The organism is Streptomyces sp. NPDC001868 (assembly GCF_040297125.1).
Taxonomy (GTDB): Bacteria; Actinomycetota; Actinomycetes; order Streptomycetales; family Streptomycetaceae; genus Streptomyces.
The window spans coordinates 1-57,671 of sequence record NZ_JBEOYO010000030.1; the positions used below are offsets into that span (position 1 = coordinate 1).

The following is a 57,671-nucleotide window of genomic DNA, read 5'->3' on the forward strand; positions in this document are numbered from 1 at the left end:
GTCGAGGCCGCGGCCGCGGCCTCGACGGCCCGCTCCACGGTGGCCCGGTCGGCCTTGGCGACGCGTCCGACGACGGTCGCCGGCAGTTCGTCGGGCGCCAGCCTGCCCTGTTCGAGTTTTCGTTTGAGGGTGAGATTGGCGAATACGTCGTCCAGCAGGGAATCCGCGTCGAGTACGTAGACCCAGTCGTCGCCGGCTACTTCCTGTCCGTCGACATAGGATTGATAGGTGCGCAGGCGCGCGGGATTCCGACGCCTTCCGTGTTGCGGCCGGCGCCGTGAAATCGTACGGGACAACTGCGTACTGCCCACGCTCACTCCTTGGGTGTGCAACCGGACCGGAGGGCCGCCGAAGGCCATGGTGACGATCGTCGCAGCGCAGTCTGAGAGGCCGCTGAAAGCCCACTGACATAGCGGCTTCAGCCGAATTCGGCGGGCCCGGTATATGGTGCGCGGAGCTTTGGTCGGTCGATCGGGAGAGAGCGACGCATGAGCCAAGTTTCTGATATCGCGCGGGAGAACGACGAGACTTCTCAGGCCGCACTGACCGCCGTGCAGAAGTACGCGGAGAATCCGAGCGCGTTCCTGGCGCTGAACGCCGGCAACAAGGTCTTCATCGGCGATGCGGGGGAACTCGTCGCCTACCGGGAGGCGGGCCGGTTCCTCATCCAGTTCGGCGGTGTCTTCGGTCCCCGGGACCGGCAGGCCGCGGTTCTGCGGGAATTCAGGCAGCTCGCGCGCGACCGCCGACGCAGGATCGTCGGCATCCAATTACTGCGTGCCGATGCCGAGATGTACGCGGCGGAGGGTTTCACCCTCAATCAGGTGGGATCGTCGTACTCGGTGCGTCTTCCCGAATTCACGCTGCGCGGCTCACGGTTCATGAAGCTGCGCAACAAGATCTCCCGCGCCAGGCGCGGTGGCCTGGAGGTCCGGGAGGTCTCCTTCACGGAGCACCACGAGAGCGTCGAGCGCATCGACTCGGCCTGGCTGCGCGGCAAGGGCCGGCATGTCAAGGAGATCGAGTTCCTGGTCGGGGAGATCGGCGGGCCGGTGCAGCGGCTCCGGCGGCTGTTCCTGGGGTCGCTCGACGGCGTCCCGGTGGCCTACATCTCCTACTCCCCCGCCTACGGATCCCGTTCCGGCTGGCTGCACGACCTCAGCCGGCGTCTGCCGGACTCCCCGCCGGGGGTGATGGAAGCCATCAACGCCACCGCGCTGGATGCCTTCTCGCGGGAGGGGTCCGAGTGGCTGCACTTCGGTTTCACACCCTTCACCGGGCTCGACGCCTCGCACGAGGTGCCGCCGAGCAGTGCCCTGACCGGGAGGTTCCTGAGGCTGCTCGCGGAGAAGGGGGAATCCGTCTACCCTGCCGCCAGCCAGCTGGCGTACAAGGAGAAGTGGGGTCCACAGCTGGTGCTGCCGGAGTATCTCGCCTTCGAGGGCGGGGCCAGCCTGCGTGCCGTGTGGCACATCCTGCGGGTGACCAAGTCCGTTTGAGCCGACCTCGCGCCCGGGGGGTCCCGGTGTCACAGCAGCAGGTTCGCCTCCTGCTGAAGCACCTCCTTCAGCTTCTTCCGCATTCCGGGCCCCGGGTCGATGCCCAGTTCCGCGGAGAGGTTGTGCTGAACCCTGCGGTAGGTGCTGATGGCGTCCGCCTGCCGGCCGGATCGGTACAGGGCGGTCATCAACTGCTCGCAGAATCGTTCCCGTAGCGGGTGCTGCGTGAGGAGCTGTTCGAGTTCGGGGATGACCTGCTGATGTCTGCCGAGCTTGAGATGCGCCTCGATGAACAGTTCCCGGCCGATGAGCTTCGTCTCCTCCAGTCGGGCGTACGCGATCCGGCAGGCGATTCCGTTTCCGGCGTCCAGCAGGGCGGGGCCCCGCCATACGGCGAACGCGTCGGTGAGTATTTTGATGACCCGTTCGGGATCGTCGTTCAGGTACCGGTTCGCCGCGTCCACGGCACGCGTGAACCAGAGCGCGTCGACGTCCTCGGGATCCACGTCCAGCAAGTAGCCCGAGTGCGAAGTGCGGACGAGGTCGCGGACGCTGGGCTTTCCGGTCCGATTGGCGAGGATGCGGCGCAGTCGCGCGATGTGCGACTGCAGAGAGTTTTCCGCGGTTTTCGGAAGTCGATCCCCCCAGAGTTCTTCCAGCAGGTCGACGGCCGGCACGGGAGTGCCGGGTGTGAGTGCCAGGGCCGCCGTGATGGCCCTGAGTTTCTCTCCGGGTAACTCGATGGGAACGCTTTCGTCGATCACTTGCAGTGGCCCGAGCAGCCGGATCTGCATGCAGAATCCCCCGTTTCCTCGATGTACCGACAATCCGACGTTGCGATCGACACAACGCGCCAAATTAGAACGCTCATTCGCCTCCCGTCATGAGCCTAGGGGGTCCAATGTCCTTGGTTCAACCGGGCCACGGCGATGATTTATCCAAGAAATCGAGGGATCTTGGCGGAAAACCGATCCATCGAATCGGGCGACTCCTCCCGCCGGTCTCCGAGTTGGCAACGGGTCCGGGGCGTATCGGCAAGGAGGGGCCACAGAAGCCCGCTGGCCGGAACCTGAACCCCATCGAGCACGCGACCGCCACCTGATATTCGGTCACGTCGGCGGGTTTCCGTGCTTGCGCGAAGGCAGCGGTGCGTGCTTGGCGCGGAGCATCTCCAGGGATCCGACCAGCGCCGACCGTGTTTCCGCGGGGTCGATGACATCATCGACAAGGCCTCGTTCCGCGGCGTAATAAGGATGCATCAGTTCACCCTGATATTCTTTGATCTTCTGTTTCCGCAGGGCATCCGGATCCGCGGCCGCGGCGATCTCACGCCGATAGATCACATTCGCGGCTCCCTCGGCACCCATGACCGCGATCTCATTCGTCGGCCAGGCCAGCGAGACATCCGCTCCGATGGACCGGGAATCCATGACGATGTACGCGCCACCATAGGCCTTCCGCAGGATCAACTGGACCCGGGGAACGGTGGCGTTGCAGTAGGCGTACAGGAGTTTGGCGCCGTGCCGAATGATGCCCTGGTGCTCCTGGTCCACCCCCGGCAGGAAGCCCGGCACGTCGACCAGCGTCACCAGAGGGATGCTGAAGGCGTCGCAGAACTGCACGAACCGGGCCGCCTTCTCGCTCGCGTGAATGTCGAGCACCCCCGCCATGACCGCGGGTTGATTGCCGACCACGCCGACGACATGGCCGTCCAGCCGGGCGAGGGCGCATATGACATTGGCGGCCCAGGCGGGTTGGACCTCGAAGTACTCACCGTCGTCGACGATTTCGGTGATGACGGTACGCATGTCGTAGGAGCGGCCGGGGTCCGTGGGGACCAGCCGAAGGAGCCGCTCGGTCCTGCGCCCGCGCCGGTCGGCGGTCGGCTCCCGGAGCGGCGGGTCCTGGTTGTTCGAGGGCAGCAGGGTCAGCAGATAGCGGACGTCCTCCAGACACGTCTCCTCGTCGTCGTAGGAGAGGGTCGCGACGCCCGAGGTCGCGGCGTGCACATCGGCTCCGCCCAGCTCGTTGTGCGTGACCTCGGCCCCGGTGACGGCCTGGACGACATCAGGTCCGGTGATGAACATCTGCGACGTGCCTCGCACCATGAAGACGAAGTCGGTCAGCGCCGGGGAGTACGCGGCACCGCCGGCACAGGGGCCGAGCATCACGCTGATCTGCGGGATCACACCCGAACCCCGCACGTTCCTGCGGAAGATGCCGCCGTATCCGGCCAGCGCCGACACACCTTCCTGGATCCTCGCGCCGGCACCGTCGTTGAGACTGACCAGGGGGGCTCCGGTGGCCAGGGCCAGATCCATCAGTTTGTGGATCTTCTCCGCGTTGGCCTCGCCCAGGGCTCCACCGAAGATACGGAAGTCATGCGCGTACACGAAGACCTTCCGGCCGTGCACCATCCCCCACCCGGTGACCACCCCGTCCGTGTGCGGACGTTTCTCCGCCATTCCGAATGCCGTGACGCGATGTCTGCGCAACGCCTCGATCTCGGTGAATGTCCCCGGGTCGAGAAAGGCGTCGATGCGCTCGCGCACCGTGAGTTTTCCTTTGCCGCGCTGGGCCCGAGTGGAACGTTCGTCGGGACCCCGCTCCAACTGCTGTCGCATTTCCTGGAGTTCGGATACCTTACCGCTGATAACGTTGTCGTCCACGGATTCTTCGACAGAGTTTCCCATGTGCGCCCGCCCGACTCTCGGCAGTGGTATCCATAATCTTTCAGGGCACGCTGGTAGCCCGCTGAAACGCGCGCTTCAGCGGGTCGGCTCCGCCGCTAGCGGGTGCGGGAACAGACGATGACCGCCTCGGCCGGATGGTCTCCCCACATCCCCGCGGCCCCCATGCCGCCTCCCCTCCGCGCGAGGGCCTGCGCCAGGCGCAGGACCGTGCGCACCCCCGTGGTGTCGAAGGCCGACATCACGGCGGACGGCGGGGCGGGAGCACGGTCCGCTCCGTTCACGGGCGATGTCTTCCTGACTTCGACGAGGCGAAGGTCCCGCGGTGTGGCGGGCACCGCAAGCAGTGCCTGACGGATGGCCCGGACGGCCCCCTCGCACGACGATCCGGCGGAGCCCGTGACCGTGCTGTGGGCACCCACGCGGGCCAGCCAGGGCAGGCCGAGACGGTCGGCCCGCGCCCGGCGCATGAGAACGACGGCCACCGCGCAGTCGGCGCGGTGCGGCGGCCCCCCGGCCGGGCCCGGGTCCGCCGCGCCGGAACAGCGCACCGAGCGGGCGCCTCCGGGATCCACGCCGCCGACCACGACCACGTCGCGCTCACCGCTACGGATGAGGCGGTCCGCCAGAGCGATGACGCTCAGACCGCACAGCCGGGTCCCGCTCACGGAGATCGCGGGCACCCGGCCGGGAATGCACGCCCGCTGTGCCGTCTGCCGGGCCTGCTCCTGCCCCGTGATCACGTAGTCCACCTCGGTGGCGCTGATGCCCGCCCGGTCAAGCGCGCCCTCGATGATCAGCGCCCCGAGGGCGACGGCGTTCAACGCTCCCAGCCCCGCGAAGAGGTCGCCACTGGGCGTGCACGCTCCCGCGAGAATGACTGACTCGGACATGAGCGCTCACCATTCGGCCGGATCGGGCTGGACTGGAACCCGCGATGGTTCCGGCCCCGGCCGCCCCGGGGCCGGAACCATCGCGTTTATGCGGCGACCTGCGTCGCGTCGAGATGCGTCCTCAGACGGCGGATGACCGCGGCCGCGACCGCGTCGTCACTCGCGCCGGTCCGCCGGACGTCCCCGTCACCCGTCATGTCGACGTGCAACGCGCCGTGCTGCAGGGCCAGTTCACGGGTGCGCTCGGCGAGCAGCCGCAGCCGCTGCTGCAGTCCGCCGCGGTGCTCCTCGACCGCAGGCTCCGACAGGAGCGGCCCGACCCCGAGGGTGATCACATCGGCGCCCGAGTCCCGGAGCGGGCCCACGATCCGGTGTAACTCGGCCTCGGTGGCGTCGACGTCGAAGGGGTCGCGCAGGGCCTCGTGGCCGCCGGCGACGACCACGGCCAGGTCACCGCGGAAGGCCAGCGCCCTGGCCAGCTGCTTGGCCCGGACCTGTGTCGCCGAGTGGCCGCGGCGTCCCAGGTTGAGGTACGCCAGGTTGGGCCGCGCCGACCTCAGCGTCTCGGCCACGCGGTCCGTCCAGGGCACACTGCCGGACTTCCCGCGAGTGGATCCCGGGCTCTTGACGGTGACGTCGCCGAGAACGACGAACCGTTGCCAGGGAGGGGCGAAGAGGGGCGTGGACTCCGCGCCGCCGATGCCGTGGTCCGATGTGTGGCCTTCGTACATGGAGGTGCCTTTCACGGTTCTCTCCTGAGGGGGGAATACAGCGAGCCCGTTCACGGGCGTCGAACAGTCCGGCTCGGCGCCTGGCGGTCGTGGGGGAGGTGGGAAGCGGACGCTCGGGTCGGTCGACAGGGCGCTCGGGTCAGCGGTTCACCCTCGTGCCCCGTACTGCGGACCAACAGCTCACGGAAGATCTCCTCGTTGCTCGGCGACGACTCTGATCCGGTGCAAAGTGGTACGCATATTGGCTCGGTTGAGGCCCGCCCGCCGCTCGGGCGGTGTCCCCGTGAAGGCCCGGCCGAGGAACTCCGCGACCTTCGCGCCGCGTCCCCGGCGCAGGTCCTCCCAGTACTCGACGAGTTCCACACCGTCCGTCCGTGGCTCCACGCGGTAGCCCCACAGGGCGATGGGCAGCCCGAAGGAGGTGACCCGGAACGCGAACTCCCGGCCCCGTTCGGCGCGTACCACCCGGCAGGTGGTGAACCACACCCATCCGCCCCTGCGGTTGAACCCGACGAAGCGGTCCCCGGTGCGGGGCATGGCGCGCCGGGAGAGGACGGCCCGGCACTCGGGGCTCCACCGCCCCATCCTCCGGACGCCGGCGACCGCGGCATAGACCCGCTCCGCCGGGGCGTTCACCACGAGACGCTCCTCGACGGCCCACTCCCGCCCGGCCGATGTCGCTCCCGGAGTCGTCACAGGTCCCCTCCCTTGCCGCCGACGGTTCCGGTGGCGACAGCCTGCGCGGCGGGCCGCCCGGTATCCGCCGTCGGGCGCTCGCGTCGCTTCGCGAGGCCGAGGCCGAGCAGACCCGCTACGGCAACGGTGGCACAGCAGAAGAACACGACGTGGCTGTACGGGCCGGGCTCGGCGGAGGTCTGCGCGGGCAGGATCGCGGCCAGCGCCGCGATGCCGAGGGCACCGCCGATCTGACGTACCGCCATGTTGAGTCCGGTGGCGCCGGCGAAGTCCAGCGGCTCCACGGAGAGCGCCGCCGCGCTGGACACCCCGGTGCTGACGGCCCCGATTCCGGCACCGGCCAGCAGTCCGACCGGGACCCACATGCTCCACAGGGCCGGCTGCGAGGACAGCGTCAGGCCCAGCCACAGCCCGGCCACGACCAGCGTCATCGCACCGCAGAACACCACCAGTCGCGGACTGCGCCTGCTCAGGGACCGCCCGACCAGCACCGCGACCACCGCGGACAACACCGCCCCCGGACTCATCGACAGGCCCGCCTCGATCCGTGAGTAGTGCCAGACGTCCACCAGCCACAGCGCCCCGACCAGCAGCCAGGCGTACAGCGCCGCGCCGAAGAAGAAGGAGACCAGGTTGGCCAGGGCGAAGACCCTGCTGCGCCACAGTCTGATCTGCAGGGCGGGGCGCGGGTGCCGCCGGGCCCGTACCAGGGTGAGGGCCAGCAGGACGAGGCCGCCGGCGAGACAGCCGAGCACCCGCGGGTCGTCCCAGGTCCACTCCGGGCCCTGGGTCACTCCGAGCACGACGAGGCCGGTGCCCGCCGCGAGGAGCATCGTGCCGAGCACATCGGGCAGGCCCTGCCCGGAGGGTGCCGATCCGCGCACGGCCCTGATCCCGACGAGCAGGGCGATACCGAGGGGGATGTTGACGAAGAACACGGAGCGCCAGCCGACGGTGTCGATGAGGATCCCGCCGAGGCTCGGTCCGGCCGCCGCGGCGGCGGACGCGGCGGCGCTCCACAGTCCGATCGCGGCCGCCCTGCGCCGCGGCTCCACATCGGCGAGGACCACGGCGAGGGAGGCCGGGATCATGGCCGCCGCGCCCAGGCCCTGCAGGGCCCGCGCGATCAGCAGCGTGGGAAGGTCGGGTGCCACCGCGCACAGCAGCGAGGTGACGGTGAACAGACCCATGCCGACGACGTAGAGCCGTCGCCGTCCCAGCACGTCCGCGAGGCGTCCGGCGGGCGCGAGGAACGAGGCGAACACGATGGCGTACAGCGAGATGACCCAGGTCAGGTCGGTCACCGAGGCGTCGGGGAAACTGTCGTGCATGTCCGTCACCGCCAGATTCGCGACGGTGGCATCGAGGATCGAGAGAAAGATGGCACCCGCTGCAAGCGTCACCACCACCGGGTAGTTCGGCTGCGTCGCAGCCGAGTCCGGGCTCCGGTGCATGAGATTCAGCCCTTCGTCGTACCGTTGGACGACCTTTACTCTCACAAGCATCGAAGCGGTGGGCTGGCAGGTTTTCGACAAGGTCATCAAGGTGCGGAACGTCGGCCGGAAACCGCCCGCGCCACGGCCGTTCGAGTCAGTGGGGGACGCCGCGGGGCAGCCGTCTCCAGCCGCTCTCCCTCGCGCGGCGGACCAGCACCGGATCGGTTCCCACCACCACGGGATGGCCGACGGCGAGCAGCATCGGCAGGTCGGAGGCGTGGTCGCCGTACGCGTGGCAGCGGTCACCGGTGATCCCGCGTTCCTGGAGCAGGGAGCGCACGGCTACGGCCTTCTCCTCGCCGATCATTGCGGTGTCGAGTCTGCCGGTGTGGACACCGCCGACCGTCTCGGGCCGTGCGCAGAGCACGGTGTCGACTCCGAGCCGTTCCGCGATCGGGTTCAGACAGGGAGCGAAGGACCCGGAGACCAGGACGACGGTCTCCCCCTTGCGCCGGTGTTCCCGCAGCGCCATCACGCTGTCCCTCAGGAACAGGCCACCGGCCGTCAGCTCGTCGGCGAACCAGGCGCGGCCCTGGGCCGCGAGCTCCCGGTCGCCGCTGCCGGCGTAGTGCCGGTAGTACGCGCGTGCCACGGTGGCGCGGGACGCCCCGCGCTCGGTGAGGTCCCGCAGGCCGCGCACCGCGTCGTCGAAGGCGGAGCGCGGCCGGCCCAGTGCCCGGAAGTGGTGGTGCAGGAACCGGGACATGCTGTTGACCGAGATGAGTGTCTCGTCGACGTCGAAGAACGCGACCGCAGGCGGGGACGCGGCCGGCGGGGAGCCGGTCGGTGGCGTGGGCACGCGCGTCAGTCCCAGGCGACGGGAAGCTCTTCCCAGCCCCCGAGGGCGGCGAAGTCCTTCCAGCGCAGCTTCTCGGTGGGCACCGCGAGCCGCAGCCGGGGGAACCGGTCGAACAGCGCCCGCAGACCGATGGCGAGTTCGGCCCGGGCCAGTCCGGCGCCGATGCAGAAGTGCGGCCCCTGGCCGAAGGCCACCTGGGTGCGGCCCTCCCGCCGGATCACACAGCGGTCGGGGTCCGGATACACCTCGGGGTCCCGGCTGGCGGTGCCGACCGAGGCGAGGACGGCGGAGCCCTCGGGGATGACGGTGCCGCCCAGTTTCACGTCTCCGGTCGTGATGCGGATGGAGGTCCCGCCGCCCGGACCGTTGAGCCGTACGACCTCTTCGACGGCGTCGGGGTACAGCGCGGGATCCGCGCGCAGCAGCGCGAGTTGGTCGGGGTTGCCGAGCAGGGTCGCCGTCCCGCCGCACAGCACCGTCACCGTGGTGTCGTGGCCCGCGAGCAGCAGCAGCGCGCCCAGGCCGACGATCTCGGACTCGGTGGGCTCGCCCTCCTCGTCGTGGATCTGTACCAGGGCGCTGATCAGGTCGTCCCCGGGGTCCTCGCGCCGCACCCCGATCAGCCGGGCGAAGTAGGCGCGCATGTCCGCGTTGGCCTGGTTGATCTCCTCGGGCGGGTACTTGGTGAGCGACATGAACCGGTCCGACCAGGCGCCGAACTTGTCATAGTCCTCGAACGGCACCCCCAGGGTGCGGCAGATGACGCGCAGTGCCAGCGGGCGGGCGTACACCTCGGCGAGATCGACCTCGGGCGGGCCGGCCTCCATGGCGTCGAGCAGGTCCGCCGCGACCTCCTCGATGTACGGGCGCAGCCGCTCCACGCGCTGCGGGCTGAAGGCGCGGTTGGCCAGTTTGCGCAGCCGGGTGTGGCGCGGGGGGTCCATGGTGAGCATGCTGTTCGGGTCAGGCTCGACCACCTGCGCACGGGCGGCGCCGGGCCGGAACAGGGCCTCCCTGCTGAACCGCCGGTCCGACAGGGCGGTCCGGACGTCCTCGTGGCGGGCCACGAACCAGGCGGGGTCGCCGGTGGCGAGGGTGATCGGGCACACCGGTTCCTCGCGCAGCGCCCGCGCGTACGCCTCGGGGGGTACGAGGGGGTCGGTCCGCTTCACGGGGTAGGTGAACCTGGGCGCGTGGTCGGTCATCGTGCGGTCCTTTCCTTGACGGGTGCCGGTGCGGGCAGGGGTTCGGACAGTGCTCTGCCGATGAGGTCGTCGACCTCCTGTGCGTCCAGGGAAGCGAGGTGCTCCAGGGCGTCCCTCACGCCGGGTGAGGTCCCGGAGGCGGCGAGTTTCTCCCGGACGAGTACGCGGTGGGTGTCCCGGGTCCTCGGTCCGGCGGACCCTCTCGGCCGCTCGCACGAGGCCGTGACCACCCGTCCGTCGCGCAGGGTGATCCGCAGCCGGGCGCCCACCGTCTTGTCGGCGTCCTGGAAGGTGGCGCTGGGCGGTCCCCCGATCTCCGCCGCCGCCGCGCCGGCGCCCATGAAGTCGGCGAGCCACTGTCTGCCGCGTTCCTCGCCCTGCCGCAGCGCCTCGCCCAACGGGGCGGTCGCGCGCAGGACTCGGCGGCTCAGCTCGGCGTCGTACTCCATCCGTACCCGGTCGGCGAGGGCCCAGCGAACGGGGTCCTTCGTCGCCGGTTCGGCCAGGTCCGCCGGGGTGACGGAGCCGGTGGTCAGGGCGGTCGCCACGTTGTACGCGACACCGACGTTGAGCGCCATGATCGCCGAGTGTTCCCGGTCGAGGTAGGGGGCGCCCTCCTGGTCCATGGAGAGGGTCAGCCGGGCCGCCGAGACCACGATCTCCTCGATGCCGTGGATCTCCTCCGGGGAGAGCCGGGCGTGCAGGTCGACGGCGCAGTCGACGGCGGCGTCCACATACGCGCCGGCCGGGTACATCTTGAAGGTCAGGGTGTCGGTGTGCCAGCGCTCGCCGAGCCCGGCGGTGACCACCTCCGGGCTCGGCACGTGGGAGAACTTGGCCAGCAGGCCGCCCGGGTGCTCCAGGATGTCGTCCGCGCCGCGCAGCCCCGCGGCCGCCGCGTCGCAGGCGTCCAGGGCGGTCCGTACCGGGGTCGCCGCCGAGAGCACCTTGGCCTCGCTGCCGAGGAGCGCCCGCCGCAGGGGCCACGGCGGCATGGCGAGGGCCAGCCCCCAGGCAGCCGTCCAGGTCTCGGCCGGGGCGCCGGCGCCGTGCAGCCGGGCCGCCACGGCTCCCACGAGCTGGGTGTACGAGGTGCCCTGGCCGCGCAGCGGACCCAGTACGGCGGCCGCGGTGACCCGGGCGGCGCACTCGTTGGCCGCGACGACCGCCGTCAACAGGGCGCGTCCGTCCAGCCGTTGGGCCCGTCGGTAGGCCAGCGGGACTCCGACGGAGGCGTGCGTGACATGGCCCGCGTACATGCTGTCCTCGTAGTAGAGGCACGAGGACAGTGCGGCGAGCACGTGCGCCGCCCGGCCGGCATCGGGGGCGAGCGGCGGGCCGAACGCCCGGACCAGCTTGCGTCCGAGCGGATGGGCGAGGCTCGCCCGCACCACCGCGAGATGCGACATGACCTGGCTGGTGGCGTACTCCCCGATCCGCTCGGGCAGGTCCGGGTGGCGCAGGCCGGCGGCCCACTCGGCGAGCCGCCGGGTCAGGGTGGCGCCGGTGTCCCGGCCGCCGTCCGCCGCGCTCATCCCCGCCGCCGGGGCAGGCCGCGCCGCCGGTCCTCGATGGACCTGACCGCGCAGGTGGCGGCGAGGACGGAGGCGCGGGCGGCGGCGAGCGCCTCCCGTGCCTCGTGACCCAGCGCCTCGTCGTCCGGAGTCCGTCTGGCCCGCTCGGCGATCGCCGCGAGTTGCAGCGCGCACTCCACGGAGGCGATGCACGCCTCCTCCAGCGGCGCCTCGCGGCCGGCGCCGCAGGTCAGCCTGGACAGCACCACCTCCAGCAGCACGCCGACCGGCTGGTGTTCCAACTGCTCCGGCTGTGCCGTGCCGACGTCCGTCACCTCTTGACGACCAGGAAGCGTCCGAGGACCAGATAGTCGATCTCGGTGTGGAGGAAGCAGGCGATGGCATCGGACGGTGAGCACACGATCGGCTCACCGGCGACGTTGAACGACGTGTTCACCAGGCATGGCACCCCCGTCGACGCCGTGAAGCCGCTGAGCAGTTCGGCCAGCTTCGGGTTCGACTCGGCGGTGACGGTCTGCACCCTCGACGTGCCGTCGACGTGCATGGCGCCGGGGATGACGTCGTGGAACTCGGGCCGCACCGGGAAGACGAACGTCATGTACGGCGACGACGCCTTCTTGCCCATCTCGAAGACCCGCTCCGCCTCGGACTCCAGGATGACGGGAGCGAAGGGACGGAACGGCTCACGGTGCTTGACCCGCGTGTTGATGATGTCCTTGATGTCGGCGAAGCCGGGGTTGGCGAGGATGCTGCGGTTGCCCAGCGCTCGCGGGCCGTACTCGGCGGCGCCCTGGAACCATCCGACGACGGTCTTCTCGCCGAGCAGCTTGGCGGTCTGCTCGGCCACCGCCTCCTCGTCGAGTTCGGTCCACTCCACCTGGTCGGCGCGCTCGCGCAGCGCGGCGAGCATCTGCTCGTCCGTGTACGACGGGCCGAGATACGGGGTGGCCGGCGCCGAGCGGGAGCGCCCCTTGAAGCCGCTCGCGTAGGCGGCGGCGCCGATGGCCACGCCCGGGTCGCTCGCCCCGAAGCTGACGTGGATGTCGGTGAAGCGGGAGTCCTCCAGGAGCTTGGCGTTGTTCACGCAGTTGAGGGCGAGGCCGCCTTCGTAGATCAGCCGGTTCAGGTCGGTGCCGGCCTCCAGGGCCCGCAGTTGGTGCGCGGTGATCACCTCGACCATCTGCTGGGCGGCGGCGGCCACCGTGGCGCGGAACTCCGTCTGCTCGCGGCGTCGCTCGTCCCCGCCGAAGAGGCGGTCGAGGAGGGGGTAGTAACCGCGGGTGCCGCTGGGGTCGTTGGCGAGGGCGAGGGCGTAGCGGCCGTCCTCGTGCAGTTCGACCACCTCGCGCAGGAGGGGGTTGTCCGACGGGGCGGGTACCGGGGCGAAGGCCGCGAGGCCCATCACCTTGTACTCGTCGTTGTTGGGCATGAAGCCGAGGTAGCGGGTGATCTCGCCGAAGAGGAGGGCCAGGGAGTTATTGACGCCGATGGCCGACTTCTCGAAGAGCCGGATCTCCCCCTCCCGCACCTCGCCCATGACGGAGGAGAGCCGCTCGGCACGGCCGTCGCTCACCAGGAACGCCGCGTCCCGCTCGCCGGACAGGTAGTAGCCGCACATGAGATGGGCCAGGTGGTGCGGTACCGGGAGCAGTTTCTCCACCGGCAGGTCATGGCCGGTGCGCCGCTTGAAGTCGGCGTGCAGCGCCTCCTTGCTCACCAGCCCGCCGTACAGCTCCCCGAACCGCCTGAGTCGGTCGAACTTCTGCTCCACGGTCATCAGTTCGCTGCCGCTGATGTCCTTGATCATCGCGTTCACGACGTCAGAGGAGAACGACCAGGGGAACGCGATGGCGTCGACCTGGTCGAGGCGTACGTCGGCGGCGTTCAGGCACCACCGCAGGGAGTTCGCCGGGAAGTCGGAGGTCTTCTTCTCCCGGTTCAGCCGCTCCTCCTCGACGGCGGCCACCAACTCCCCGTCCACGAAGAGCGACACGGCCGCGTCATGGCCCAGGATGCTGTGCCGGTCGATGCCTGTCGCTCCGTACAGTCGCCCGAATGTGTCGGCACCGTCGGTAAAGCCGTTGTAGCCAAGGACAATCACACCGGGCTCCTTTGGTGGCTGGATGATGCTCCGTCAATGCGACGGGGTACTGTCTCGGGCTCATCGTTCAAGCTCGGGCTGGCACGCCTCTGAGATCCGGCTGACACGGGTGCCTCAGCGACCGGTTTCAGGTCCATGTGCCGAAGCCGGCGCCCGAGGTGCCCGCGATCAACTGCTCGCGGAGCAGCACGCGGCGTACCTTCCAGGTAGCCGTGCGGGGGAAGTCCTCCCAGCGGATCCGCAGCGGTTCGGCGAGTGGTGGCAGCCCGGCCGTCGCCTCGCGCCACCGGGCCGGATCGACGGGGATGTCGCCGCGGGTGCTGTACACGGGCTGCGGGAGGCCGTCCCGGACGGACAGCACGATGACCTCCGTGGTGCTGGGCAGCCGGTCCAGCAGGACGTCCTCGATCTCCAGGGCGCTGGCCCCGGGGATGCGGTCCACCTCGCGGTCGATGAGGCGCACCGCGCCCCACCGGTTGACGACCGCCATGTCGCCGAGGTTCCACCATTCGCCCTGGCGCTTGTTGTCATGGCGTGCGCGCTCCCCGACATAGGCGAGGCAGCGGCCGGGGGCGGAGAACTGGATCAGCCCCACCTCGCCGGGCCGCACGGCCCGGCCCGTCGCCGGATCCACGGCGCGCAGCCTGCCGAAGCCGGGCACCGGCCAGCCGAGCATCTGCGTGGGTGGCGGCCGGCGGCCGAGGCGCCGCACCGACCTGCGGGTGTAGGGCCGGATCGCCACGGCCCCGGCCTCGGTCTGGCTCCAGGACTGGACCCACACCGGGAACCTGCGGTCGGTCGCCGCCAGGAACGTACGGATCGTCCGGGTGTGGATCGCGTCGAAGGAGTTCACGAACACCCGTACCCGCCGGAACGGCCTGCCGGGGTCCCTGGCGAGGTCCTCCCAGGCGAGAAAGGCGTTGGGGAGGGTCTCCACGAGAGTGGGGGCGTGTTCCACCAACAGGTCGCGCAGGGCGGGCCCCTGAGGGTCCGACAGCATCAGGAGCCTGGGACCGACCGTGGTCAGGGGCAGCAGGCCGGTGATGACCCGCTGGTGCGAGTAGGGCTGGCAGAAGGCCACGGTGTCGTCGGCCCGCAGTCCGAACACCGGCCATCGTTCGGCCTCCACCAGCCCCAGGGAGTAGAGCGAGGCGGCCGAGTGCAGCACGAGTTTGGGCACGCCGGTGGTGCCCGAGGTGTGGGTGACGACCATGGGCTCGTGGTACGCGCGCAGCCGCCGGGCCGGCACGGGCCCGCCCCGCAGTGCTCCGAAGTCGAGGACGTCCGGACGCCCGGCCGGCCCGCCGTCGACGGACGCGCACCGCTCGGTCAGCTTGGCGACGGTCCCGGTGTCGAGTCCCGTGGCGTCCAGGACCCGGCGGTCGGTCACGAGGTAGGGGCGCTCCAGGCGTTCGAGGAGCACGGCGAGGGTGTCCGGCGCGTGGTTGTCGGAGATCAGTGCCGGTACGGCGCCGATGCGGGCCGCGGCGGAGGCGAGCAACGCGATGTCGAAATGGTTCCGCTTCACGACGGCGACGCGGTCCCATTCCCTCACACCCATGGCGTACAGCCGTCCCGCGAGGTCGTCCACGAGCTCAGCCCATGCGGCGTAGGTGCGCTCCAGCGGTCCGTCCGGGTCGACGTCCGGGGCCCGGTCGACGATCACCCGTTGCCCGGGGTGGTTGCGCGCCGCCAGGTGCCACACCTCGCCGATGCGTCCGGTCGCGGGCACCCGGGAGAAGGGGGTGAGCCTGCGCCGGTAGCGGGTGGGGGCGTAGTCGGTGAGGAAGGCGGGCCGGGAGTCTGTCGCGTGGATGGTCATGCGCGTCCCCAGAGGTGGATGGCCGGATTCGGCCGGGTGGTGACGCACTGGGCCCGTCGGGTGAGCCCGGCGTCGACGTGCCGGACCCGCAGGAATGTAGGGCAGGGCGCTGAGACGGCGCTGGCGTGCCGGTGTCAGCGGGCGACCGGGGGCCCGGCGGTAGCGTCGCCGTATGCCGATGAACAGGGCACACCGCAGGCTGTGCAGTTCCCGTACCTGGGCCGGATACACCGAGCGGCGGCTGCTGCCCTGGGCACTGGAGGGCGTCGAGCTCGGGAAGGACGTCCTCGAACTCGGCCCAGGGTACGGCGCGAACCTCCGCGTCCTCGTCGAACGGGTGCCCCGGCTCACCGCGTTGGAGATCGACGGGCCGACCGCGGGACGGCTCGAACGGGAGTGGGCCGGCCGGGTCCGTGTCCTGCACGGGGACGCCGCCGCGATGCCACTGCCCGACGGCGACTTCTCCGCCGTGGTGTGCTTCACGATGCTCCATCACGTGCCGACCGCCACGCTTCAGGACCGCCTCCTCGCCGAGGCGTTCCGGGTGCTGCGGCCGGGAGGTGTCTTCGCCGGCAGCGACAGCCAGTCGACGCTGCCGTTCCGGCTGCTGCACCTCGGCGACACCATGAACGTCCTGGACCCGGCCCGGTTCCGGGATCGGCTGACCTCGGCCGGTTTCGAGGACACCGTGGTGGAACGGGACCGTCGCGGCCACAGCATCCGCTTCCGCGCCCGCAAGGCGTAGCGCCGCGCGGAACCCGGGGATCGCACGCGCGGTGATGTCGCTTTCCCGCCAGCGCCGAGCGCCGGCCGGGTGCCACCGTTGATCGACAGGACACAGTGTGTACGGGAGGACTCGGACATGGAAACGGGCATGGAAGCGGAGATGGAAGCGGTCGGCCTGACGGAGAGCAACGACCCTCATGTGCTGTCACCGGCGGCGGGCGGGGAGTTACTGCGAGGCGCTCCCTGGTCGCGGCTGGTGATCGTCGGTGACAGCGTCGCCCAGGGCATCAGCGAGCCGCGCCCCGGCTACCGCTCCGAGCCCTGGTCGACCCTGGTGGTCGAGGCGCTCCGAGAGGTGCGGCCGGATCTGGCACACCTCAATCTGGGACAGCGCGACCTGCTGACCGCGCAGGTGCGGGAGAACCAGCTGCAGCCCGCGCTGGACTTCAAGCCGGACCTGGTGATCGCGCTGTGCGGGGGCAACGACGGCTTGCGCAAGGTCTTCGACCCGCAGGCCGCCGAGCGCGAACTCGAAGCCCTGTTCGCACCGTTGCGCGAGGCCGGCGGCACGCTGGTCACCTCCGGCTTCTTCGACATCATCGGCAACCCGCACTTCGACGCGCGGTACCGGGACCTGGCCCGTGAGCGTCTCGCCGCCCTGTCGCGGCTCACGCGGTCCGTGGCGGAGCGCCTGGACGCGGTCTACGTCGACATGCAGACCCATCCGACGGGGCGCGAGGAGTCGGTGTGGAGCTCCGACGGCATCCATCTCAACGCCCGCGGCCAGGCCGTCCTCGGCACCGAGATCATCCGCGCCCTCGCGGCGCGGCTGGCAGAGCGTGACATGTAGCCGATCGCCGATCCCCCCAGGGAGGGCCGCTCCGTGAGTTCGTACGAGCTGTACACCGCCCCCGTCTCCACCGACACCTGGAACGTACCGATGGCCGGGGCGGCCCGTCTCTCCTGGGAGTACGACGGCGGGCGGGACCGGCTGCTCACCTTGTACCAGAAGGGCAAGGACAAGCAGTGGGACGCGCAGAAGCGCATCGACTGGGACCAGGAGATCGATCCTCTCAACGTCGCCGGGCTGCCCCCGGAGTTCACGCTGCTCTTCGGGTCCGACCTCTGGAACCGGATGTCCCGTGAGGCCCGCGACGAGGTCGACCGTCACCATGGCTCCTGGCTGTTCAGCCAGTTCCTGCACGGTGAGCAGGGAGCACTGACCGTCTCCGCCAGGATCGTGGAGTCGGTGCCGGACCAGGACTCCAAGTTCTACGCCGCGACCCAGGTGATGGACGAGGCGCGGCACATGGAGCTCTTCGGGCGCTTCGTGCACGAGAAGATCGCCATGAGTTATCCGATCAACCAGGACCTGGCCCGGCTGCTGGCCGACTCCCTGGGGGACAGCCGTTGGGACCTCCCCTACCTCGGGATGCAGGTGCTGATCGAGGGGCTGGCGCTGGCCGCCTTCGGGCTCTACCGGGACGTGGCCACCGCGCCGCTCGTCAAGCAGCTCCTCGCCTATGTGATGCAGGACGAGGCCAGGCACGTGGCGTTCGGCCGACTCGTGCTCAAGGACTACTACGCCGAACTGAGCAGCAGGGAGCGCGCCGAGCGCGAGGAGTTCGTGATCGAGGGTTCCCGTCTGATGCGCGACAGGTTCACCGGACGGGAGATCTTCGAGACGCTCGACCTGCCGCTCGACGAGTGCATGGAGCACGTGGCCACGTCGGAACTGGTCACCCTCTACCGGTCGTTGCTCTTCGGCCGCATCGTCCCCATCATCCGCGACATCGGGCTGTGGAGCGACAAGGTGAAGTCCGCCTACGCGGACCTTGGCGTGCTGGATCACGCCAAGGCCGACCTGATCGCCCTGATGCGGCAGGACGAGAACATCGCCGAGCGCTACGACGAGGAGCGTGCCACCACCGAACTGCGCCGCCGACAGGCGGAGGTGGACGCGGCCGTACGGCTCGGTTCGGAGTAGGCGCCCCGATCAGGTGCGAGTACGGGGCGTACCGACCGTACCTACGGTGTACGTACGGTGCCCTGCGTCATCGCCTCGCCCGGGCAGTGGTGACGGCGCTGTCGACCACGCCGTAGTCGGCCGCGTCGGTCAGCGCGTCGTAGGTGCCCGCGCCCAGCAACTCGGCCGCCGCGCGCTGGACGACGCCGTAGGCGGCCTGAGCGGGCCCGGCGCCCACGCTCACGCGGCGGACACCGACCGCCTCGAACGCGCTCACCGGCGGTGCGCCCGGCCCCGCCATGACGTTGACCGGCAGAGGGCTGCGGCGGACCAGGTCGGCCACCATGTCCAGGTCCACCAGGCCCGGCACGAACAGGCTGTCGGCGCCCACGTCGGCGTACGCCTTCCCTCGGGACAGCACCTCCTCCAGCTGCTCTCCGGGGGCACCCGTGCCGAAGAGGAACACGTCCGTGCGCGCGTTGATCCACAGGCCGGGCAGCCCCGCCTCCTCGGCGGCGCGCCGAGCCGCGCGCAGTCGTGCCGCCTGGGCGGGCACGTCGTGCAGCGGGCCGCCCGGCGCGAGCGAGTCCTCCAGGTTGACTCCGACCGCGCCGGCCGCGATCACCTCGCGGACGGTGGCCGCGACGTCTTCGGTGCCGGGCCCGTATCCGGCCTCGATGTCGGCGGTCACCGGCACCTCGACCACGTCGACGATCCGCCCCACCGCCGCGACCATCTCCTCCCGCGTCAGGCCGTGTCCGTCGGGCCGTCCCACCGACCAGGCGACACCCGCGCTGCTCGTCGCGATCACGCGGGCACCCGCCTGGGCGATGAGCGCCGCGCTCGCGGCGTCCCAGGCGTTGGGCAGCACCAGCGCGCGCCCGTCGGAAGGCGCGTGCAGTGCGCGCAGAGTGTCGGCCAGGGCTTGCTGGGTGGTGTTCATCGTCGATCCGTTCGGTAGGTGTCGGTAAGGGGTGAGTGACACGGGGGGCACGGGGGGTGGCAGGGGTCGGTACGGTTCGGTGCCGGACGGCTCGGTCCCGCCGCCACGGTGAGGAACCGGCGCCTCGGCCGAGTGGGCCGTCATGCCTTCATGTCGTTATGCCTACATGTCGTTATGACGTCATGCCCGTCATGCCCGTCATGCATCAGTTCTAGACGATCACCGGCCTGTGACGCTGGCCGTATTCCGACACGACCGGACCACCGTGTGACACGACCGGCGGTCGGCGGCCGGGTCGATCGACCCAGGTTGCCGTGGCCGGCCGACAGGCCCTCGCAGGTGAGTACGAGGACCCGTCGGTCGACTCCAGGCCCTCCCCCCGGCGAAATCCACATACACCGGCGTATCAGCAGGGCGCCGCCGAGGGCGAGAGTGTCGTGGCCGCCTCGGTCACGTGGAGCCGGACCCGGTGGCCGTACGAGCGTGCGATGACGTCCTGTGGTCTCCGTCCGATGCCGGGTCAGCCGGTCCTGGCAGCGCGCCGAGTCCGGCTCCCGGGACCGGGTGGTCGAGGGGCGACTCGGTGCTCTCGCCGAGGAAGCCGCCCGACTGGTGCTGCCAGAGTTTGGCGTAGGCGCCGTTCGCCGTGAGCAGTTCCTCGTGGCTGCCCTCCTCGACGACGCTGCCACGGTCGAGGACGACGAGACGGTCCATGCCGGCGACGGTGCTCAGACGGTGGGCGACCACGAGGGCCGTACGTCCGTCCATCAACCGCCACAGGGCGTCCTGGACGAGGAGCTCGCTCTCCGAGTCCAGCGCGCTGGTCGCCTCGTCGAGCAGCAGGATCGGGGCGTCGCGCAGGATGGCCCTGGCGAGGGCGACGCGCTGGCGCTGGCCGCCCGAGAGTTTCACGCCCCGCTCCCCCACCAGGGTGCCGAAGCCGTCGGGGAGTTGGTCGGCGAACTCCGTGACGTGCGCGGCCGCGGCCGCGGCGTGGATCTCCTTGTCGGTGGCGCCGGGCCGGGCGAAGGCGATGTTGTCCCGCAGGCTGCGGTGGAACATGGCGGGTTCCTGCGGGACGTAGGCGATGAGTGAGCGCAGGTCGGTCTGGCGCAGTCGGCTGATGTCCTGCCCGCCGATCAGGATGCGTCCGTCGTCGATGTCCGACATCCGCAACAGGAGCCGGGTGAGGGTGGTCTTGCCGCCGCCGGACCTGCCGACCAGACCGATCCGTGCGCCTGCGGGCACATCCAGGTCGAGTTCCTTGAAGATCGGCTTCGCGCCCGCGTGAGCGAAGGTCACCGTCTCGAAACGGATGCCGGTGTGCCGTTGTGCGAGGGGGTCGGGTTCCGTCGGGTCGAGCACGGTGGGCGGGTCCAGCAGCAGCTCGGTGAACTGCGCGGCCTCGGTCATCGAGCTTTCCAGGCGCCGGTAGATCTGGTTGAACTCGAACATGATCTGGGTCGCGTTGGAGTAGTAGGTGAAGGCGACGACGATCTCCTCCACCCCCTGGCCCGAGCCGCCGAAGGCGACGGCGACCAGCAGGCCCAGGACGTTGGTCAGTACGGACATGGGGGCGATCAGGGTGTCGACGCGCAGATTGCCGTAGTCCCACGACCTCAGCGTCAGGCGCCGGGAGTCCGCGACACGGCTGCGGTGTTCGTCGGCCTCCCGCTCCTCGGCCGCGAACGCGCGGATGGTCTCCATGTTCATGAGGCTGTCGGCGACGTGGCCGGAGACCCGGGCGATCGCCGCCTCACGCTCGTTGACGAGCCGCTGCCGGCGACGGATCAGAGGTGTCGCGGCCACGACGGTCAGCGCGATCATCACCAACAGGCCGGCGACGAGCTTCGGTTCGTAGCTCCACAGCACCACGGCGCCGAAGACCAGGGGGACGAGACTGCCCACGATCCGGTACGTCACCGTGTCGACGAAGTCCTCGAAGCGCTTGCCGAAGCTCAGCACCCGCTTGGTCAGGGACCCGGCGAAGTTGTCGTGGAAGAACGCCGCGTCCTTGGCGAGGAGTTCGTCCATACCGCTCACATACAGGTGTTCCATGCCGAGGGCGTCCACGCGGTTCAGGCAGTGCTGTCCGACCCGCCACACAACCTCGGCGAGCAGCAGTGTCACGCCGAAGGCCACCACGTACGGCAGCGCCGAGGTGAGGGTGAGACCACCGTCGCCGGCGGCCTGTCCTGCCAGTTTGGCGATCAGGAGGGGGGCGACGTAGCGGATGCCGATGTTGCCCACGGCCGGCAGCAGCAGGGCGGGCAGGGCCAGCCGTCGAAGTCGTAGTAGTTCCCTGCCGTAGAGGCGCAGTGCCAGAACGACCGCGCTCCTGCCCGGCGTCGATCCTCGGGTATCTGTTGTCCCCATCACACTCCCGGTGGTTCGGAAGTCGGAAGTGTCCCGTCCGGGGAGGTTCTCAGTCCAGGCATTTAACGCGGAATGGCGAGAATCGGACACCGTTGTGTCCAACGGGCGCAGCGGACTTGTCCAGCGGTGAGGCCCCGGTGACGGGAGTAGCCATCGCCGCAGTTCAGAGGCCGGTGCACGGCGGCTCGGATCGTGGACGCCTACGTCCGCGCCCTACCGGGCGGTCCCGCCCCGGCAATGCCACTGACGAATGATCAAAAGATCCGACGGCGGATGCACGCCACTCGCCGGAATCGCGTCCTCCCGGGTGATGACCAGATTCCGATCCTGGTCCTGGTCCCGACCCCCATCACCCCAGAGGACATTCATGCCGCCCAACCCGTCCCGAGGCGCGCGCCACACCGTCTCCGGTCTCGCCGCCGCCCTGCTGGCCCTGGCCGTCCCCATGGCGGCGGCCCAACCCGCGTCCGCCGCCGGCCCCGGGCAGGTCAGTACGGTCACCTACACGGCGGCGGAGCGGACCGCCGCCCTCTCCCACTGGACGCCCGCACGCATGAAGCAGGTCGGCCGCGGCGTCGACCTGGGCGCGACCGGGCCGCTCAGCAAGCCCTGGACCGGCAAGGCCGTCCCCAGCATCGGCCGGCTCTTCTTCGTCGACTCCAGGGGGCAGGACACCTGGTGCACGGCCAGCGCCGTGACCAGCGGAAACCGTTCAGTGATCATGACGGCCGCCCACTGCGCGCGCCTCGGCTCCTCACCCGTCAACACCTACAGCGACATCGTCTTCGTCCCCGGCTACGCCAAGGGCAAGGCGCCGTACGGCCGTTATGCCGTCAAGTCGACCATGACACCGCGCTCCTGGGCCGAGGACACCGTCAATGACGTAGCGGCGATGGTCGTCGCCACCCCGGCGAAGGGCAAGCGGCTCACCGACGCGGTGGGGGCGCAGAAGATCGCCTTCGGCCGTCCGACCGGTAAGCGTGTCACCGCCTTCGGTTACCCGGGCACCACTCCCCAGCGGGGTGAGCGACTGCTGTACTGCGCCGGCACCACCCAGCGCGCCCCCGAGGGCGAACAGCGCGTCCCGTGCGACCTCGGCGGCGGCGCGAGCGGCGGCCCCTGGCTCGCCGACTTCGACTCCACGACCGGCAAGGGCACCGTGGTCTCGGTCAACAGCCACGGCGCGGGTGACGGCGGCAGCCCGATGTACGGGCCGATGTTCGCCAAGACCGCACGAGCCGTGTACGACGCCGCCCAACGCGGCTGAGCGTGCCAGGGCTCCGCGCCGCCGTCCAGTAGTGCTTTTGCTGCTCGTTGATCACTTCGGCTAGGTTCCCGAGGACTCCTCTGAGCCGCATGTCCTCTCTGCATGTCCTTACGTAAGGGTTCCTCGATGCGTACGAAGCAGGCTGTCGCGGTCGCCGCCGCCCTCCTGGCTCTCACGGCCACTTCCTGCTCCGACGACGGCGGTCCGTCTGAAAGTCAGAGCGGTCAGGCGTCCACGGGCAGGAACGGAGGGCAGGAAGGAAGCGGTGCGGACGGTGAAGGCGCCGGCGGAGCGGGCGGTGGCGTGGAAGCCACGCTGGCCAAGGTCGCCGACGCGGACGAACTGATACGGCTGATCAGCAACGTGACGACATGCGAGTCCGGGTCGACCGAGCCGGAGGACACTGTTTTCAGCGACATCGACGGCGCCTCACCGGACAGCGCGGTGGCTCAGATGGCGAAGACGAACACCGCGTGGGGCATCGAGGAACGCGCGACCTGCGACGGAGTCGACGGCAGCAGCAACGGTCACGTGTTGTTGGTCGTCAGCGACATGGCCCGGTTCGAGGCCGAGTTCAAGGCGCGCCAGGAGGCCGATCTCGCCGCGGGCGAGGGGGACACCCAAACGCGCTGGTTCGTCGGCCAGAACTTCGCCGCGCGTATCTACGCCTCCGACAGCGACGAGCGGGACATGCTGTCCCTCGGCACGCTCGGCCTGAACTGTGCGCCCGGCTACGCGGCTCCGCCGAACTCCACGACCCAGGACGCCCTCGTCGACGGCTGCGTCCTGACCGACTTCGTCGACGCCTGACAGACGGGCCGGGACCGGCGAGGGGCAACCAGGCACGGGCCGGACAGGAGGATCTGACGGCCCGTCACCTCGCCCCGTCGTCGGCCCGGTCCGCATCACGGACGGCCGGCGACATCTCGTTGGACCGTTACATGACATTGTCGTAGCTTCCTCACATGAATCTCTCCGCCGTCGTCAGGGCTCTGCTGCTGCCTCTGATCGCTGGCGCCGCGCTGGTAACCCCAGCACCCGCGACAGCAGCTCCCGTCATCACCGCTCAGCCGCCGCAACTGCCCAGCCAGTCAACCCTGTTCACGTCGAACACGACCATCAGCGGCCGGACGTACACATGTTTCCGGGTCCCCTCGGTGGTCAGCACCGGCAACGGGACGCTGCTCGCCTTCGCCGAAGCCCGGATGGGCGGCGCGTGCGAGGACACCAAAGAGATGGACATCGTGAGCCGGGCGTCGACGGACGGCGGCGCCACCTGGACCGCACCGAAGATCATCGCCCGCGGTCTGTCCAGCGACCCCGGCAATCCGGGCGTGCCCGCCATCAACGCCCAGCCCACACCGATCGTCGACGCCACGTACAAGGACCCGGACACGGGTACCGTCGAGGGCCAGGTGGTGCTGCTCTACAGCGTGCGGCTGCTGACCAACGGGGGCGTCAACGGCTCGGACGGCCAGCCGAACCGTATCCAGACGTTCGTCATGTACAGCCATGACGACGGCAGGACCTGGGTCGACCGGACGGACATCACCAGCCAGGTGAACCCCAGGCAGGCCAACCAGCCCGCCACCGAGCAGCAGGGCGTCCGCTTCCTCCAGCCCGGCCCGGGCCACGGCATCCAGTTGCGTCCGGGAGGCGACCACGGGGGCCGCCTGTTGGCGCCCGCGTACCAGAACGGCCGCCCGGGAACCGACGGGTCGTGGGTGAACGACGGCCACCACGCCTCCGCCATCTACACCGACGACCACGGAACCACCTGGCAGCGCGGCAAGATCACCAGCAACGCCACGCCCCTGTACGCGGGCGAGGCCAGTATCGCGCAACTGGCCGACGGCAGCCTCTATATGACCTCCCGCAACAACAACGCCGCGACCGACGCCGACGCCACCGCGGGCACCAACCGCAACAAGGCCATCAGCACCGACGGCGGCGGGTCCTGGGGTACGGTCACCGCGGCCAACCTTCCCGGCGCGCGGGTCTTCGCCCCGGTGCTGGCCCTCAACAGCGTCCCGCGCGGTGACAGCTTCAACCAACTGGTGATCACCGAGCCCGTCTACCACGACCCCGCGAGTCCGAGACTGCAGGGCACCCTCAAGCTCCGCTCCTCCTTCGACGACGGCGCCACCTGGCAGACGCCCGCCCAGGGCCTGACCATCGCCAAGGCGGGCGCCGGCTACTCCGACCTCGCCCGGACCACGTCCGACGGTCTCGGGGTGATCTACGAGGCCGGGCCCGACCCGTGGCAGGACGCCGACAGCACGTACGACCACACCTCGGTCCGCTTCACCGTCGTCTCCGCCGGCCAGACCGTGCTCACCGGGCCGGTGACCGGCGCCCGTACCCCGGACACCGCCGGAGGCAACGCGGCCACCCTGCGCGGCCGGGCCCGGCTGACCGACGGCAAGTTCGGACGTGCGGTGACGCTGTCCCCGGACACCTCCGCCGGCTTCGTCGACGTCGCGCCGAGCCCCGCGTACGCGCAGCTCGGCGGGGACTTCACGGTCGCCGCCGACTTCAAGTACAACTCCACCACCGGGGTGCGGGGCATCCTCTGGGGCTTCGGCGTCGGCGCGGGGCTGCCGCAGCTGTGGGTCCGGGCGGAACCCGAGCAGAACCGGATCGTGGCCAACGCCACCACGGCGTCCGGCAGCAGGAACCTGGTCTCCACGTCGAGTTACAACGACAACGCCTGGCACCACGTGGCCCTGCAACGCGCGGGCCAGGAGCTGAGCCTGTGGATCGACGGCGCCAAGGTCAGCACCGGCACCGCGCCGAGCGGCGCGGTCTCCCCGGCCCGCCCCCAGCCGCTCCAGGTCGGCAACCGGCTGGACGGCGCGCAGCCGTTCTCGGGTTCGATCGACAGCGTGGTGCTCTACAACCGGGCGCTCAGCTCCCAGGAGATCTCCGCCGCGGCGACCTCCGACACGTACTCCGGCACCGGCAAACTGCTCCACCTGCCCTTCGAGACCGGTGAGGCCGACACCCGCTCCTGGGACGACATCGACGGCGACGGCCAGATGGACGTCCTCAACCGCACCAGCGACGGCAGGATCTGGTACTTCGCGGGCTTCGGTGACGCCACCACCGGCGAACGGCACCTGGAGAACCGCACCCTGATCGGCGGCACGTTCGGCTCGTCCTTCCACCCGGCCCGCGGCGACTTCAACAACGACGGTCTCGGCGACCTCATCGCCATCGACGACGAGGGCCGGCTGAACTTCTGGCTGGGACAGGGCGACGGCATCCTGTCCGCGCCCGCGGTCCTGATGTCCGGCACCTCGTTCAGCACCGTCAAGGCGGTCTCCGGCGGCGACTTCAACGCCGACGGCCTCACCGACATCGTCGGCCTCGGCTTCGACGGCAGCCTGTGGTGGTGGCCGGGGAACGGCGACCGTACCTTCGGCGCCCGCCAGAACCTGGTGCCCGGCACGGCCTTCTCCGGCTACTCCGGCGTCCCCACCGGTGACTTCGACGACGACGGCAGAACCGATGTCGCCGCCGTCGACTCGGGCGGCACCCTCTGGTGGTGGAAGGGCAACGGCAACGGCGGCCTGGGCGCCGCCCAGCAGCTGGCGTCCGGCACCTCCTTCGCCTCCTACAGCCGCTTCTTCACGGGCGACGTGAACTCCGACGGCCACACCGACTTCGCGGCCGTCAACTCCTCCGGAGCCGCCCGCTGGTGGCCCGGGGACGGCGCCGGCCACGTCTCCACCACCGCCAACACGCTCACCGTCCTCTCCCCCGTCGCCGGGACGACCCCGGCCCTCCTGAACGAAGGCGTCTACACCTTCTGACCTGCCCGTTCCCACGACACGACCTACTACGGCCCGTCTCACCCCCACGTCGGGGTGGGGCGGGCTTTCCGCGGCAGACGGCACGCTCAGTCGATCAGCGGTTCGTTGGCGACGTCAGCCGTGGCCCGTACGAACTCACGGACGCGTTCCGTGGTGTTCCCTTCCAGCCAGACCGGTCCCCGTTCGATCGGCTGCGCGTCGCGCAGAGGCACATAGGCGACATCGGGTCGAGGGTAGTAACGCCGGGAATGCTCTCCGACCGGCAGTACGCCTCTGCCCATCGCGACCAGCGTGAGCATCTCGGAGAACGACTCTCCGACCGGCCCCTTGGGAACCGGCCTGCCCAGCGGGGTGCGGTCCGGTGTGCGATCCCGCTTGAACTCCGCCGAGGTCACCTCCGGGTACTGCACCACGGGGTGTTCCGCGAGGACTTCGAGCGACACCGACTCCGCTTCGGCGAGCGGATGCCCGGCCGCGACGGCGAGCACTCGCTTCTCCGTCAGCAGTACCGGCCCACAGGCCATGCCGTCGAACGGGTACGAGGCGATGAGGACGTCCACCGAGCCGTCCAGCAGGCTCGCGCGGGAGTTGGACAGCTGAACCTCCCGGACATCGACCCTGCAATCGGAGTGGCGGTCGCCGAACAGCCGGACCGCCTTGAGTAGCGCCGGCGCCGTCGACTCGCCGAGAAAGGCGACCCGCAGTTCCCCCGTGACACCGCGACCTGCATCGGTGGCCCTTCGGAGTGCCTCCTCCATCCCTGCGACCAGGGGCACCAGGTCATCGGCCAACTGCCGCCCGATCGCCGTGATACGCACGCTTCTGCTGGTCCGCTCGAACAGCATGCCGCCGATCCGCCGTTCAAGCTTCCTGATGACTTGGCTGACCCGGCCGGTCGTGACGCGCAGGCGCTCGGCCGTACGACCGAAGTGCAGCTCCTCGGCAAGCGTCAGAAAGGTCTCGATCTCCGCCCGCTCCAGCATCGTCCCCCGTTCGTTGAATCAGGCTCAACGATCGTATTCCGATCCCGCCTTGATCGCGGACGTTCCCCAATGGATCGTAAAGAGCGCCCAGTTGGACTCCACACTCCACCATCGGAGGAACCCATGAACGCCTCGGACATGACCACGCGCACGACAGGGACCGACAAGCCCCTGCGGGAGCACGGCCACCCCACACCCCGCCTCGGCAACCAACCCAAGGCGCCCTCGCTGCGCGTGAAGGCATTCGACCATCTGGTCCTCAACGTCGAGGACGTCGAACGGTCCCTGGCCTTCTACACCGGCCTCCTCGGCCTGGAACCGGTACGCGTCGACGAATGGCGAGCCGGCAGGGCCCCCTTCCCCTCAGTGAGAATCACCCCCGAGTCCATCATCGACCTGGTCGGTCGCCCTCGGGGAGAGTCCAACGTCGACCACATCTGTCTCACGGTGGACCCCCTGGACTGGGACGAGTTCATCGCCTCGGAAACCTTCACCGTCCTCGAAGGCCCCGTCGACCGCTTCGGCGCACGGGGCACCGCCACGTCCGTCTACGTCCAGGACCCGGACGGCAACACCGTGGAACTGCGCTGGTACCCGCAGGACGCGACGACCTGACTGCTCAGGCGTGAGGGACAGGCAGAACTCATTGCCTTCGGGATCGGTCAGGACGACGTTGTCCGTGTTCCGGGCTTGAACGGTCGCGCCGAGAGGTGATCCCCAGGGAGCGCAGACGTACGAGTTCCGCGTCGTCGTAGCGTGCGATGGCGTAACCGTCCAGAGCCGCGGCCCAGAAACGGGCCGTGGCCGCGGGACAAAGGACGCTCTAGTGTCAGTCCCATGCACGTGGATCTGCCGTCGATAAGCCCCGAACATCCCCAGAACGCCGCGCTGCTGGACTTCCTACGGGCACAGGGCGCCCCGCCGACCGGACCGAATGACTACGCACTTGGCGAATGGCAGCTGCACACCCACCCCGATCTCCTGGACAGACTGGCCCAGTTGGCCCCGCACGCACCCCTCCACGCCGCCTACGGCGTCCCCGTCCTGGCCCACGAGGGCATCGCGGCCGCCGCCGCTCTGGGCACCGCAACCCTGCTGGTGCGCCTCCCCGCCGTACCCGCGGACCTCAAAGCCGATATCCCCATCCCTTCCCTGGCCGAGCACGGATGGCAGGCAGTCAATGCCTGGCAGAGCGAACTCCCTTCCGCCGAGGGAACCCGCAGGCTCTCCGACGCCGTCCAAGGAGCCCTCGCCAACGTCCGGGACCTCACCTCATAGAGCGCTGAGCAACGCTGAGTAGCGCTGAGGCTCGAACCAGGCCTGGCGTCGAGAAGCCTGTCGTCCCAGCGGGGACGGCACATGGCAAAGGCAAGGAGAACCGCCTCTCCTTGCCACTCTCAACGTATAGCGCACCGGGGGGCTTGCCGCAAGACCCGGGTCAGGGCGCAGAATCGTCGACCGATGCCACAACCTGCGGAAAGAGGGGCGCGACGTGCGTGTGCTGTTGTCGACGTACAGGGGACGCTGTGACGTCGAACCAGGGAAGAGGACGCGTTCGACGGCCCCGGAGGTATCGCGATGAGCGAGCAGTACGTGATCGAGCAGTACGTGCGCGACCTTCGAGAGGTCGACGAGACTCAGGTCGCGGTCGTCGGCGGCAAGGGCGCGCATCTGGGCGGGCTGTCGCTGATCGAGGGCATCCGCGTACCGGCCGGCTTCTGTGTGACGACGGACGCCTTCCGGCGGATCATCGCGGAAGCGCCGTCGATCGACGAGCAGCTCGATCAACTCGAGCGGCTGTCGCGTCTGAACCCGGACGACCGTGAGGCGATCCGGACCCTCAGCGCGCGGATCCGCCGGACCATCGAGGGGATCGCCATCCCGGGCGATCTCGCGGCGGCGATCACCGGCGCACTCGCCCGGTTCGGCGAGCAGGCCGCCTACGCCGTCCGGTCCAGCGCGACGGCGGAGGACCTGCCGACGGCCTCCTTCGCCGGCCAGCAGGACACGTATCTGAACGTCGTGGGGCCGGCGGCGATCCTCCAGCACGTCAGCCGGTGCTGGGCCTCGCTGTTCACCGAGCGGGCCGTGACCTACCGTCAGCGCAGCGGCATCGACCACCGTACGGTCCACATGGCCGTGGTCGTGCAGCGGATGGTCCTCCCGCAGGCGGCCGGCATCCTGTTCACGGCCGACCCCGTCACGGGCAACCGGAAGGTCGCCACCGTGGACGCCGGCTTCGGACTCGGCGAGGCCCTGGTCTCCGGGCTGGTGAACCCGGACGTCTTCAAGGTGCGGCACGGCGAGATCGTCGCCAAGTCGATCGCGGCCAAACAGCGTGCCGTTCAGGCCCTGCCGGACGGCGGGACGCGGGAGGTGGAGGTCGAATCGCAGCAGCAGGAACAGCCGGCACTGACGGATGATCAGGTCGTCCGGCTCGTCCAGCTCGGGCGGCGGATCGAAGCGCACTTCGGCCGCCCGCAGGACATCGAATGGTGCCTGGGCGACGACGGCTTCGAGATCGTGCAGAGCAGGCCGATCACGACGCTGTTCCCTGTCCCCGTCCCCGAGGCCGGTGACCAGGAGAACCACGTCTACGTCTCCGTCGGTCATGGGCAGATGATGACCGACCCCATGAAGCCCCTGGGGCTCTCCATGTGGCAGCTGACGGCCATGGTGCCGATGCACGAGGCCGGCGGGCGGCTGTTCGTCGACGTCACCCGGCGCCTGGCCTCGCCCGCGAGCCGCGACGGTCTCCTGGAGGCGTTGGGGAAGGGCGATCCGCTGATCAGGGACGCACTGGAGACCGTCCTCGACCGCGACGATTTCCTCCCGTCAATCCCCAAACTGCCCGACTCCGACACCGACACCGGCCGCGGTGGGCCGCCGGCAAGCGGTGCGCCCGCCCCGATCGAGACCGATCCGGCCCTCGTCACCGAGCTGATCGAGCGCAGTCGAGTGTCCATCGCCGCCCTGGAGCGCGATATCCGGACGAAGACCGGACCGGCGCTGTTCGACTTTCTGCTGGAGGCGTTCGAGGAGCACAAACGGGTTCTCGGTGATCCGCTGAGCCATCAGGCGATCATGGCGGGGATGGAGGCCACATGGTGGCTCAACGACCAACTGCAGGAGTGGCTGGGCGAGAAGAACGCCGCTGACACGCTCACGCTGTCCGCCCCCGACAACATCACGTCCGAGATGGGACTGGCACTGCTCGACGTCGCGGACGTGATCCGCGCGCGGCCGGAGGTGGTGGCGTTCCTGCGGGGCGTCGAGCCCATCGAGGACGAGGCCTTCCTGGACGAGCTGGCGAAGCTCGCGGGCGGGGCGGAGGCGCGCGACGCCATCGAGGACTACCTCGACCGGTACGGCATGCGCTGCGTCGGCGAGATCGACATCACGAGGCCGCGTTGGCGCGAGCACCCCACCACGCTCGTGCCCGTGATCCTCGACAACGTCAGGAACTTCGAGCCGGGCGCCGCCCAACGGCGCTTCGAGGAAGGGCGGCAGAAGGCGCGGGAGAAGGAACAGGACGTGCTGTCACGTCTGCGCGCCCTGCCGGACGGGGACCGGAAAGCCGAGGAGACCAAGCGGATGATCGACCGGGTCCGCACCTTCATCGGATACCGGGAGTATCCGAAGTACGGCATCATCAGCCGCTACTTCGTCTACAAGCAGGCCCTGTTGGCGGAGGCCGAGCGCCTCGTGCAGGCAGGTGTGCTTCCTGAGAGGGAGGACGTCTTCTACCTCACGTTCCAGGAACTCCACGACGTCGTGCGCTCGAACCAGGTGGACGACCAGCTCATCCGGCAGCGCAAGGACGCCTTCCGCTCGTACCACGCGCTCACCCCGCCCCGGGTGCTCACCTCGGACGGTGAGGCCGTCACCGGGAAGTACCGGCGTGACGACGTGCCGGCCGGTGCCCTGATCGGCGTACCGGTATCCGCCGGGACCGTCGAGGGCCGGGCCCGCGTCATCCTGGACATGGCTGACGCCGATCTCGAAGCGGGCGACATCCTGGTCACGCCCTTCACGGATCCCAGTTGGTCGCCGCTGTTCGTCGGAATCGCGGGTCTGGTGACGGAGGTGGGCGGCCTGATGACCCATGGCGCGGTGATCGCCCGGGAGTACGGCTTGCCGGCCGTCGTGGGCGTGGAGCAGGCCACCCGGCTGATCCGGGACGGGCAGCGGATCCGCGTGCACGGAACCGACGGGTACGTCGAGATCCTGCCCTGACACCGGGCCATGTCGCCTAGGGCAAACTCAGTTTCCTCGATGAAGCCGAGTCGAAGAGAGCCGCGTGGCGGGCGGCGAGGAGCGGGAGGAAGTCGGCGCTGCGGCCGCCGAGGTCGGCCACGTCGGCGTCGGAGCGGATGAACGCGATGCGGTCCAGTTCCGGGACGCGGTGCTGGGCGTCTTCCGCGGTGACGAGAGCGGCGTACTGCTCGGTGAGCGTGTCGGCCGAGCAGGGCGGCGTACGGAAGTGGAGGCCCACGTTGCCCTTGCCGCCGCGAGTCACCACCCAGAGGTCCAGGTCCCCGGGCGGGACGTCCCGGCCGACCTCCTCGACAAACTCCCGCGCGGCGTGCCGACGCACTCCCTCCAGGTCCAGGACCGTGCCCGCCGCGGGCGGCTCGACCGTCCCGCCGGGCAGCTGCCAGCGCCCGGGAGCCGCGGTGGACGGCGCCATGCGCCCGACCAACAGTCGGCCGTCGTCCGTGGGCTGCGCCACGGTCACGAACACCGACGGCGCCGGCACCGCGTGAACCGGGTCCAGCCGCAGGGCGTACCGACGGTAGGTAGCCCGGTACCAGGTCAGGAGCAGGGTCTCCGGGTCCTTCCGTTCCAGGCCCGCGCACACCACCGTCGGCCCGTCGAACAGCGACGGATTGGCCGCGACGGCCTCGTCCCATCTGTGTGTCATCGCCGCTGTCTGCTCGTCGGTCAGCCGGGGCGGGTCCGTCTCGGTCAGGAGCAGGCGGCGGACGCCGGGAAGCTCGACTACGGGACCCTGCGGTTGACCGGCCAACGAAACCTCCCACCCGGCCCGTTTCCCGGGCGCTTCCTTCGGCTGCCGCGACGGCGCCTTCCGCACCACCGTAGGGGACCCCCGTCACCGCGGACCAAAAGATGCTTCGGCTGCTGCCCGAATCAGCCGACGTACCGCTGCCGGTCAACCTGCGTCCACGCTCGGCCCTGTGAGGAAACGGCCGTGGGAGCGGCGGCCTCGGGAGGCCCGAAGCCGCCTCGCCGGGGTGGGGATACGCGCGGTTCGGGCTGTGCGGAGAGCCTGGTGCCCGTATCGCCCGTACCCTTCGTGGTGTCAATGGCGTCACGTACAGGGGCGCCGAACCACTGGAGGCAACACCCCGTGCTGATTGCTCAGCGTCCGTCCCTGACCGAAGAGGTCGTCGACGAGTTCCGTTCCCGGTTCGTGATCGAGCCGCTGGAGCCGGGCTTCGGTTACACCCTCGGCAACTCCCTGCGCCGTACGCTCCTCTCCTCGATCCCGGGTGCGGCGGTCACGTCCATCCGGATCGACGGTGTCCTGCACGAGTTCACCACCGTGCCGGGCGTCAAGGAGGACGTCACCGACCTGATCCTCAACATCAAGCAGCTGGTCGTGTCGTCCGAGCACGACGAGCCCGTTGTGATGTACCTGCGCAAGCAGGGTCCGGGGCAGGTCACCGCCGCCGACATCGCGCCCCCGGCCGGTGTCGAGGTCCACAACCCCGACCTGGTCCTGGCCACGCTCAACGGCAAGGGCAAGCTGGAGATGGAGCTGACGGTCGAGCGAGGCCGCGGCTATGTCTCCGCCGTGCAGAACAAGCAGGTGGGCCAGGAGATCGGCCGTATCCCGGTCGACTCGATCTACTCGCCGGTTCTCAAGGTCACGTACAAGGTCGAGGCGACCCGTGTCGAGCAGCGCACCGACTTCGACAAGCTGATCGTCGACGTCGAGACCAAGCAGGCCATGCGTCCGCGTGACGCCATGGCGTCGGCCGGTAAGACCCTGGTCGAGCTGTTCGGTCTCGCGCGTGAGCTGAACATCGACGCCGAGGGCATCGACATGGGCCCGTCCCCCACGGACGCCGCCCTCGCCGTGGACCTGGTCCTGCCGATCGAGGACCTCGACCTCACCGTCCGGTCGTACAACTGCCTCAAGCGTGAGGGCGTCCACTCCGTGGGTGAGCTGGTCGCGCGCTCCGAGGCGGACCTGCTCGACATTCGTAACTTCGGTGCGAAGTCGATCGACGAGGTCAAGGCGAAGCTCGCCGGTATGGGCCTGGGTCTCAAGGACTCCCCGCCCGGATTCGACCCGACCGCCGCCGTCGACGCCTTCGGCGCCGGCAACGACGTGGACTCGGGTTTCGTGGAGACCGAACAGTACTGAGCGCCGCGCTGCGCCGGTCATAGAGACATGTCGCGTACGGGGACAGGAGACCCGCACGCTGCTCTCTGCCCGCTGGGCGAACTCGGCCGGGTCCGCGCCCGTCGCCAGAACCTGACGAAGTCAGGCCGGCGACAATGTGGCGCGGCTCCGGCGCTTCACGCGGGCGCATGCTTCACACTTGCGCGCGCGTCACGCGGGCGTGCACTTCACGCGGGCGTGCGGCAGCTCTTTCGCTTTCGCACAGGTGAGCTGTTCGGCTCAGTCTTGCGTGGCCACCGCGTCGTCCGCAGCGTCCACACCGTCCGCATCCTGGAATCGGACCGCTGCGGACCGTCCGTCACCCGGCGCGAGGACTACGCTGTGGGGAGACGCCCCAGACCCCGGCGGCATGCTGTTGCCGAACACAGATGGCTGCGGGGTGCGGACTCCTCGTCCGTCACCCGGCGCACATCCCTGGAGGGAACCGGGTGGGTCCTCTGCTCTGCCGTACAGGCTGCCGGACCGGCCGTCGCTCTGCCTCCGCCGAATACCGCCCCTGCCGGGAGCGCGACCAGGGAGCCGGACCTCCGGCACCCGCGCGCCGCTGCCGGACGGCCTTCCGAACCGAGGCGTCATGCCCCTGCCGCAACTCACCGTCTACCGCCATGACCGAACGACACAGGCGCTGATCACCCTCGCCGGTGAGATCGACCTCGACTCCGCGCCATTGGTGCGCGTGTCCCTGGAGCGGTGTCTGGAGGACGGTATCCGCACCATCGACGTCGACCTCACCCCCGTCACCTTCTGCGACTGCAGCGGGCTCAACGCGTTCCTCCACGCGGCACGGCAGACCACCATGGCGAGCGGGACCCTGCGACTGCACCATCCGCCGACGACCTTGGCTCGGATCCTCGACATCGTCGGCTGCGATTTCCTGGTCCTCGGCCTTCCGTTCGACCACCCGCCGCCGCCTCCTCCTTCCGGTCCCGAAGACACCGCGGCCGCGGCAGGTCCGGTCCCGCCGCGCCCCTCTGTCCCGCAGGCGTCCGTTCTCTCGGGCGATGTGCGATGACAGCCGAACCCGGGCGGGGTCAGTCACGGAAGCCGGGGGACGGCGGCCCCTCCGCCATGGCTCCTATGCGGTTGCGCCGGCTGAACCGTTGGCTGGTGGAGGGCCTGCGTCAGGATCTGGTGGAGCTGTACGGGGCGTCCTGCCCGGCGGCGCCGGGTGATCCGTACCGCCGTCCCGGCCGCCAGAGCTTCTCGGACCGTCTCACCACGGACATGCGCCGACCGGGGTTCGCCCTGGTGATCGCCGAGACGGACGGCCTGACCGGATGCGCCTTCGGTTTCCCGGTATGCGACGACGGCTCCTGGTGGCTCGGCTTCGAGGGAACACTGCCGCGCGGCATCGGGCAACTCACCGTGTCCGGCGGCGTCTTCGCGTTCGCCGCCGTCATGATCCGGCCGCACGCGCAGGGCCGGAGGCTCGCCCGTCGACTGCAGGAGCGGCTGCTGGCCGACCACCAGGCGTCCCTCGGCGCCACCTTGGTGGACCGGGCCGATGGCCCGACTCTCGCCGCGCTCCGCTCCTGGGGGTGGCTGGACATCGGAGAGCTGCGCAGGCCGATGAGTCCCACCACGTTCCGCGCGCTGGTGTATCCCCGCGGGGAACGCGCCATGGCGCGGATGGAGGGCCTGGTCACGATGCCGGGAGACGGTGGCCCGGGTGGAGCCTGACAGGCGGTCGGACCGCATCCGGATGCTGGTGGCCGAGCAGGCGGTCCGACGAGGTGCCCGGGTCGGTGTCGTGGATGTGTGCACCGCTGCCGTGGCCGCGCTGCCGGTCGGCGGGGCCGGGCTGTCGGCGATGTCCCGCACCGCCGCGAGCCATCCGTTGTGCAGTACCGACGACATCAGCGAGCAGTTGGAAGAACTCCAGCTCACGCTGGGCGAGGGGCCATGTGTGGACGCCTTCGTCAGCGGCTCGGCCGTCCTGAGACCCGATCTGCTCACGGCTCGTCCTCAGGACCACTGGACGGTGTTCACCGATGCGGCCCTGCTGGCAGGAGCCCGCGCGGTGTTCTCGCTCCCCTTGCAGAAGGGCGCGATCAGCCCGGGAGTTCTGGACCTGTACGCCGACGTTCCGACCGTACTGGACGCGGAGGAACTGGCCGACGCGCTGGCGTTCGCCGATCTCGCGACACTGCTCCTGCTCGACACGAGGATCGACGAGACGGGCGCACCCGGCGACGGGCCGATGCCGGACCGCGGCTTCGAGGACCTCAGTACGTACCGGGCGGAGATCGACCAGGCCAGCGGGATGCTCACGGTCCAGCTCGGAGTCGGTGTCGAGGAAGCCTTCGTCCGGCTCCGCGCCCACGCCTATGCGCGGGGACGCCGGCTCGCCGACGTCGCCGCGGATGTGGTGGCCCGTCGGCTGCGTTTCTCACCGGACAACGAGCCGGAGCAGTCCGATGAACAGATCTGACGTATCGGTGCCGGCTGAGGAACGTGCCGCCCGCTGTCCTTCCCGCCCGTCCGGGCCGCGACTAGTGTCAATCGAGGGTGCCCACCATGGATCAACAGCTTCTGGCCAAGACCTTCGTCGAGTTGGCCGACAATCTCGTCGCCGACTTCGACCTCATCGATTTCCTGTGCCTACTGACCGATCGCTGCGTCGGCATTCTCGACGCGAGCGCCGCCGGGGTGCTGCTCGCCGACCGGGAGGGCAAACTCCGTGTCATGGCCGCCTCCGATGAACAGGTGCGCCTGCTGGAGCTGTTCCAGCTTCAGAACGACGAAGGCCCCTGCCTCGAATGCTTCCGCACCAACACACCGGTGATCATCCATGATCTGACCCGGGAGATCGACCGCTGGCCGCGCTTCGTCACGGCGGCGCACCGCAGCGGCTTCGGGGCGGTCCAGGCCCTGCCGATGCGTCTGCGGGACGAGACCGTGGGCGCCCTGAACCTGTTCCGCGCCGCCCCCGGCCCCTTCGACCCGACCGCCACACTGATCGCCCAGGCGCTGGCGGACGTCGCCACCATCAGCCTGCTGCAACAACGCACCGCCCAGCGCAGCACGGTGCTCAACGAGCAACTGCAGGCCGCGTTGAACAGCCGGGTGCTGATCGAACAGGCCAAGGGGAAGCTCGCCGAGCGGCAGGGCATCGACATGGAGCAGGCGTTCAAAGCGCTGCGCGGATACGCCCGCGCCCACAACCGGCGCCTGGCCGACGTGGCCCGCGCGCTGATCGACAGCTCCGAACCCCTCGCCGGTCTGGAGTCCTGACCCACACCCTTGTGGATGCCGTCACGGCGCCGTACCCGGGTCGTGGCTGTCGGCCATGACCTGCTCGCGCAGGCGGGCGCAGATGCGGGTGATCAGCCGGGAGACGTGCATCTGCGAGAGTCCGAGCTGCAGGGCGATGCGGTCCTGTGTCATCTCGCAGAAGAACCGCATGTAGAGAATGCGCCGTTCGCGTTCGGGCAGGGCCCGCAGCAGCGGGCGGAGCGCCTCGCGGTCGACGATCAGGTCGAAGCCGGGCTCCAGGACGCCGAGGGTGTCGGTCAGCGGAGGGCTGTCCGCGGAGCGGCCGGGCGCGGCGTCCAGGGACAGGGCGGCGAAGCTCTGCAGCGCCCCTTGGCCCAGTCGTACTTCCGCCTCGGTGAGGCCGGTGTGCGCCGCGATCTCGTGGACGGACGGCTCGTGGCCGCCCCGCGACGAGCTCTCATGGCCGGCGGAGCGGACCCGGCCGCGCAGTTCCTGTACACGCCGCGGCACATGCACGTCCCAGAGTTCGTCACGGAAGTGCCGCTTCACCTCGCCGAGGATCGTCGGTATGGCGAAGCTCGGGAAGACGGTGCCGAGAGCGGGATCGAACCGGGACACCGCCTTGACCAGGCCGAGTTGGGCGACCTGTTCGAGGTCCTCGAAGGTCTCGCCGCGATGGCGGAAGCGCCGGGCGAGCCGTACGGCCATCGGCATCCAGGCGCACACCACCTCCTGCCTCAGCGCGGTCCTCTCCGGGCCGTCCGCCAGGGTGGCCAGACGGCGGAAGGCGGCATCGGTGTCCGGTGCGTCGCCGTAGCGGCGTGCGTTACGTGGACTGAACGTGCGTGCGTACGGCATGGGCGTGTGCCCTTCTGATTCGAAGCACCTCGTACGGGTCCCCGGGCAGCCCGTCTTCAAGCAGGCGTGGCCTGTCTCCGGCGAAGTGCGACGGCGAGGCGGTGACCGGGCAGGCGGAACGGCCGGGGAGCCGCGCGGCCGGTGTCCGGGATCCCTGACCCGTCCACAGGTCGTCAGCGACGTGCCAGTTGCCGTTCTCCGGCCGCACCGGGCTTGTAAGCCAGTCCGTAGTGCCTGAAGATCGCTTCCTCCTGCTCGGCGGGCAGCACGTCGTCGGTGCCGATCGAAGGGGCCTGCCTCACCAGCGTTCTGACATAGCCGACCCTGAGATAGCCCGGCCCGGCGATCGCGTTCTCGATGGGGACGAAGACCAGACGGTGCCGGGTGGGCAGTCCGGTCCGTACCGTGGCCATGGCCGGCTCATCGGTGGTGGTGTCCACATAGACCGCCTCAAGGACACCGATCTTGCGCGACTCGGCGTCGACGACATCGCGGTTGCGCCATTCTCGGACATCGGCTGCGTGAATCATGGTCTCTCCCTATCTGCTACCTGGACGATGGTCTCGGCCGCAGATCCTTGCCGCTCATCGGGCCACTTCACGGGGGCACCCGCGGCGTTCACGGTCCAGCACCGCGAGGAGAACGAGGATCAGGACGAACACGGTGGGCCTCCCCGGGAGCAGGACGCTGCATCGATACCGGGGACTGGGGCCTCACCCCCAGCGTAGCCCTGCCCAAGGGTTGCGGACAGCGTGCGACGTCAGCGCGTGCTGCCCCTGCCCAGCTCCCGGAACTCCCTCGACCGACAGCACGACGCATCACTGGGCCTCCAGGATCGGCTGTTGAGTAACTAACCTCGGGCCATGAGGGAGACATCAGTCGCGCGCTTCTACGACGAACTGGCCGACGACTACCACCTGATCTACTCGGACTGGCACGCGAGCATCCGTCAGCAGGGGAACGCGCTGGACGCCCTGATCGGCCAGGATCGCGCCGCGGTGCTCGACTGTTCCTGCGGCATCGGCACGCAGGCCATCGGCCTGGCGCTGCGCGGGCACCGCGTCACCGGCACCGACCTCAGCCCGCGCGCCGTCGCCCGCGCTGCCCGTGAGGCCGCCGGCCGGAGTCTGGGGCTGCGCACGGCCGTTGCCGACATGCGGCGCCTCCCGTTCGCCGGTGGCCGGTTCGACGCCGTCGTCTGCGCCGACAACGCGCTGCCTCACCTGCTGACGGAGCGGGATGCGCACGCGGCCCTGGCCGAGATGCGCCGCGTCCTGCGTCCCGGTGGCGTGCTGCTGGTCAGCACACGCCCTTACGACGACCTGGTGCGCGACCACCCGACGTCGACACCACCCCAGGTCCACCGGATCTCCGACGGAGACGAACGGACCGTCACCTTCCAGCTCTGGCACTGGCACGACGACGGCGAGCACTACGACTTGGAGCACTTCCAGCTCCATCCGGCGGGCGCGGATTGGCGCGTCCAGGTCCGCCGGACCACCTACTGGGCACTCGGCCGGGACCGGCTGACCGGCCTCGCCGCCAAGGCCGGCTTCGTCGACCTCGGTTGGCGCATGCCGCAGGAGAGCGGCTTCTTCCAGCCACTGCTCGTGGCCCGCGCCGGGAAGTAGGTTCTCGGGCCGACTGCGGATAGCGGTGCCATCCATGCGGATCCTCCGGCGTGGCGCAGCAGCGCTTCGACGACCAACTCCTCACCGTGTCATGACGGTTTCTCCTGTTCACCGGGCGCGAGGGCCCGCGTCGGCTCTCCCGTGGGCTACAGGCCGGCGAGGGTGAGGGCCGTCGCCGTGACGGAGCGGGCGACCGTGGCCGCGAACTCCGGGCTGTGATCCCGGTCGACGAGGGTGTCTCCCGGGGTGTGGTACTGCCTGGTGCCCGTACCGGGCCCACCGTCCGGGGCGAAGATGTCCTCCGTGACAGCGATGGCCGCCCACCCCCGCTCGTGGAAGCTGGCATGGTCGCTCCGTCCGATCGCCGGGTCGGACGGGCCCGTGAGCTGTTGGACCGTCACCGCGGGGTCGACGGCGGGGACGGTGTCCGCGACGAGCGCGCCCAGCCTGTCGGACGCGCCGACGACCGGACCCGGCACCGAGGAACCGGCGTGGATCTCGAGGGCGGGTGTGCTGCCCTGCTGCCGCCCCGCGATCATGTCCATCTGGAAGACACCGGCGATGCGTTCGTCCGCCGCGGCGGCGGCCCGTGCGTAGAACTTGCTGCCCACCAGGCCCTGTTCCTCGGCGTTGAAGAGCACGAAACGCACGTTCCGGGTCGGCGACCTGCCCTCGGCGAGCACGTCGCGCAGGCATTCGGCCGCGGCCATGACGGCGGCCGTTCCGCTGCCGTCGTCGTCGGCGCCCGGCGCGGGGTCCACGGTGGGGTCGTAGGGCCTCGGGTCACCGTTCTCGTCGGTGAACTCACCGTTGGAGGCGGTGGAGTCCAGATGCGCGGTGATGAGGACCGTGGAGTCCGCCCCGGCCACACGGTGCTCGGCCTCCACGTTGAACAACGGGCGTCCGCGCCACCGGAACCGGTGCAGTCGTACGCTCAGACCGAGGTTCTGGAAGCGGTCGGCGAGCGCCTCGACGACTCGGGGGTTGTCCGCGGCGGACGTGTCACGGCTGCGCACCAGCAGCGCCTCGCCGTCTCGGAGCGGTTCGGCCCCGGAGATGCGCGCGACGTGGCCGCGCAGTACGTCGGGGGTCACGGCCGCCCGTACCGCGGCGATCGTCTCCGGTGAGGGGCGGCCGTCACCGGCTCCCGACGCCGGCGGGCCCGGCTCGTCCAGGCCTTCCACCACACCTGCGGCAAGTTCTTGTGCCCATGCCTCGCCGGGGCGGGAGAGCAGCGCCGGGTCCGGGAGCAGTCGCTCGGTGTGGCCGGGCTTCGCGCCCGGCAGGTGGACGTCCTCGATCGGAGCGCCGGCGGGTGCGGCGACGTAGACCCCGCCCGGCGCGGGCCCCAGCGGGAGCGGCGGCGGCGCCGCGAAGCCGGCGAGTTCGTCGGCGACGATGCCGAAGGCGGACGTGGCGCGTGTCGTCGCCCTGTCCGGGGCGTCCGCGAAGTCCTGGCCGGGGGTGCGGGGGCGGTCGTCGCGGATCAGGAAGGCGGCCGTGTCGTCCACCGGGCCCCGTAGATCGACCGTGAATCCGGCTTGTTCGAGTGCCTCCGCGCCGCGTGTGCTCGCCATGGCCAGCACGAGCCGCGCCGAGGCGATGTGCACGGGAACGACCTCGGTCCGATTCGCGATCGTCTCCAGCGCGGGCAGTCCCCGGTCCTCGGGCAGTTCGATCCGTGCCCAGAGCACGGGACGGTTCTCCAGGGCGGCGCCGGTGAACACGGGGTGGGCCGCCGTACGCAGTCCCGCTCGCTCGGCGAACGCGCGCTCCTGATGGTCCTCGCCGACGAAGACGCACTCGTCGGCCGGGGAGGCCGGTCTCCCCTCGCCCGCCGTGCCGGCGACCGCCTCGTCGAAGATGTCCCGACGGTTCTTGGGGCCCCAATGGATGAGCGCGTCGTTCGTGAACCGGCCGGGGAACGCCTCGCTCAGGGCCGACGCGGCCCGCTCCGCGGCGCCCGTACCCGGGCCCGGGTCGGAGATGACGCCCATGCGTACGTCGCGGAAGGCGTCGAGGACGGCGAGGACGCGAGGCCGGGGCGACAACGTCAGCGAACCGTCGGCCTCCTGCCGGGCATCCGCCAGGGTCGCTCCTATGTCGAAGAAAAGCACAGGCATGTCGATGCCTCCACGAGATGAGCCAGTCCGGGAATCGGCACGTGACCGAGCGAACGTCCCGGGCGGCAACGGCCGTTCGGAACGACGTTCGGGAAGACGTTCGGGAAGAGGGGAGATCGCGAGAAAGGAACGGTGGATCGGCCCTGTGCCCGGGCCGGCCACCGCCACGGAGTCCACTCCTGGAATGGGCCCCACCCACTCCATCGTCCGCCTTCGCTTGCACGCTCGCATCCCGGGATGTAGGCGAACGCGGTTCAACGTCGGACAGTTGAAGGAGGTACGGACCTGGGCCTTTCTCCCTCTCGTGCGGCTGGAGGGTGGTGGGCCTAGCCTGGAAACGAGGTGCGTTCGTTCGAATCCCCACGAGTGTTGGGAGCGACGCGATGGACCTGTTGCCGGTCGAGATCAAGGTCAACATCGAGGGGAATGTGGGGGCGGCGCTGTCGGCCCTCGGTGGGTCGCAGGGGGCGATGACGATGCGCCGAATCTGGTTCGCCGAGGACCGGGACGGCGTGGCGGAGGGACGGGTGCCGCTCCTGGACGGCGGCGTGATCGTCCGCTTCAGAACCGGTGGCGGGCCGGACGACCTGACCGTCAAGTTGCGTCCCTGTACCAGGGAGCAGTTGGTCGGCCGGTTCTCCGCCCCCTTCGCCGTGCAGCCGCTCACGTACAGGATCGAGGCGGACTGGTCGGGGAAGCGCAGGGTGCTGGCCGCCTCCCTGGTGCGCACTCACCCGCCGGGGGCGCTGTCAGGGGTGGTGGAGCAGGGGATCGACCCCGCCGCGCCCATCGACGCGGTGCAGGACCAGTTCCTGCACGCCTGCGCCCCCTCCGTCGGACTCGACGGGCTGATCGCGCTGGGACCGATCCACTCGACGAAGGCCGAAGACGTTCCGCTCGGTGACCTGGAGGTGGACCTGGAAGCGTGGTCGGTAGCCGGTCTGGAGTTCCTGGAGGCCTCCATCCGGGTCAAGCCCAAGGACTCGGACGACGTCGAGGAGTTCGCGGCACGGGCCGAGCGCAAACAGCGGAAGCTGGAGGACGCGATCCGGGAGCGCGGAGTGGTGCTGTCCGAGGACCCCGAGCCCAAGACCCGACGCGTCCTGACCGCCCTCGCGAGCGCCGGGGAGAGCTGAGGCCACGGCGTAATAACGCCCGGCGCGCAGCAGCGTCCCCCTGGGCCTGTCACTCACGCAGCCAGTCGGGTACGCCGCCGGTCAGTTCGCGGACCAGATCGGCCACCGAGGAGTCCGCCCGGTGAGCGTCGACCAGCGCCGCCGCCAGTCGTAGGCCGGTCTCCTGGTCCTCGGCCTCCTGCGCTCTGGCCAGTCCCTCCAGCAGCGGCCGTACGCTCTCCCGTGGGCGCAGTGTTGCCAGCACCATGCCGTGGACCAGCAGGGCCAGTACCTCCTCGTAGGCGAAGGCCCCGTCGTCGGTGGCGAGTTCCCCGCAGAGCGCGAGGGATCGCGCCGCGAACGGTTCGGCCTCGGCCGCCCGCCCCTGCTCCAGGAGTACCGCCGCGTGGTTGCGGGACGCGTCGGCCAGGGCGCTCCCCGTCCCGGGGTCGCCGTGGGTGTGCAGGTCCTCCAGTGCGTCGACGGCGCCGCGGCCCACCTCCACGGCCTGCCGGTCGTGGCCGCACTCCGACAGGGCGACGGCCCAGCCGTCGGCGGCCAGGGCCCAGGCGAAGGTATGGGTGCGCGGCGCGGCCCTCCGTAGCTCGTCGTAGAGTTCGACGGCTTCCCGGGAACGTCGCTCCGCCTCCTCCCAGCGGCCGAGCGGCCCCAGACAGCGGGCGAGGCAGTGCAGTGCGGCGGCACGTTCACCGGCGTACAGGTCGGCAGGGCCCGCGGCGAGGTTCTCGTACGTCTTGTGCGCCTCCCCCGCGTCGTCGAGGCCGCGTTCGTAGGAGCCGGTGTCCACCAGGAGGTCGGCGCGGGTCGCCAACGCGGCGGCGAGCGGCCGCAGATGGGCGTCGGGGTAGCGGCGGGACAGTCGGCGGTAGAGGGCGACCGCCCGGTCGACCGCGTCGATGGCGTCGTCGTACCGGGCCAGTTCCGCGAGGCACACGGCGTGGGCCAGCAGTGCGGCGGCGTACTCGTCCTCATGGGCCGACACCGTCGGCGTGGGAAGTCCCGCGTACAGGGCCACGGACTCGGCGCTCGCCTCGGCGGCGTCCAGGGCCCGTCCGAGGCTGGACAGATGGTGGGCGTATCCCGTGAGGGCCACCGCGAGCGCCGCGCGGGCGACGGGTCCGTCGGCCAGTTCGCGCCGCAGGGCGACCGCGCGTTCGGCGGAGGCCAACGCGTCCTCCCGACGGCTCTGCAGGTGGAGCTGGTGGGCGTATCCCTCGTGCGCGGTGGCCAGATCGTGGGCGTAGCGGCCGGGTTCCTGGCCGGCGATGCCCTCGTAGAGCCGGACCGCCATCGCGCCGCGTTCCAGTGCCTCGTCGTGCATGCGGACGGCGGTCAGCCAGTGGGCGTGGTCGTTGAAGGCGGCCGCCAGTCGCGCCCAGGCGGTGTGGTCCGGCTGTTCGCCGAGTGCCTCGCCGGCCAGGGCGACCAGGGCTCCGGCGAGTTCGGCTCCCCATACCGACAGGTTGCGGGAGTGCGCGGGCAGCCTGGTGAACATGGACCGCAGGAGGGTGGGGTCGTCGGGGTGGTCGCGCACGACCTCGGCGAGGGCGGTGTGCAGGGGGCCCGGTTCCGGTCCGCTGCTGGTTGCCGCGGTCACGGCCGGTCCGGCGAGCCGCTGGGGGTGGCGGACCACGACGGAGTGCAGGGGTCCGGCGAGTCGGCTGTGTCGGGGGGCCGCGCGGGCGGCCACGCGTAGGGCGTCGGTGGCCTGGGCTGCCGGGGCTGTGGCGAGCAGTTCGTCCAGCAGTGCGGGGCGCTGTCCGACGGCGAGTCCCACGAGGTACTCCCCGATGCGGTCCGGGCGCAGTGGCCCCCAGAAGGTGTGCGGGTCGGGATAGAGGGTGGCGAGCCAGTCAGCGGCGGGGTCGACCGGGTCGGGTGGGGTGCTCGTGTCGGTGGCGTCCGGTGTCCCGGTCGTGACGGTCGTGAGGGTGGACAGGCGCGCGAGGATGTCCCGGGCCTCGTCCCGGTCGGCGGGTGAGCCGCACAGGGTGGCCGAGGCGACCAGTTCCCGCCGGGCGCTCAGGGTCAGGGCACCCAGTCCCTGGCTGTGGGCGGTGTGCCGCCAGATCTTCTGCTCGTGGCGCAGCAGTACGCCCTCGTACGGTTCGTCCGCCGGGCCGTCCTCGGGGTCGAGTGCCTGCAGCAGGGCGACCAAGGCCGCCATCTGGAGGTCCAGGGCCCGGTGGTGACGGGGGTCGTGCAGGTCGGGCACCGGCAGGGTGCGCAGGACGGCGGGGTCCACGGGCGCCGTGACGGTGGGCAGTCCGGTCAGCGCGGCGGCGAGGTTCTCACCGATCGCGCGGAAGGCGGTGTCGTCCAGTGGCTCTTGGCCGTCGCCGTAGAGGTCGGGCAGCGGGAGCTCCGTCCCGGGCGGCGGGTCGCGCAGGGGAAGGGCCTCGCTGCACAGGTTCTCCCACCAGTCGCCGGCCTCCTTGTCTCGGGCGAGCAGCAGCAGCCGCAGGGGTGTGGTGCCGGTGTGCTCGTAGCGGTCGACGAGGTCGAGGAGGGTCTGGAGTTGCTCGACCCTCGTCTCGGCGTAGTCGACGACGAGCAGCAGCGGGGTGCGGGTCCCGGTGGCCAGGGGCAGGAGGTCCGGGGGCGCTCCGGCGGCGAGGAAGCCCGCGCTCCAGTTCCTGAGCCGCAGACGGCGGACGAGTTCCGCGGCGAGTCGGGTCTTACCCTGACCGCCGGGCCCGGTGACCAGCCGTACGGAGAACCGGCCGGGCTGGTCGCACCAGGCGCCGAGGCGGGCCAGGACGTCCTCGCGTCCGGTGAACGGCACGACGGTCGCGTCCGGCCTGAGCAGGGCCACGGGGGTGTTGGCCGGCCGGGACGACTCCCGTTCCAGCAGCGGCTGGAGTTCGGCCGGTTCGGTGACGGCGTGCGGGAACAGCGCCCGGAAACCGGGGTCGGCCAGGAGTTCCTCGGCCGGGATGGCGCGGGCCCTGCCATGACCGGGCTCGTCCTTCGCCGTGACGACGACACCGCACAGCAGGTCGTGGCTGAGCAGCGCCGCGCCGGAGGCTCCCTCCCAACGGGACACGGCGGCGGCCGCCGAGTAGGGGATCGCCTGCCCCAGGACGATGTGGTAGCGCCTGGCCTTGACCGCCGTTCCCGCGTTCACGGTTCCCCGGACCCTGACGGTGTCGCGCAGCACCAGCCTTCCCCCGGCGTCGTCGCGTCGTACGCCCATGCCGGACGGGTAGCCGACGAGGTCGACCGGAACCTCCGGCAGCCCGGTGACCAGCCGGCCCCAGCGCAGGGGCGGCAGGCCGTCCTGAGGTGGCACCGCTCCCGGCGAGGAGATCCGCAGGACGGCGGCGTCCATGCGGATGTCGGCGGGCTCATGGGCTTCGTAGCGGTACCACTCCACGGCGCACGGCAGGTAGTCCCGCGAGCCGGGCAGCCGCACCGTCACCTCGGCCTGCGTCCGGTCGCCCCGGCTGATGACGTGGGCGGCGGTCAGGACGAGGCCACCGTCCAGGAGGTACCCGGTGCCGCTGCCCCGGCCGTCGGGTCTGCTGCTGTAGACCTCGACGACGCGGGGGTCCGTACGGTGGTCGACGTGCGCCGGAGAGGGTTGTGTCACCGCTCGGGCAGCTCGTCTTCTTCGTCGCCCACCTCGGAGAAGGTGGACCATGTCTCGCCGCTCTGGTCAGCGGGATCCGTGTCCTGCGCGGTGAGGTCGGCGGTCGCGTCCTGGGCGGACGCGGCGGACGGAGCCGAGGGCTGCGGGGCGGGAGCGGCTTTGGCGGCCTGCTCCGAAGTCTTGGGCTTCTTGGGCACGTTCGAACTCCCTTGCCGGGGTGGCCGTTCACAGGGGATGCGTTGGCCTCAGCGTAGCGACGGTCTGCCGGAATGGTCCCCGCCCGGAAGGTGCGGTGATCGCCTCTTTACCCGAGTGATCCAACAGTGCCGGTTCCCGTGTCCGACCGGTCCCACAAAGGCAGTTGGCGGTCAGAAGCGGGCGTGAAGCTTGTCGATTTCCGTCAGACAGCGTCGGAGCAGTGCGGTGTGCTGCCCGGTCCGGGCCACGTCCGCGGCCTCCTCCAGGACCTTCACGGCTCGCGCGGGATCCCTGGGGCCGATTGCCAGACCGTGGACGTACAGGATGCGGGCCCTCTTCTCGTCCGCCGGCGCCCCGCCGCGTCCGATCGCGTCGCGCAGGGCCAGGACCGATTCCTCCGAGGCCGCCACCGCCGCTTCGTCGTCGCCGACGCGACGCAGCGCCAGCGCCAGACCGGCGAGTGCGCCAGCCAGTTCACCCACGGCCCGGGGGTCCCGGCCCCCGGCCGGCTCACGCAGCAGACGCACCGACTCCTCCGCGGCCTCCAAGGCGTCGGACAGCCGACGCATCGCGGTCAGCCGGATGCTCAGTCCACCCAACAGCCTTGCCAGTAGCTCCAGTTGGGCGGGCGTGGGGTCGGCGTCCAGCAGGCCGCGCTGGATGGCGACGGCCTCCTCGGCGAGGTCCAGCGCCGTCGCGTGCTCGCTCAGCGCCGTGCTCAGGCGGGCCTGGTTGTGCAGGGCTTCCGCCAGCCGTCCCAGGTAGGCGTCGGGGTGCTCCTCCGCCAGCCCGCGCAGGATCGCCACGGCTCGTGCGGTCTCCTCGGCCGCCTCCGCGATGCGACCGTCGTGCTGGAGGTAGAGCGTGAGTTGCAGGCGTGCGTTGGCCATCTCCACCGCGGGCCACCCTGGGTTCCGGCGCAACAGCCGTTCCCGCGACCGTACGCATTCGACGCCCAGGGCCAGAGCCTCGTCGTGGCGGCCCGCGTGGTGCAGCCACAGGGCCTGATGGTGCAGTACGGTCGCCCGGCGCCCCTGGGCCTCGGGGGTGTCCGACGGGTGGCCCGGGCCGAGCGCGGCCAGGAGCCGCTCGCCGACACCGACCGCCTCGCGTGTGCGGCCGACCTCGTACAGCCGGGCGCCGTACCCCAGCAATACGTCCATGAACTCCGGGTCCGGCGCGGCGCCGAGCGTGTCGCCTCCCCGTACGCGGATGCCCTCCTCGCAGGCCTCCAGTGCCTCGGCGTACCGTCCCGCCCGGGCGAGCCGGTAGGCCAGGGCGTGGAGTGCGGAGGCCAGTTCCCGGGGTGCGTCGGTCGCGGCCCGGGCGTGCGCCACGACCTGCTCGGCCATCCGCGCCGCCCGACCGGCGAGCACCACCGTGTGGCGGGGTACCGCCGCCAGCAGTTCGGCGAAGAGCGGGCCACTCTCCTCCGGCCCGTCCAGCACCGCGTCCACCGCGCGGCCCAGGGCCTCGTATCCCTCCCGGGCGAGCACGTCGACCGCTGCGGGAGCCAGTGGCCGGGGCCGGGCGGCGACCAGGCGGACGATCCGCTCGTCGAGTTCCGGGAAGCTCCGTCCGGCCCTGCACAGAACGCGCAGCAGGTGGCCGGCGTGCTCGGTGTCGGGCAGTGCGGCGAGTGCGGGCAGCAGTTCGGGGAAGTCCCGCGCGGTCGTGCCGATCAGGTGCTCGCCCAGCAGGTCCGGCACCAGTCCCACCCAGTGGCCGTCGCGGCCGCCGTAGAGCTCGTTCAGCCACATCGCCGCGCCGAGGACCGTGTTGGCGGTCTCCCCGCGCAGGATCCCGCTTCTCTCCAGCAGCTTCCGTGCCTCGTCCAAGGTCCGGGCCCGGCACAGTGTCGCGGTGACGACCAGCCGTCGCAGGGTCTGTGTGTGGAGATGCCCGATCTGGTGGGCGGACGTGGTCCGGGTCCAGTACGCCTCCTCGTGCCGCATCAGCAGTTCCATGCCCTGCGTGCGGGAGGCGTCCGGTACCGGGAACAGGTGCTGCAACAGCGCGGCCAGCGCGGTGCTGTGCAGGTCCAGGGCCCTGGCGAACCGCGCGTCCGACAGTTGCGGAGGCACCACCGACTCGGGGCGGAACCCGGGCGGCGTCGCGGGAAGACCGGGCAGCCGGGCCAGAGCGTGGGCCAAGCCCTCGACCGCGTGGCGGAATGCCTCGGGCCGAGTCGCGGGATCGTCTGCCAGCGGACCCAGCTCCGCCACGGTTCCCGGCGGCGGTTCCCGCAGCGCACGGCTCTTTCGCCGCAGGTCCTGCCACCATTCCCCGGAGCTCCTGGCGAGCATCAGCAGCCGGACCGGCGGCCCCGTCCCCCTGGCGGCCGCCGCCCCGAACAGCCGCAGCAGTTCGATCAGTTGCTCGTGCCGGGCCTCCGCGTAGTCCACGACCAGCAGCAGGGGCGCGGACAGCTCACCGAGCGCGGCCAGGTCGGTGTCGGGGGCGAAGTCCAGAAAGCCGGCGTTCCAGTTCCGGCCGGCCATCCGGTCCACCAGCTCCGCAGCCAGCCGCGTCTTGCCCTGGCCCCCCGGCCCGGTCAGCAGCTTCGGCGACCACGGATCCGGAGCCAGGCACCACCGGACGAACTCGTCCATCAACGGTTCCCGGCCGTGGAAGCCGACCGGGCTGACCTCGGCCCGCAGCAGACCGACCGGTGACCCGGCGGGCGACGGCGGGGGCTGGAGGACGGACGGGAGCCCGACGTCGTACGCGTGCGGTCTCCCCAGCAGTTCCGCCAGCCGCTCGTCCGCCAGCAAGGACGTCGCCGGAACGGCGGTCAGCGCCCCGCCGGGCCCGCCCCGGTCGGGGTCGACCGCCACCAACCCCACCACCAGACCCCCGGAGGTCACCGCCGCCCCGGACATCCCGCTCCACCGGGACGCGGTCTCGGTGCCTTTCCCGGTGTGCCCCGCGCGGACGACGGCGGGTACCGGGTTGTCCACCTTGATCTCGTGGCGGCCGGCCTTGAGCCTGCTGCCCGACGCGATGGAGCCGATGATGTGCGCGGTGTCTCTGAAGGCCGGTGCGCCCTCTTCGCGTACCCGCATGGCGGCCGGGAACCCCACCGCCTCGACGGGACAGCGGGATCCCGTACCCAGCCGGCCCCACAGCAGCGGTGGCAGCCCCTCCGGCCCCCGGAAGGAGTCGTCGTCGATCCGGAGCAACGCCGCGTCGATCCCGGTCCCGGCCGCGCTGTCGTAGCGCCACCAGAGCACCGAGCAGTCCCACACCGAACCGTCGTCGAGCAACCGGACACTGACCGTCGCCGCCTCGCCGACGGCATGACCGGCCGTCAACACCAGTCGGTCGTCGAGCAGATGGCCCGTGGCGATCCGGTGCCGGCCGTCGCGGCTCCGGTAGACCTCCACCACGCGCCGGGCGACGGGTGGGATCCTCGGGCTCACCTCTCCGGCAACTCCTCGGCCGCATCGGAGACTTCGAGCGGTCCGCCGTCCGGTCCCCGGGGGGTCAGGGTGAGCCGGATGGTGTGGGTGGACGTCCGCTCCCGACGCTTCGACCCAGCGCCCGACAACACGTAGAACCGGGCACCCCCGGTGACCTCGCTGCCGCTCAGCAGGGCCACCTGGAACTCCAGTTCCACCGGCCCGACCTCGAAGGAGAGACCCCCCTCGGGCGCCAGCCGCCGGGCCGTGTCCAGCTGTTCACGCAATGACCCGATGGCCTGCGCGAGTTCGACGACGTTCTCCGCGGAGTCCTGGTCGGACATGTCATCCCCCCTGTCGTACTGCGTCGGTCAACCCATCGTTACCCACCGGAAGCACCCCGTCACCCTGTCCCGCACGGTCTGTCAGGATGTGTCGCGGGAGCGTGCGTGGAACCGGCGGGGCGGGAGAGCGGATGAGTGGACGTGCCGTGGCGGCGGACCCGCGTGTGGTCGAACTCGCGTCGCTGAGAGACGGTGCGAAGGGATACACCTCCGGATCCGGTTACCTGCTGCACGACGGGCTGGTGATCACGACGGCGCACACCGTGCCCCCGCCCGGAACCGGTGAGGTGGTGATCCGCCCCGGCGGGACCGGCCCATGGCTGCGCGCCCGGGTCCTGCTGCGCCGCTACGTGGACCGGGACGCACCCGAGGGTCAAGAACGCGGCACAGCACGGGACTTCGCCGTGCTGCGCGTCGAGGACCGGACCGGGTTGCCCGCCACGCCGCCTCCGGTGCGCTGGGGACGGCTGGCCACCCGGCCCTGCTCGGCCCTGATCGAGGCCACCGGATTCCCCGCCGGCCTCAAGGTGTACGAGGACCGGGGCGGCCCCCGACTGGCCCCCGTGCTGCGGGACACGGCTCACATCAGCGGCGCCATCATCCGCTCGGTCGCCCACAGCTCACGGCACGTCGTCCATGCCGTCCATGCCGTCCCGGCACCGCCCGACGGAGCCGCCGGGACGAGCGGGAAGCGCAGAACGCGCTGGGACGGTATGTCCGGCTCCGCCGTGGTGTGCGAGGGCATGCTCGTCGGGATCGTGGTGCGCGCCGACACGCTCTCCGGCGTGGAGATCGAGGAGACGGCGGCGCTGTGGGACGACCCCGAGGCCCGTGAACTGCTGGGTCTCCAAGGGCCGCGCCCCCAACCGGCCGAACTCTCACGGGTGTTGCACCGGCCCACCGTGCGCCCGGCGCTCTCCCCCATCTCGCTGCTCAGGCCGGAAGCGGCCGCCGTCCGCTTCCACGGCCGCGAGAACACCCTCCGCGACCTCGCCGCCTGGCGGCACTCCGATGCCGACGCCTCGTTACGCCTGCTCACCGGTCCTGGTGGCCAGGGCAAGACGCGGGTGGGCCTGGAAGCCGTGCGCGAGGCCGAGGAGGCCGGGTGGACGGCCGGTTTCCTCGCCGACCGCGCCGATCCCCGGGCGCTGGCCCGTCTGTCCGCGCTCGACACGCCGTTGCTGCTCGTCGTGGACTACGCCGAGACCCGCCGGTCCCAACTCCACGAACTACTGGATGTGTTCGGCCCGTCCCGCCCGCCTCACCGCCGCCATCCGGTGCGGCTGCTGTTCCTCGCCCGCAAGGCCGGCCAGTGGTGGAGCCGACTCCAGGCACACGAGCACTTCCCTCGCGGCGCGACCGTGACCCCGCTGCCTCCCCTGGAGCCCACCGCCGCACTGCGTGCCACCGCCGTTCGCGACGCCATGGGCGGCCTCGGGGAAAAACTGGCCGCCCTGTATCCGGGGCCGTCGGCACGGAAGGCGATGCGCGCGGCGGTGCCGCCGTCCGTCGCCGAGGACCGCTACTCCGGTGCCCTCAACCTCCAGATGGCCGTCCTCGTCGCCCTGTTGCAGGCCGTCGACCCGGTGCGCGTCACGATCGGCGAACGCGACGAGGCGGTCCTTCTCCGTCACGAGCAGAAGGTCTGGAGACGCACGGCGGGCAGCCATGGCATCGGGGGCCTGTCCCTGTCCGAGTACCGCCGGATGGTCGCCGCGGCCACCCTCTGCCCGGCCGACGACGAACAGCAGGCCCTGGCCGTCCTCGGCCGGCTCCGGCCGACCGGCCTCACCCAGGAACCCCCGACACCGCTGCCGGACCCCGTGTCCTGCGGACGGTGGCTGTCCGGCCTCTATCCGTCCGACGACGACTACTGGGGTCCGCTCCAGCCCGACCGGCTGGGCGAGTATCTCGTCGGGGGCGTCCTCGCGGAGGACCCGGAGCTGTTGGGACGCCTCCTGCCCACCACGACCGAACGCCAGACCTCGGCCGCCTTCCATCTGCTGTCCCGGGCCCAGCCCCACCAGCCGCACGTCTCCGAACCCCTCCGCACCGTCGTCACCGCCCACCCCGATCCGCTCGCCCTGCGTGCCGTCGACGCCGTGGTCGCGGTGGAGAACCCGGCCCCGCTCCGGCAGGCCCTGACCGGCGTCCTGGAGGAGATCAGGGGCGCGATGGACCAGTACGCGTCCCTCGCGGAGCGGTTGTACGAGGCGGTGCCCCTGCCCACACTGGCGCTCGACGAGTGGGCGGCCGATCTCGCGGGCCTGCTGGCCCTGCAACCATCGAACCCGACGACCCGAGACCCTCACGAGGTGTCGGCCGAACACGCCCGGCGGCTGCACCGGCACGCCGTCCGGCTGGTCGAGATCGGACAGCTCGCAGCGGCCCGCACCGCCGCCGAGAAGTCCGTCGCCCTGTGGCACGTCCTCACCGCACACGGCCTGCCCGGCGCCGAGAGCGGTCTCGGCCTGGCCCTCAACACCCTGGCCCTGGCCGGCGACCACGACCGGTCCGGTGCGGAGACGCTGTCGCTCTCCCAGGACGTACTGCGTTACTACCAGGATCTGGCGGAACGGGATCCCGGCACATACTCCGCCGACCTCGCGATGGCCTGGAACAACCATGCGAACCGGCTCGCCGACGCGGACCGGCTCGACGAGGCGTTGCACGGCGCGCTGACCGCCCGTGACCTCTACCGCGATCTCGCCCAAGACGATCCGGCACACCTGCCCGATGTCGCCCTGGCCGAGTACAACCTCATCCGGATCCACAGTGCGCTCGGGCAGTTCGGCGCCGCGACGGCCGACGCCCGCCGGGCAGCGGACCTCTACCAGGACCTCGCCGCCCGATGGCCGGACCAGTACCGACCGCACGTACCGGAGGTCCTCGGTTCCCTCGCCGAACTCCTCCGTACGGCGGGCCAGCTCGCGGAGGCCCTGGAGGTGGTCGAGGAGTGCCTGACCGAGTCCCGGCGCCTCGTCGCACATGCCCCGGAGCGCTTCGGGCAGGACCTCGCCGAGCGGCTCTCGGACGCCACGGCCGTCTTCGACGACCACGGGGACGAGGAACGGTCCCGGGCGGCGGCCGAGGAGGCCGTGGACTTGCTGCGACCACTGGCCGAACGCGACACGAACGCGGCACCGTCGCTCGCCAACGCCCTGATCGCGCTGTCCCACCATGTTCCGGAGCAGAGCATCGACCTGTGCCGTGAGGCGGTCGCGATCTACGAAAGGGCGGAGGCGTCGGCCCCGGGCGTCCACGGTTCCGGCCCGGCCGTCGCTCGCGGCGCACTCGCCGAGGCCCTCGCCACTGCCGGCCGGTATGCCGAAGGTCTCCGCGCCTTCGACGCATCGATCGCCGCCCTGCGTCCTCTCTCGGACCGGCTGCCCGCCGCGCATGGACCGGAGCTCGCCCAGGTGCTCGATCTCCAGTCCAACGCCCTGTTCGACGCCGGCGACCCCGAGGGCGCCCTGAGCACGGCGACCGAGGCGTTCGAGGTGTTCGCGGTCGCGGTCGCCGAGGAACCCGGGGCCTTCCTGGACGAGTTCGCCCGTGTCTCGGGAAACCTGGTGTTCCACCTGGCACGGCGGGACCGCTGGACGGAGATCCTGACCCGAACCGGCCAGGCACTCGCCCTGTGCGGCCAGCCTGCCGCCGAGGGACTCCCCCAGCGATTCGACGCCCTGCTGGAGCTCCTGAATTACCGCAGCCTGGCGTTCGGGGAACTGGGCCGCCGCGAGGAAGCGACGGACTGCGTACGGGAGATGGTCGCCCTGCGCCGCCGGATCCTGGACGCCGACTCCGACTCCGACGACGCCGGCCACCGCCTCGCCCTGGCCGGGGATCTGTCACGTCTCGCCGACACGCTGGCCGAGGCGGGGCGACCGTGCGATGCCGTCGAGCCCGTACGCGAGGCCCTCGCCCTGAGGCGGAGCGTGTCCGCGAGCGCGGATCCGGACGCGGACGCGGACTGCGAGGACGGCATTGGCGAAGACGACGACGGCGAAGACGAGGCCTACGAATACGAAGACGAAAACGAGGTCGAGGAAGACGAGGAGGTGAGCGAGGGCGCACTGCTCGTCCAGCTGGCCTCGGCGCTGCAGCGGGCGGGCGACGCCGGGGCGCCGGCCGCCGCCGTGGAGGCCGTTCGTCACCATGAGGATCCGTCAGGTCTGCCGGCGGAGGGGCACGAGGACGGGTACTGCCAGGCGCTGCATCTGTACGCCGCCGCCCAGTCGGCCGCCGGGCACTTCGAAGCGGCGGTGGACGCCTGCCAGTACCTGGTAGTCCTGCGCGCGCAGGACACGGCCGGTGAGGCGGACTCCGATCACCAGGACGGCGACCGTCTCGATCTGGACGAAGCCCTGACCTCACTGGCCTGGGCGCTGCTGGACGCCGGCTCGTGGCCCCGGGCGCTGGGGCTGTCGCGCGGCGTACTCAGGTCACTCACCGCGCCGGTGGCCCCACCTGCGGACACGGCTCCGGGACACCGCATCGCACTCGGCGCCGTCCTGCACGTCCTGGCCCTGGCCCTCACCGCGGCGGGCCACCACCACGAGGCGGTGCGCACGGCACGGCGGGCGTTCGCCGTACGTCGCCGTCTGGCTGCCCAGTTCCCCGGAACACACATGGCCGAGTTGGCGGAGACCATGGGCGTTCTCGCGCTCACCCTCCACGCCACGGACCGCGACACAGAGGCCGCGACCATGATCCGACGGGCCATCGCCCTCCTCACCCGCCTCGCGGCCACCGCCCCTGCCGCCCACCGGGACACCCTGCGCCAACTGCTCCGGCATCAGGCACGTATGGAGTCCCCACGAAGTCCTGCGACAGGGACGGAGAGGCCTAGACCGTCGCGCCGGGTACGGCCTTCCACTGTGCCGCGCTCTTGCGGTCGGTGATAGGGCCGCCCTGGATCGAGCCGGAGCGCAGGGCGAGTTGGCGGGCCGTGTCGTCGGGGACGACGGAGAAGACGACCTTGTTCGCACGTTCACCGTGCGTGAGGCTCGGCCGCGCGGGGGGGGGCGGCCGAGGTGGGCATCCGGGGAGCCTGTTCAGCGCGAGTGCCGTGAATGATCACGGGTAGCCTGGCCGCCGCGCTGCTCCCTCACCCCCCTCCCCCAGTCGATCGGAAGTCCCATGCTCGCTCACCCCCTCGCCGACGGGGCCGAACTCCGCGCCCTCGAACCCTGGCGGGCAGAGGAGTTCTACGCGTTCGTCGCCCGCTCCGGCGCCCACCTCGCCCCCTGGCTGCCCTGGGCGACGGACATCGACGAACCGGCCAAGGCCGAAAGCTGGCTGCGGGGTTACGCCGAGGACCAGGCCCGGGACGGCAGACGCCTCTACGGGATCTGGCTGGACGGGCTGCTCGTCGGAGGCGCGGGGTTCGCCACCTTCGACGTCCGCAGCGGGAACTGCTCGTTGGGTGCCTGGCTCGCACCGGAGGCGCGGGGCCGGGGCCTGGTGACCCTCGCCGCCCGTCATATGACCGAGTGGGCTTTCGGGACCCGCGGCATGGCACGGGTGGAGTGGGCCGCGGCCACCGGGAACGTGCGTAGTCTGGCGGTGGCGAAACGGCTCGGTATGGAACGTGAGGGTGTGCTCCGCTCGGCATTGCCCTTCGGCGGCGTCCGACACGATGTGGAGGTCTGGTCGCTCGTCGCCGACCGGCGGTGACAGGGCCCGGCCCGACGGACCGAGGCACCCGGTCGATGCGCCGGGCGCCCTCCGCCTCCCCCTCCCGTTCACCTTGTCTTCCTCCCCGTACAACCCTTTGTGCACCAAGGAGGTCGTAGGGGCGTTCGGATTCTCAGACGGGAGCATGACGTTGCGTAGACGCACCCTGGCCGTGGCCACGGCTGCCGCCACCCTCACCCTTGCCGTCGCCGGGCTCGGCGCGCCGGTGGCCGGCGCGGCGCCCTCCCCTCTGGCGGACGACTTCAACGGTGACGGCTACCGCGACCTCGCCATCGGCACGCCCAAGGCGAGCGGCGGCACGGTCACCGTGCTGCTCGGCTCCGCCTCCGGCGTCAGCCGGACCCGGTTCGTGAACGTCACCCAGAACACTCCCGGCGTGCCCGGCGGCTCGGAGAGCGTGGACAGGTTCGGCGAGAACGTCACCAGCGGCGATGTGAACGGCGACGGCTACGCCGACCTGATCGTCGGCGCGCCCGGCGAGGAGGTCACCGGCAAGCCGCGCGGCTCGGTGACGATCGTCTGGGGCGGTGCGAAGCCGTTCACCTCCGGCGGTGTCTCGCTCACCGCGCCGACCGCCGAGGCGGCCGGTTTCGGCGAGGGCGCGGCCTTCGCCGACCTCGACGGGGACGGCACCGCCCAGCTCGCCGTCGTCGGCGACGACACGTTCTGGTGGTACGGCGACGGCGGGCCCACACAGGACGGCGCGCTCGCCCCCGAGGTGGACTTCCTGCCGGACGGCGTCCGGCTGGACGGCATCGTGGCCGCCCACTTCTCCTCCGAGGACGGCGGCAACGGCTTCGAGTACGTCCTCCACGGCCGCCGGTACGAGGAAGACGGCTCCCCGATGTCCGGCTATGTGGGCGTGCTGCGCGGCGGCCCCGGCGACATCGGTTCCTCCCACACGCTCCTCAGCGAGGACGGGACGACCGGCTCCGCCGCGTGGTGGTCGTCGGCCGTGGCGACGGGCGACATCGACGGCGACGGGTACGACGACCTGGTCACCGCCGACGAGGCGGGTGTCGAGGGCGGTTCGATCATGGTGCGGTACGGCTCGGCGGCCGGGCTGCCGCTCAAGGGCCGTACGTACCACCAGGACAGCCCCGGCGTCCCGGGCACCGACGAGGTCGGTGACGACTTCGGCTCGGCGCTCGCCCTGGGCGACGTGACCGGTGACGGCCGCGCGGACCTCGCGGTCGGCGCCCCGTACGAGGACGTCGACGGAAAGCGCAACGTCGGCAACGTCGTGCTCCTCAAGGGCGGCCCCGACGGACTGACCACGGCCGGTGCCCAGTCCCTCCACCAGGCCACGGCGGGGGTGCCGGGCGCGGCGGAGGCCGGGGACCACTTCGGTTCCTCGCTCCGGTTGCGCGACATCAACGGCAACGGCAGGGCCGATCTGGCGATCGGTGCCTTCGGCGAGGACGTCCTGCCGAACGGTTATGACGACGGCGCGGGTTGGGTGCTGCGGGGCGCGGCCTCCGGCCTGACGACGACCT

Annotated in this window: 44 protein-coding genes and 1 pseudogene (1 of these 45 running past the window's edge); 20 read left to right on the forward strand and 25 right to left on the reverse strand. The window is 70.8% G+C overall.

From position 1 onward, the window contains the following. Positions 1–311: pseudogene (locus ABT147_RS29350) on the reverse strand (aldehyde dehydrogenase family protein); the annotation flags it as partial. Between the two features lie 177 nt (positions 312–488). On the opposite strand from ABT147_RS29350, the gene ABT147_RS29355 reads away from it, so the two are divergent. After that, on the forward strand, positions 489–1,499 hold the full coding sequence (locus ABT147_RS29355; protein ID WP_351411556.1) for a bifunctional lysylphosphatidylglycerol flippase/synthetase MprF: 1,011 nt from the start codon (positions 489–491) through the stop codon (positions 1,497–1,499). Positions 1,500–1,528: 29 nt separating this feature from the next. Here ABT147_RS29355 and ABT147_RS29360 read toward each other — a convergent pair whose 3' ends face one another. The 13 genes from ABT147_RS29360 to ABT147_RS29420 form a co-directional block, all read right to left on the reverse strand. Further along, complete coding sequence (locus tag ABT147_RS29360; protein WP_351411558.1) at positions 1,529–2,293, reverse strand: AfsR/SARP family transcriptional regulator; 765 nt, start codon at positions 2,291–2,293, stop codon at positions 1,529–1,531. Between the two features lie 315 nt (positions 2,294–2,608). Continuing rightward, on the reverse strand, positions 2,609–4,123 hold the full coding sequence (locus tag ABT147_RS29365; protein WP_502983183.1) for an acyl-CoA carboxylase subunit beta: 1,515 nt from the start codon (positions 4,121–4,123) through the stop codon (positions 2,609–2,611). Positions 4,124–4,287: 164 nt separating this feature from the next. Then, positions 4,288–5,082 (reverse strand): thiolase family protein, encoded by a 795-nt coding sequence (locus ABT147_RS29370; protein ID WP_351411562.1) that lies wholly within the window; start codon positions 5,080–5,082, stop codon positions 4,288–4,290. Positions 5,083–5,168: 86 nt separating this feature from the next. Beyond that, entirely contained in the window at positions 5,169–5,828 is a 660-nt protein-coding gene (locus tag ABT147_RS29375; RefSeq protein WP_351411564.1) for an SGNH/GDSL hydrolase family protein, read from the reverse strand. Between the two features lie 165 nt (positions 5,829–5,993). Then, on the reverse strand, positions 5,994–6,509 hold the full coding sequence (locus ABT147_RS29380) for an SRPBCC family protein (protein ID WP_351411566.1): 516 nt from the start codon (positions 6,507–6,509) through the stop codon (positions 5,994–5,996). Then, positions 6,506–7,963 carry an MFS transporter gene (locus tag ABT147_RS29385; protein WP_351411568.1) on the reverse strand — a complete coding sequence of 486 codons (1,458 nt, stop codon included), beginning with the start codon at positions 7,961–7,963 and terminating at the stop codon, positions 6,506–6,508. The genes ABT147_RS29380 and ABT147_RS29385 overlap by 4 nt, the downstream gene beginning before the upstream one ends. A gap of 136 nt (positions 7,964–8,099) precedes the next feature. Beyond that, the gene (locus tag ABT147_RS29390; RefSeq protein WP_351411570.1) at positions 8,100–8,804 is read right to left on the reverse strand and encodes an HAD family hydrolase; all 705 of its coding nucleotides are present in this window, start codon (positions 8,802–8,804) and stop codon (positions 8,100–8,102) included. 5 nt (positions 8,805–8,809) lie between these two features. Continuing rightward, a complete protein-coding gene (locus tag ABT147_RS29395; protein ID WP_351411572.1) occupies positions 8,810–10,009 on the reverse strand; it encodes a cytochrome P450 in 1,200 nt (399 codons plus the stop codon). Continuing rightward, a complete protein-coding gene (locus ABT147_RS29400; RefSeq protein ID WP_351411574.1) occupies positions 10,006–11,544 on the reverse strand; it encodes an MmgE/PrpD family protein in 1,539 nt (512 codons plus the stop codon). Before ABT147_RS29400 ends, ABT147_RS29395 begins: the two co-directional genes overlap by 4 nt. Beyond that, complete coding sequence (locus tag ABT147_RS29405; RefSeq protein ID WP_351411576.1) at positions 11,541–11,858, reverse strand: hypothetical protein; 318 nt, start codon at positions 11,856–11,858, stop codon at positions 11,541–11,543. The genes ABT147_RS29400 and ABT147_RS29405 overlap by 4 nt, the downstream gene beginning before the upstream one ends. Next, positions 11,855–13,591 carry a carbamoyltransferase family protein gene (locus ABT147_RS29410; RefSeq protein ID WP_351411739.1) on the reverse strand — a complete coding sequence of 579 codons (1,737 nt, stop codon included), beginning with the start codon at positions 13,589–13,591 and terminating at the stop codon, positions 11,855–11,857. Before ABT147_RS29410 ends, ABT147_RS29405 begins: the two co-directional genes overlap by 4 nt. Further along, positions 13,545–13,709 (reverse strand): SWIM zinc finger family protein, encoded by a 165-nt coding sequence (locus ABT147_RS29415; protein ID WP_351411578.1) that lies wholly within the window; start codon positions 13,707–13,709, stop codon positions 13,545–13,547. Before ABT147_RS29415 ends, ABT147_RS29410 begins: the two co-directional genes overlap by 47 nt. Before the next feature lie 63 nt (positions 13,710–13,772). Further along, positions 13,773–15,467 carry a class I adenylate-forming enzyme family protein gene (locus tag ABT147_RS29420; RefSeq protein WP_351411580.1) on the reverse strand — a complete coding sequence of 565 codons (1,695 nt, stop codon included), beginning with the start codon at positions 15,465–15,467 and terminating at the stop codon, positions 13,773–13,775. A gap of 172 nt (positions 15,468–15,639) precedes the next feature. Here ABT147_RS29420 and ABT147_RS29425 point away from each other — a divergent pair, with 172 nt between their 5' ends. The 3 genes from ABT147_RS29425 (at position 15,640) to ABT147_RS29435 (ending at position 18,180) form a co-directional block, all read left to right on the forward strand. After that, a complete protein-coding gene (locus ABT147_RS29425; protein ID WP_351411582.1) occupies positions 15,640–16,212 on the forward strand; it encodes a class I SAM-dependent methyltransferase in 573 nt (190 codons plus the stop codon). A 117-nt stretch (positions 16,213–16,329) separates the two neighbouring features. Beyond that, a complete protein-coding gene (locus ABT147_RS29430) occupies positions 16,330–17,043 on the forward strand; it encodes an SGNH/GDSL hydrolase family protein (protein ID WP_351411584.1) in 714 nt (237 codons plus the stop codon). Positions 17,044–17,076: 33 nt separating this feature from the next. Continuing rightward, a complete protein-coding gene (locus ABT147_RS29435) occupies positions 17,077–18,180 on the forward strand; it encodes a ferritin-like domain-containing protein (protein ID WP_351411586.1) in 1,104 nt (367 codons plus the stop codon). Positions 18,181–18,247: 67 nt separating this feature from the next. On the opposite strand, the gene ABT147_RS29440 is transcribed toward ABT147_RS29435, so the two are convergent. Together ABT147_RS29440 and ABT147_RS29445 are read right to left on the reverse strand one after the other, a co-directional pair. Next, positions 18,248–19,102: an isocitrate lyase/PEP mutase family protein gene (locus ABT147_RS29440; protein WP_351411588.1), complete on the reverse strand. Its 855-nt coding sequence runs from the start codon at positions 19,100–19,102 to the stop codon at positions 18,248–18,250. A 450-nt stretch (positions 19,103–19,552) separates the two neighbouring features. Further along, a complete protein-coding gene (locus tag ABT147_RS29445) occupies positions 19,553–21,478 on the reverse strand; it encodes an ABC transporter ATP-binding protein (RefSeq protein WP_351411590.1) in 1,926 nt (641 codons plus the stop codon). A 367-nt stretch (positions 21,479–21,845) separates the two neighbouring features. On the opposite strand from ABT147_RS29445, the gene ABT147_RS29450 reads away from it, so the two are divergent. The 3 genes from ABT147_RS29450 to ABT147_RS29460 all read left to right on the forward strand — a co-directional run bounded on the left by ABT147_RS29450 (position 21,846) and on the right by ABT147_RS29460 (position 26,560). Continuing rightward, positions 21,846–22,745 (forward strand): trypsin-like serine peptidase, encoded by a 900-nt coding sequence (locus tag ABT147_RS29450; protein ID WP_351411593.1) that lies wholly within the window; start codon positions 21,846–21,848, stop codon positions 22,743–22,745. A 303-nt stretch (positions 22,746–23,048) separates the two neighbouring features. After that, positions 23,049–23,555: a hypothetical protein gene (locus ABT147_RS29455; protein ID WP_351411595.1), complete on the forward strand. Its 507-nt coding sequence runs from the start codon at positions 23,049–23,051 to the stop codon at positions 23,553–23,555. A 155-nt stretch (positions 23,556–23,710) separates the two neighbouring features. Further along, positions 23,711–26,560, forward strand: coding sequence for an FG-GAP-like repeat-containing protein (locus ABT147_RS29460; protein WP_351411597.1), 2,850 nt, complete (start codon positions 23,711–23,713; stop codon positions 26,558–26,560). An 86-nt stretch (positions 26,561–26,646) separates the two neighbouring features. Here the strand turns inward: ABT147_RS29460 and ABT147_RS29465 are convergent, their stop codons facing one another. Further along, on the reverse strand, positions 26,647–27,543 hold the full coding sequence (locus ABT147_RS29465; RefSeq protein ID WP_351411600.1) for a LysR family transcriptional regulator: 897 nt from the start codon (positions 27,541–27,543) through the stop codon (positions 26,647–26,649). 228 nt (positions 27,544–27,771) lie between these two features. On the opposite strand from ABT147_RS29465, the gene ABT147_RS29470 reads away from it, so the two are divergent. From ABT147_RS29470 to rph, 3 genes are all read left to right on the forward strand, one after another. After that, entirely contained in the window at positions 27,772–28,158 is a 387-nt protein-coding gene (locus ABT147_RS29470) for a VOC family protein (protein ID WP_351411742.1), read from the forward strand. 222 nt (positions 28,159–28,380) lie between these two features. Continuing rightward, on the forward strand, positions 28,381–28,821 hold the full coding sequence (locus ABT147_RS29475; protein ID WP_351411602.1) for a hypothetical protein: 441 nt from the start codon (positions 28,381–28,383) through the stop codon (positions 28,819–28,821). Positions 28,822–29,136: 315 nt separating this feature from the next. After that, positions 29,137–31,779 (forward strand): rifamycin-inactivating phosphotransferase, encoded by a 2,643-nt coding sequence (gene rph, locus ABT147_RS29480; RefSeq protein ID WP_351411744.1) that lies wholly within the window; start codon positions 29,137–29,139, stop codon positions 31,777–31,779. A 16-nt stretch (positions 31,780–31,795) separates the two neighbouring features. Here the strand turns inward: rph and ABT147_RS29485 are convergent, their stop codons facing one another. Continuing rightward, on the reverse strand, positions 31,796–32,467 hold the full coding sequence (locus ABT147_RS29485; protein ID WP_351411604.1) for an NUDIX hydrolase: 672 nt from the start codon (positions 32,465–32,467) through the stop codon (positions 31,796–31,798). 447 nt (positions 32,468–32,914) lie between these two features. Between ABT147_RS29485 and ABT147_RS29490 the strand changes: the two genes are divergently transcribed. From ABT147_RS29490 to ABT147_RS29510, 5 genes are all read left to right on the forward strand, one after another. Further along, entirely contained in the window at positions 32,915–33,937 is a 1,023-nt protein-coding gene (locus ABT147_RS29490) for a DNA-directed RNA polymerase subunit alpha (protein WP_351411606.1), read from the forward strand. A gap of 613 nt (positions 33,938–34,550) precedes the next feature. Beyond that, entirely contained in the window at positions 34,551–34,988 is a 438-nt protein-coding gene (locus ABT147_RS29495) for an STAS domain-containing protein (protein WP_351411608.1), read from the forward strand. Positions 34,989–35,083: 95 nt separating this feature from the next. Further along, positions 35,084–35,656, forward strand: a complete 573-nt coding sequence (locus tag ABT147_RS29500) for a hypothetical protein (RefSeq protein ID WP_351411611.1) — start codon at positions 35,084–35,086, stop codon at positions 35,654–35,656. Continuing rightward, a complete protein-coding gene (locus ABT147_RS29505) occupies positions 35,646–36,407 on the forward strand; it encodes an ANTAR domain-containing protein (RefSeq protein WP_351411613.1) in 762 nt (253 codons plus the stop codon). Before ABT147_RS29500 ends, ABT147_RS29505 begins: the two co-directional genes overlap by 11 nt. Before the next feature lie 86 nt (positions 36,408–36,493). After that, the gene (locus ABT147_RS29510; protein WP_351411615.1) at positions 36,494–37,210 is read left to right on the forward strand and encodes an ANTAR domain-containing protein; all 717 of its coding nucleotides are present in this window, start codon (positions 36,494–36,496) and stop codon (positions 37,208–37,210) included. Between the two features lie 21 nt (positions 37,211–37,231). Here the strand turns inward: ABT147_RS29510 and ABT147_RS29515 are convergent, their stop codons facing one another. After that, positions 37,232–38,050, reverse strand: coding sequence for a SigB/SigF/SigG family RNA polymerase sigma factor (locus ABT147_RS29515; protein WP_351411617.1), 819 nt, complete (start codon positions 38,048–38,050; stop codon positions 37,232–37,234). Positions 38,051–38,223: 173 nt separating this feature from the next. Further along, positions 38,224–38,580, reverse strand: a complete 357-nt coding sequence (locus ABT147_RS29520) for a PRC-barrel domain-containing protein (protein WP_351411620.1) — start codon at positions 38,578–38,580, stop codon at positions 38,224–38,226. A 333-nt stretch (positions 38,581–38,913) separates the two neighbouring features. Between ABT147_RS29520 and ABT147_RS29525 the strand changes: the two genes are divergently transcribed. Next, positions 38,914–39,681: a class I SAM-dependent methyltransferase gene (locus ABT147_RS29525; protein ID WP_351411622.1), complete on the forward strand. Its 768-nt coding sequence runs from the start codon at positions 38,914–38,916 to the stop codon at positions 39,679–39,681. A gap of 146 nt (positions 39,682–39,827) precedes the next feature. On the opposite strand, the gene ABT147_RS29530 is transcribed toward ABT147_RS29525, so the two are convergent. Next, positions 39,828–41,804 carry a M20/M25/M40 family metallo-hydrolase gene (locus ABT147_RS29530; protein WP_351411624.1) on the reverse strand — a complete coding sequence of 659 codons (1,977 nt, stop codon included), beginning with the start codon at positions 41,802–41,804 and terminating at the stop codon, positions 39,828–39,830. Between the two features lie 383 nt (positions 41,805–42,187). Between ABT147_RS29530 and ABT147_RS29535 the strand changes: the two genes are divergently transcribed. Continuing rightward, on the forward strand, positions 42,188–42,940 hold the full coding sequence (locus ABT147_RS29535; RefSeq protein ID WP_351411626.1) for a hypothetical protein: 753 nt from the start codon (positions 42,188–42,190) through the stop codon (positions 42,938–42,940). Between the two features lie 49 nt (positions 42,941–42,989). On the opposite strand, the gene ABT147_RS29540 is transcribed toward ABT147_RS29535, so the two are convergent. From ABT147_RS29540 to ABT147_RS29555, 4 genes are all read right to left on the reverse strand, one after another. Continuing rightward, entirely contained in the window at positions 42,990–46,532 is a 3,543-nt protein-coding gene (locus ABT147_RS29540) for a trypsin-like peptidase domain-containing protein (RefSeq protein WP_351411628.1), read from the reverse strand. Continuing rightward, positions 46,529–46,729, reverse strand: a complete 201-nt coding sequence (locus ABT147_RS29545; RefSeq protein WP_351411630.1) for a hypothetical protein — start codon at positions 46,727–46,729, stop codon at positions 46,529–46,531. The genes ABT147_RS29540 and ABT147_RS29545 overlap by 4 nt, the downstream gene beginning before the upstream one ends. A 171-nt stretch (positions 46,730–46,900) precedes the next feature. Further along, positions 46,901–50,152, reverse strand: a complete 3,252-nt coding sequence (locus ABT147_RS29550) for a tetratricopeptide repeat protein (protein ID WP_351411633.1) — start codon at positions 50,150–50,152, stop codon at positions 46,901–46,903. Continuing rightward, positions 50,149–50,475, reverse strand: coding sequence for a trypco2 family protein (locus ABT147_RS29555; RefSeq protein ID WP_351411635.1), 327 nt, complete (start codon positions 50,473–50,475; stop codon positions 50,149–50,151). Before ABT147_RS29555 ends, ABT147_RS29550 begins: the two co-directional genes overlap by 4 nt. Before the next feature lie 131 nt (positions 50,476–50,606). Here ABT147_RS29555 and ABT147_RS29560 point away from each other — a divergent pair, with 131 nt between their 5' ends. The 3 genes from ABT147_RS29560 to ABT147_RS29570 form a co-directional block, all read left to right on the forward strand. Next, a complete protein-coding gene (locus ABT147_RS29560) occupies positions 50,607–55,379 on the forward strand; it encodes a tetratricopeptide repeat protein (RefSeq protein ID WP_351411637.1) in 4,773 nt (1,590 codons plus the stop codon). A gap of 238 nt (positions 55,380–55,617) precedes the next feature. Continuing rightward, positions 55,618–56,154, forward strand: a complete 537-nt coding sequence (locus ABT147_RS29565; protein ID WP_351411639.1) for a GNAT family N-acetyltransferase — start codon at positions 55,618–55,620, stop codon at positions 56,152–56,154. A 145-nt stretch (positions 56,155–56,299) separates the two neighbouring features. Further along, on the forward strand, positions 56,300–57,671 hold the 5' portion of the coding sequence (locus tag ABT147_RS29570; RefSeq protein WP_351411642.1) for an FG-GAP and VCBS repeat-containing protein. 80 nt of this gene lie beyond the right edge of the window; only the first 1,372 of its 1,452 coding nucleotides appear in the window; it begins with the start codon at positions 56,300–56,302; its stop codon lies off the right edge, out of view.

What these genes read in the sequence shown, in the direction of transcription:
- ABT147_RS29355 (WP_351411556.1), top strand. Translation starts at nt 489, where the DNA reads ATGAGCCAAGTTTCTGATATCGCGCGGGAGAACGACGAGACTTCTCAG.
- ABT147_RS29360 (WP_351411558.1), bottom strand. Translation starts at nt 2,293, where the DNA reads ATGCAGATCCGGCTGCTCGGGCCACTGCAAGTGATCGACGAAAGCGTT.
- ABT147_RS29365 (WP_502983183.1), bottom strand. Translation starts at nt 4,123, where the DNA reads ATGCGACAGCAGTTGGAGCGGGGTCCCGACGAACGTTCCACTCGGGCC.
- ABT147_RS29370 (WP_351411562.1), bottom strand. Translation starts at nt 5,082, where the DNA reads ATGTCCGAGTCAGTCATTCTCGCGGGAGCGTGCACGCCCAGTGGCGAC.
- ABT147_RS29385 (WP_351411568.1), bottom strand. Translation starts at nt 7,963, where the DNA reads ATGCACCGGAGCCCGGACTCGGCTGCGACGCAGCCGAACTACCCGGTG.
- ABT147_RS29395 (WP_351411572.1), bottom strand. Translation starts at nt 10,009, where the DNA reads ATGACCGACCACGCGCCCAGGTTCACCTACCCCGTGAAGCGGACCGAC.
- ABT147_RS29400 (WP_351411574.1), bottom strand. Translation starts at nt 11,544, where the DNA reads ATGAGCGCGGCGGACGGCGGCCGGGACACCGGCGCCACCCTGACCCGG.
- ABT147_RS29415 (WP_351411578.1), bottom strand. Translation starts at nt 13,709, where the DNA reads ATGAGCCCGAGACAGTACCCCGTCGCATTGACGGAGCATCATCCAGCC.
- ABT147_RS29420 (WP_351411580.1), bottom strand. Translation starts at nt 15,467, where the DNA reads ATGACCATCCACGCGACAGACTCCCGGCCCGCCTTCCTCACCGACTAC.
- ABT147_RS29425 (WP_351411582.1), top strand. Translation starts at nt 15,640, where the DNA reads ATGCCGATGAACAGGGCACACCGCAGGCTGTGCAGTTCCCGTACCTGG.
- ABT147_RS29430 (WP_351411584.1), top strand. Translation starts at nt 16,330, where the DNA reads ATGGAAACGGGCATGGAAGCGGAGATGGAAGCGGTCGGCCTGACGGAG.
- ABT147_RS29440 (WP_351411588.1), bottom strand. Translation starts at nt 19,102, where the DNA reads ATGAACACCACCCAGCAAGCCCTGGCCGACACTCTGCGCGCACTGCAC.
- ABT147_RS29445 (WP_351411590.1), bottom strand. Translation starts at nt 21,478, where the DNA reads ATGGGGACAACAGATACCCGAGGATCGACGCCGGGCAGGAGCGCGGTC.
- ABT147_RS29450 (WP_351411593.1), top strand. Translation starts at nt 21,846, where the DNA reads ATGCCGCCCAACCCGTCCCGAGGCGCGCGCCACACCGTCTCCGGTCTC.
- ABT147_RS29460 (WP_351411597.1), top strand. Translation starts at nt 23,711, where the DNA reads ATGAATCTCTCCGCCGTCGTCAGGGCTCTGCTGCTGCCTCTGATCGCT.
- ABT147_RS29465 (WP_351411600.1), bottom strand. Translation starts at nt 27,543, where the DNA reads ATGCTGGAGCGGGCGGAGATCGAGACCTTTCTGACGCTTGCCGAGGAG.
- ABT147_RS29475 (WP_351411602.1), top strand. Translation starts at nt 28,381, where the DNA reads ATGCACGTGGATCTGCCGTCGATAAGCCCCGAACATCCCCAGAACGCC.
- ABT147_RS29485 (WP_351411604.1), bottom strand. Translation starts at nt 32,467, where the DNA reads ATGACACACAGATGGGACGAGGCCGTCGCGGCCAATCCGTCGCTGTTC.
- ABT147_RS29495 (WP_351411608.1), top strand. Translation starts at nt 34,551, where the DNA reads ATGCCCCTGCCGCAACTCACCGTCTACCGCCATGACCGAACGACACAG.
- ABT147_RS29510 (WP_351411615.1), top strand. Translation starts at nt 36,494, where the DNA reads ATGGATCAACAGCTTCTGGCCAAGACCTTCGTCGAGTTGGCCGACAAT.
- ABT147_RS29515 (WP_351411617.1), bottom strand. Translation starts at nt 38,050, where the DNA reads ATGCCGTACGCACGCACGTTCAGTCCACGTAACGCACGCCGCTACGGC.
- ABT147_RS29520 (WP_351411620.1), bottom strand. Translation starts at nt 38,580, where the DNA reads ATGATTCACGCAGCCGATGTCCGAGAATGGCGCAACCGCGATGTCGTC.
- ABT147_RS29525 (WP_351411622.1), top strand. Translation starts at nt 38,914, where the DNA reads ATGAGGGAGACATCAGTCGCGCGCTTCTACGACGAACTGGCCGACGAC.
- ABT147_RS29530 (WP_351411624.1), bottom strand. Translation starts at nt 41,804, where the DNA reads ATGCCTGTGCTTTTCTTCGACATAGGAGCGACCCTGGCGGATGCCCGG.
- ABT147_RS29535 (WP_351411626.1), top strand. Translation starts at nt 42,188, where the DNA reads ATGGACCTGTTGCCGGTCGAGATCAAGGTCAACATCGAGGGGAATGTG.
- ABT147_RS29555 (WP_351411635.1), bottom strand. Translation starts at nt 50,475, where the DNA reads ATGTCCGACCAGGACTCCGCGGAGAACGTCGTCGAACTCGCGCAGGCC.
- ABT147_RS29560 (WP_351411637.1), top strand. Translation starts at nt 50,607, where the DNA reads ATGAGTGGACGTGCCGTGGCGGCGGACCCGCGTGTGGTCGAACTCGCG.
- ABT147_RS29565 (WP_351411639.1), top strand. Translation starts at nt 55,618, where the DNA reads ATGCTCGCTCACCCCCTCGCCGACGGGGCCGAACTCCGCGCCCTCGAA.